At 71.8% G+C, this 57,671-nt stretch carries 30 protein-coding genes (1 of these 30 running past the window's edge); 16 read left to right on the forward strand and 14 right to left on the reverse strand.

What is annotated here, in order from left to right; all coding sequences use genetic code 11:
- Nucleotides 1–47: 47 nt before the first annotated feature.
- Nucleotides 48–470 (forward strand): cation:proton antiporter domain-containing protein, encoded by a 423-nt coding sequence (locus ACWD4B_RS11640; protein ID WP_451420574.1) that lies wholly within the window; start codon nucleotides 48–50, stop codon nucleotides 468–470.
- A 75-nt stretch (nucleotides 471–545) separates the two neighbouring features.
- On the opposite strand, the gene ACWD4B_RS11645 is transcribed toward ACWD4B_RS11640, so the two are convergent.
- The 8 genes from ACWD4B_RS11645 to ACWD4B_RS11680 form a co-directional block, all read right to left on the reverse strand.
- Complete coding sequence (locus tag ACWD4B_RS11645) at nucleotides 546–1,835, reverse strand: MFS transporter (protein ID WP_451420575.1); 1,290 nt, start codon at nucleotides 1,833–1,835, stop codon at nucleotides 546–548.
- Nucleotides 1,832–2,986, reverse strand: coding sequence for a pyridoxal phosphate-dependent aminotransferase (locus ACWD4B_RS11650; RefSeq protein WP_451420576.1), 1,155 nt, complete (start codon nucleotides 2,984–2,986; stop codon nucleotides 1,832–1,834). The genes ACWD4B_RS11645 and ACWD4B_RS11650 overlap by 4 nt, the downstream gene beginning before the upstream one ends.
- 213 nt (nucleotides 2,987–3,199) lie before the next feature.
- A complete protein-coding gene (locus ACWD4B_RS11655) occupies nucleotides 3,200–4,978 on the reverse strand; it encodes an NAD(P)/FAD-dependent oxidoreductase (protein ID WP_451420577.1) in 1,779 nt (592 codons plus the stop codon).
- The gene (locus ACWD4B_RS11660; protein ID WP_451420578.1) at nucleotides 4,959–8,894 is read right to left on the reverse strand and encodes an amino acid adenylation domain-containing protein; all 3,936 of its coding nucleotides are present in this window, start codon (nucleotides 8,892–8,894) and stop codon (nucleotides 4,959–4,961) included. Before ACWD4B_RS11660 ends, ACWD4B_RS11655 begins: the two co-directional genes overlap by 20 nt.
- Nucleotides 8,891–10,528 (reverse strand): MBL fold metallo-hydrolase, encoded by a 1,638-nt coding sequence (locus ACWD4B_RS11665; protein ID WP_451420579.1) that lies wholly within the window; start codon nucleotides 10,526–10,528, stop codon nucleotides 8,891–8,893. Before ACWD4B_RS11665 ends, ACWD4B_RS11660 begins: the two co-directional genes overlap by 4 nt.
- Entirely contained in the window at nucleotides 10,525–11,259 is a 735-nt protein-coding gene (locus ACWD4B_RS11670) for a hypothetical protein (protein WP_451420580.1), read from the reverse strand. Before ACWD4B_RS11670 ends, ACWD4B_RS11665 begins: the two co-directional genes overlap by 4 nt.
- A 49-nt stretch (nucleotides 11,260–11,308) precedes the next feature.
- On the reverse strand, nucleotides 11,309–18,256 hold the full coding sequence (locus tag ACWD4B_RS11675; protein ID WP_451420581.1) for an amino acid adenylation domain-containing protein: 6,948 nt from the start codon (nucleotides 18,254–18,256) through the stop codon (nucleotides 11,309–11,311).
- Nucleotides 18,253–19,515, reverse strand: coding sequence for a KamA family radical SAM protein (locus ACWD4B_RS11680; protein ID WP_451420582.1), 1,263 nt, complete (start codon nucleotides 19,513–19,515; stop codon nucleotides 18,253–18,255). Before ACWD4B_RS11680 ends, ACWD4B_RS11675 begins: the two co-directional genes overlap by 4 nt.
- A gap of 319 nt (nucleotides 19,516–19,834) precedes the next feature.
- Here ACWD4B_RS11680 and ACWD4B_RS11685 point away from each other — a divergent pair, with 319 nt between their 5' ends.
- The 14 genes from ACWD4B_RS11685 to ACWD4B_RS11750 all read left to right on the forward strand — a co-directional run bounded on the left by ACWD4B_RS11685 (nucleotide 19,835) and on the right by ACWD4B_RS11750 (nucleotide 50,671).
- Nucleotides 19,835–21,067, forward strand: coding sequence for a hypothetical protein (locus tag ACWD4B_RS11685; RefSeq protein WP_414170850.1), 1,233 nt, complete (start codon nucleotides 19,835–19,837; stop codon nucleotides 21,065–21,067).
- A complete protein-coding gene (locus ACWD4B_RS11690; RefSeq protein ID WP_451420583.1) occupies nucleotides 21,064–22,332 on the forward strand; it encodes a 3-isopropylmalate dehydratase large subunit in 1,269 nt (422 codons plus the stop codon). The genes ACWD4B_RS11685 and ACWD4B_RS11690 overlap by 4 nt, the downstream gene beginning before the upstream one ends.
- A gap of 6 nt (nucleotides 22,333–22,338) precedes the next feature.
- Nucleotides 22,339–23,421, forward strand: a complete 1,083-nt coding sequence (locus ACWD4B_RS11695; RefSeq protein ID WP_451420584.1) for an isocitrate/isopropylmalate dehydrogenase family protein — start codon at nucleotides 22,339–22,341, stop codon at nucleotides 23,419–23,421.
- Nucleotides 23,418–24,485 (forward strand): agmatinase, encoded by a 1,068-nt coding sequence (gene speB / locus ACWD4B_RS11700; RefSeq protein WP_451420585.1) that lies wholly within the window; start codon nucleotides 23,418–23,420, stop codon nucleotides 24,483–24,485. The genes ACWD4B_RS11695 and speB overlap by 4 nt, the downstream gene beginning before the upstream one ends.
- On the forward strand, nucleotides 24,485–25,006 hold the full coding sequence (locus tag ACWD4B_RS11705; RefSeq protein ID WP_451420619.1) for a hypothetical protein: 522 nt from the start codon (nucleotides 24,485–24,487) through the stop codon (nucleotides 25,004–25,006). Before speB ends, ACWD4B_RS11705 begins: the two co-directional genes overlap by 1 nt.
- Complete coding sequence (locus tag ACWD4B_RS11710; RefSeq protein ID WP_451420586.1) at nucleotides 25,003–26,610, forward strand: MBL fold metallo-hydrolase; 1,608 nt, start codon at nucleotides 25,003–25,005, stop codon at nucleotides 26,608–26,610. The genes ACWD4B_RS11705 and ACWD4B_RS11710 overlap by 4 nt, the downstream gene beginning before the upstream one ends.
- Nucleotides 26,611–26,743: 133 nt before the next feature.
- A complete protein-coding gene (locus ACWD4B_RS11715; RefSeq protein ID WP_451420587.1) occupies nucleotides 26,744–27,418 on the forward strand; it encodes a nitroreductase in 675 nt (224 codons plus the stop codon).
- A 12-nt stretch (nucleotides 27,419–27,430) separates the two neighbouring features.
- On the forward strand, nucleotides 27,431–27,895 hold the full coding sequence (locus ACWD4B_RS11720) for a cytochrome P450 (protein ID WP_451420588.1): 465 nt from the start codon (nucleotides 27,431–27,433) through the stop codon (nucleotides 27,893–27,895).
- Nucleotides 27,896–28,344: 449 nt separating this feature from the next.
- A complete protein-coding gene (locus ACWD4B_RS11725; protein ID WP_451420620.1) occupies nucleotides 28,345–37,893 on the forward strand; it encodes an SDR family NAD(P)-dependent oxidoreductase in 9,549 nt (3,182 codons plus the stop codon).
- A 3-nt stretch (nucleotides 37,894–37,896) separates the two neighbouring features.
- The gene (locus ACWD4B_RS11730; protein WP_451420589.1) at nucleotides 37,897–39,159 is read left to right on the forward strand and encodes a cytochrome P450; all 1,263 of its coding nucleotides are present in this window, start codon (nucleotides 37,897–37,899) and stop codon (nucleotides 39,157–39,159) included.
- 27 nt (nucleotides 39,160–39,186) lie between these two features.
- Complete coding sequence (locus ACWD4B_RS11735; RefSeq protein WP_451420590.1) at nucleotides 39,187–44,754, forward strand: SDR family NAD(P)-dependent oxidoreductase; 5,568 nt, start codon at nucleotides 39,187–39,189, stop codon at nucleotides 44,752–44,754.
- Nucleotides 44,747–48,586, forward strand: coding sequence for a type I polyketide synthase (locus ACWD4B_RS11740; RefSeq protein WP_451420591.1), 3,840 nt, complete (start codon nucleotides 44,747–44,749; stop codon nucleotides 48,584–48,586). The genes ACWD4B_RS11735 and ACWD4B_RS11740 overlap by 8 nt, the downstream gene beginning before the upstream one ends.
- Entirely contained in the window at nucleotides 48,583–49,806 is a 1,224-nt protein-coding gene (locus ACWD4B_RS11745; RefSeq protein WP_451420592.1) for a cytochrome P450, read from the forward strand. The genes ACWD4B_RS11740 and ACWD4B_RS11745 overlap by 4 nt, the downstream gene beginning before the upstream one ends.
- 94 nt (nucleotides 49,807–49,900) lie before the next feature.
- Nucleotides 49,901–50,671 carry a DUF6228 family protein gene (locus tag ACWD4B_RS11750; protein ID WP_451420593.1) on the forward strand — a complete coding sequence of 257 codons (771 nt, stop codon included), beginning with the start codon at nucleotides 49,901–49,903 and terminating at the stop codon, nucleotides 50,669–50,671.
- Here the strand turns inward: ACWD4B_RS11750 and ACWD4B_RS11755 are convergent.
- The 6 genes from ACWD4B_RS11755 to ACWD4B_RS11780 form a co-directional block, all read right to left on the reverse strand.
- Complete coding sequence (locus tag ACWD4B_RS11755; RefSeq protein ID WP_451420594.1) at nucleotides 50,571–52,526, reverse strand: ABC transporter ATP-binding protein; 1,956 nt, start codon at nucleotides 52,524–52,526, stop codon at nucleotides 50,571–50,573. The two genes, ACWD4B_RS11750 and ACWD4B_RS11755, sit on opposite strands and share 101 nt — an antisense overlap.
- Complete coding sequence (locus ACWD4B_RS11760) at nucleotides 52,523–54,262, reverse strand: ABC transporter ATP-binding protein (RefSeq protein ID WP_451420621.1); 1,740 nt, start codon at nucleotides 54,260–54,262, stop codon at nucleotides 52,523–52,525. Before ACWD4B_RS11760 ends, ACWD4B_RS11755 begins: the two co-directional genes overlap by 4 nt.
- A 211-nt stretch (nucleotides 54,263–54,473) precedes the next feature.
- Nucleotides 54,474–55,136, reverse strand: a complete 663-nt coding sequence (locus tag ACWD4B_RS11765) for a M15 family metallopeptidase (RefSeq protein WP_451420595.1) — start codon at nucleotides 55,134–55,136, stop codon at nucleotides 54,474–54,476.
- Nucleotides 55,137–55,198: 62 nt separating this feature from the next.
- A complete protein-coding gene (locus ACWD4B_RS11770) occupies nucleotides 55,199–55,510 on the reverse strand; it encodes an NUDIX domain-containing protein (protein WP_451420596.1) in 312 nt (103 codons plus the stop codon).
- A gap of 457 nt (nucleotides 55,511–55,967) precedes the next feature.
- Nucleotides 55,968–56,114, reverse strand: a complete 147-nt coding sequence (locus ACWD4B_RS11775; protein WP_451420597.1) for a hypothetical protein — start codon at nucleotides 56,112–56,114, stop codon at nucleotides 55,968–55,970.
- Nucleotides 56,115–56,294: 180 nt separating this feature from the next.
- Nucleotides 56,295–57,038 carry a hypothetical protein gene (locus ACWD4B_RS11780; RefSeq protein ID WP_451420598.1) on the reverse strand — a complete coding sequence of 248 codons (744 nt, stop codon included), beginning with the start codon at nucleotides 57,036–57,038 and terminating at the stop codon, nucleotides 56,295–56,297.
- Nucleotides 57,039–57,224: 186 nt separating this feature from the next.
- Here ACWD4B_RS11780 and hemC point away from each other — a divergent pair, with 186 nt between their 5' ends.
- Nucleotides 57,225–57,671 carry the 5' end (the start) of a hydroxymethylbilane synthase gene (gene hemC / locus ACWD4B_RS11785; protein ID WP_451420599.1) on the forward strand. It continues 486 nt past the right edge of the window, so 447 of the gene's 933 nt are visible here — the first part of the coding sequence; the start codon lies at nucleotides 57,225–57,227; its stop codon lies beyond the right edge, outside the window.

The raw sequence follows: 57,671 nt of genomic DNA on the forward strand, positions 1-57,671 counted from the left end.
GGCCTTCTGCTGGGGCTGCTGTTACGGCAGGTGCGCGGCCGCGAGCAGTGCGACGGCCGCCCGCCCGGCGCCGGGCGCGCCCGCGCCGCCGCCGGGGGGGGCCGGGAAAGACTGGGCACCTCGATGCCACCGCGATCGGCGAACTGCTGCTGATCCTGCTCGTCGCGGGCGGTGGCAAGCTCCTCGGCGTCTACGGCGGGGCCCGGGCCGCCCGCCTCGACCATCGGTCGGCCGCGATGCTCGCCACATTGATGAACGTGCGGGGCCTGACCGAGCTGGTGCTGCTGACGGTCGGCCTCTCCCTGGGGATTCTGGATGCCGACCTCTACTCGTTGATGGTCGTGATGGCTGTCGTGACCACGGTCGTGTCCGGCCCGCTGCTCAGGCTGAGCAGCGGTTCGTCGCTGAAGGGCGAGGGAGCACTCGGGGCACGGCTCCCGACGCCGAGCCGGAGCGAAGAGGGCAGGTAGCGCCTTCCGTTGCCCGGGCCGAAAGGGGAGGACGGCGATCACGGAGGTCCGTGGTTCGGCCCACGTCATGGAGCCCTACGGCCCCAGGGACACCACCTGCGCTCCAGCGGCCTGGCGCGGGAAACTGCTTATGCGCGGGACGGGCGAGAGCAGGATCGGCGCCACGGCGGAGACGAAGAGCAGACCGGCCACCCACAGAATGGCGTGTGCGCCGGCGAAGCCGCCGAGCCACGAAGTGACCAGGCCCCCGAGGGAGATGCCCCCGAACACCACGGTCCGGTAGCCCGCCACGACCCGACCCAGGAGCCCGTGGGGAGTGACGCTCTGCCGCAGTGTCGCGGTGAGGACGTTGTAGATCGCCAGGCCGCCGTTTATGAGGGCCAGAAGGGCGGTGAGGACGACGGCGAGGGACAGGTGCCGCCCCCGGACGGCGGGGATGAGCAGGGCGGGAACGGTTCCAACGGCCGCCGCCGAGAGGAAGGCGACGCCGACGGGGAGACGCCGAGTGAGCCAGGGTGTGCCGGCCGCTCCGGCAAGGCCGCCGGCCGCGCCCACTGCCAGGACGGCGCCGACGGCGCCGACGCTGAACCCGAGAACACGGTTCATGTAGACGAGGAACGCGGTCTGGAAGATGGCCCACGCCAGGTTGTAGAGGCTCCCGGCCATGGTCACCGCCCGCATCGGGGGCGAAAGCACGAGGAAGCGCAGCCCGGCGTAGAGGTCCCGCCAGGGAGTACCGACAGCCCGGGGCGGGCTGGGCTCCCGTCGCTTGATGAGCAGGAGGGAAAGGACGGACACGAGATAGGAGCCGGCGTCGAGTGCCAGGCAGAGCGGCGCGGAGAGCAACTGCACGAGCAGTCCGACCAGTCCCGGCCCCGCGACCTCCGCCGCCGCCTGGCTCATGGACACCCGCCCGTTGGCCGGGAGCAGGTCCTCCGCGGCCACGAGCTTCGGCAGGTACGCCACGAGACACAGGTCGAACAGCACGGTGAACGTCCCGATGCCCGTGGCGAGGATCACCAGCCAGGACAGGGTCAGCCACCCGAGTGCCGCAAGGACCGGGACGGCCCCGACGAGCAACGCACGGGCGGTGTTGGCGATCACCAGCAGCGGGCGGTGCTTTATCCGGTCGACGAGGACACCGAGCGGCAGCGCCAGGACGAGGAAGGGGAGGTATTCGACGAATCGCAGCAGGCCCAGCCCGGCGGCGTCGGAGCCGACCACGACGAGGGCGGTGATCGGCAGGGCCAGGAGACTGACCTCGGCGCCCAGTATCGAGACCGTCTCGCCTGCCCAGAAGACCTGGAAGTCACGGTTGTGCCGCAGCCCTCTTCGGGGCGGGGGCTGCTCGTCCGGCGTCGTCATCGCGACACCTGCGGTGTTGGCCGGTCCGTACGCGAGCGGGTGCCGTGTTCCCCTGCTTGGGCCCGGGCGGGATCCGCCAGCTGTCGCAGGCGGTCGAACGCCTCGCTGAGACTCTCGGGAACCGCGCCGAACGAGAGGCGCACCCGGTCGTCCGTACCCTGCCAGAAACCCGGACCGGGCATCAGCCGTACGCCCACCTCCGACAGGGCCCGGTCGCACAGCCGTTGGGCACCGGCGTTCCGGTCTGCCAGCTTCAGCCAGAGGAACGGGCCGCCCGCCGGAGGTGCCGCCGCCTCGAAGACGTCGAGCATGGGGAGGGCCTTCATGGCGATGGCCTGGCGCTCGGCCAGCGTCGGCAGGTTCCCGTCCACCGGCTGTTCCAGCAGGGCCGCCGCCGCTTGCTGAGCCACCGACGACGGCCCCATACGCAGACGTTCGGCCACTCCGGTGAGTACTTCGGCAAGCGCCGGCGCCGTGGAGATCCACCCGAGGCGGACACCGGGACAACCGAAGCTCTTCGAGACCGAGTTCACCTTCGCCACGTGGCCGGCGTCGAGCAGGTCCTGGTCCTCACGGGGACGCGTACCCCCGATGATCAGCTCGTCGTACACCTGGTCCATGACGAGCAGCGCACCGTCGGCCCCGGCTGCCTCGGCGTGCAGGGCCGCGGCACCCTCGGCGAGGAGGCGGCCGTCGGGATTCGAGGGGCTGTGCAGCAACCGCATCCGCGCCGGGGTGGCACTGTCGGACTCCGCGTTGAGCGGGACCACGGTGGCGCCGAGGTTTTCGAGGATCTCCCGGTAGAAGAGAACACTCGGTGCCTGTACGGCGACCCGGTCGCCGGGGGTCAGGAACGTGTGGGCGAGCAGAAACAGTGCCTCGGTCGCACCGTGGGTCACCACGATGTGGTCCTCGCCCAGCGACAGGCCGTATTTCGCGTTCTCCCGGGCCGCGATCCGGCGCCGGAGCGTCCGCATCCCCTGCGGATCGGGATAGGTCTCGGCGTTGAACGTGACCCGGCCGGTCGATGTCGGGAGGCCGCGCATCAGGGCCTCCGAGAGATCCCACGTGGGCTGTCCGCTGCGCTGCGCCGCACGTGCCTGACGCTCGATCACGGACAGCTCGTGCCATCGGCGGCTCGGCACAATCATCGGCACTCCTCGGGAGTGGGAAGGCGGGGCTCGCAAGCGGTGGTTCCGGCACTGCTCGCCGAGCTTCTGTGAGGTCTCCCCGGGTCACGGAACATGGTCACCACAAGATCTTGATCCACTTCCGGGAACACGCCCTGGGCGCTCTGCCGGAAGTGCCCCGGTCGCTGCGGTCCGGCCGAGCCGCGGCACCGGGGCGAAGTCCGACGGGACTGCTCAGAGCTGCAGCCGGATCGGCAGCGCGGAGGGTGCCGTGTCGGATTCCGGTGACGGGGCGTCGAACAGCGCCGTGAGGCTCGTGTACGCGCGGTCGAACGACCGTGATGGCGTCGTGGGCTCGAAGAGTCCGTCGGCCCGCCACTGTTCGGGGTCCAGGCCGATCGCCCAGGCATTGAGCCAGGGGTGCTGGTCGAGGTCCGCCCGCCGTTCGGGCATCGTGTCCTCCACGGCGATGAGGAAGATGGCCAGGGCCACCTCTTCGAGCACGGTCATCGAGTGGCGGTGGTCGTCCACGAGTTCGGCCACGGACTTGCCTTCCACGAGGTTGCGTTCGTACGCCTCGCGCAGGAAGGGGATCGTGTAGTAGTCGATGAAGCGGAAGTCCCGGCCCCGGCGCGCCGTGCGTTCCCACTGCTTGAACAGCCGTTTGACCTGCAGGGCGAGGGTGTACAGGTCCGGCGTCGCGGCACGGACCGCGGCGGCTTTCTCCTCGTCGAGGAAGATGCCGTTGAACATCTGCGGGGTGGCTGTGGTCCACGAGAGCAGCGTGTCCCAGATGAAGGACAGCGCCATGATCAACGGTTCGCCGAAGTACGAGTAGGAGCTGTGGATGTTGTATGCGAGCCAGTCGTTCTGGCCGAGCACGAAACGGTTCAACTCCTCGACCCGCTCCGGGCGCAGACCGCTCCGGGCGTCCTCGCCGATCAGCTCGATCAGCGCCGAGTTCTCGAAGGCGATCATGTTGGAGCCGGGGGAGTAGAACGGGTCGGCGAAGGCCGCCGCCTCGCCCACGCAGCCCCAGCGGTCGGCCGAGAGAACCTGGGTGGACGTGTAGCTGTAGTCGCGGACCGCCAGGAAGTCGAGAACCTCGTGGTGGGCCAGCGCGGGCACGACCGCCGGTTCGTGCTGTTCCAGCCACTCGACGGCACCGGGGAGGCTGCTCATACTGTCGATGTCGTGGAGCTCGCCGGAGGTCACGATGCCGACGCTCGTGTTGCCGGAACCGAGCGGAATCAGCCACACCCAGTACCCGGGGCCCATGAGATGGACGGTCGAGAGCCGACGCCGACGGCCCGGCACCCGCTCGTGCCAGTCGACTTGGTCGTCGGGGACGAAGTCCTCGACGTCGAGCCGGCCCGTGACGCGGAACCACGCGGCGTTGAACTGTCCCTCCGTGGCCCGCTGCAGCCCCAGTTTGCGTTGGAGGTACCGGGCCCGCCCCATGGCGTCCACCACCCACCGGCAGCGTGCGCTCCGGGTCACCCCTGTCCCGTCGACGTAGGTCACCAGGTGCGAGTCCGTGCCGGAGCCCAGGGTGATGCCGCAGACCTTGCTGCCGGCGGCGATCTCGACACCGGCCTTGAGGTTCATCTCGTACAGGTCGTTCTCGAGGACTCCACGATCGATCTGGTAGGTGGACCTTCCGGGGAAGGCCGACAGCCCGATCTCGGGAGCGTCCGCGAACGGCTCGCCGGCCCGCCCGAAGAAGTAGCGCAGGCCCAGCTTGGGGAGGTGCTTCTCCGCCATGTACTCGGAGAGCCCGAGGACCGAGGAGAAGTAGAAGCCCGCGACGTCCACCGTCGACTCGCCCACCTTGTGAGCCGCCGGCGGCACCGGGTAGGTCTGTCCGTCGATCGTCAGGACCGAGGCGTCGGGCTGCTTGCGGCGCAGGTGACGGGAGAAGGTGGCGCCCGCGAGTCCGCCGCCGCAGACCACGACGTCGTACCAGGGGATGCCGTCGCAGGTCTCGGAGCGCTCAGCGCTGAACAGTGTCACGGGAGTCCTCCGGATTGCCGGGTACGGGGCCGTTGCCCGGGGTGCCGGCCGTCGGCCGGGTCAACGCCTCGGACCACAGGGCCAACAGCCGTGCGGCTTCGGTCTCGTCGAGCCGGTCGAGGTCGTGTTCGAGGGTGGCGACGAGCCGGTGGGAGCCACCGGGAACCGACGGCTCGAGCGACACCCCGAGCACGAGCGGGTGGTGGAGCTGCCCGAGGGCGACGCACTCCTCGACCATGGTCAACGGGCCGGCGGCACCACGGGCGTGATGGAAGTGCACGAAGTTGAACCACCCCGCGACCGCCCGGTCGTCCGCGACACGGGCGGCCAAGGGGAAGCCCGCGTAGGGCTCCAGCGCCTCGAGCCCGGCCTGGACCGCGGACGCAGGAGGCGGCACGTCGGCGCCCCACCGGGAGGTGAAGGGAAGGATGTTCCAGAACAGGCCGGTGGTGCGGAGCGGGTCGGTGAGTTGCTCCGACCGGCCGTTGGCGACGACGCCGACTGTCAGGGACGGTGCGCCGGTGTGTCGGTGGAGCGCGGAGACGAACGCGGCGAGACAGCAGGCCTTGGGGGAGATGCCCTCGGACCGGGCGCTCGCGAGGAGCGCCTCGGTCCGCTCCGGGGGCACGACGGTCTCCGTGCTGCCCACGCGCCGGATCTTTCGGCGTCGCGGGGCCGTTGAGCCGTCCGGGAGCGTGGCGAGGGCCTCGGCCCAGAAGCCTTGCGCCCGTGGGTCGTCGGCGAGGGCCCGTTCGAGTGCCACGAACTCCCGGTACGAGTCCACCGCCGGCGCCGCGGTGTCCGGGCGGCCGCCGTCACGGAGTTCTGCGTAGTCCTCGAGCAGTTCGTTCCGCAGTTGGACCCCGCTCCACCCGTCCGTCATCGCGTGGTGCGCGGACATCACGACGTCGGCCTCGGCCGCGGATCGTACGACGATGCGGAAGCGGGTCCACGGAGTGGCGCAATCGGTGGTGAACGGGTCGGCGAGGTCGGCCTCGACGACGGCGTTCAGCACCTGCCCGGCATCGTCCTCAGGACAGGTGACGATGGTGTCGACCCGAGTGGTGTCCGGAGGCAGCACGTACTGCAACAGACGTTCCGAACCAGGTGCCCGTATCACGGTCGTGCGCAGCGACCGGTGCCGCTCGACCAGCCCGCGCAGCGCGCGCCGCAACACGTCGACGTCCAGGTCGTTGTCGCGCAGCCGCCATCCGGCGACGCAGTGGTAGGCGTGCAGGGCCTGCAGGTCCGGCTCGGCGGACCACGCGACCATGCGCTCCTGAAGGTGCGTCAGCGGGTAGGCGTCCTCGCACCGGGCAGGCAGGTGCCGGGCCTCCTCGTCGGTGAGGGCCATCGCCGGGCTCATGGACGGCGCCACGGGGGCGGCGTCGTCGGCCCGTTGGGACAGCAAGCGTGCGAGCGCGCGTACGGTCCGGTGCTCGATGAGGTCGCTGGTGCGCAGGGCGATCCCCATGCGTTGCGCGGTGTGCACGGCCTGGATCAGCCGGATCGAGTCGCCGCCGAGCCGGAAGAAGTCGTCCTCGGCACCGACCACGGGCAGACCGAGTACCTCCGCCCACGCCTCGGCCAGGCGCGATTCGAGCGGGTCCGCGGGCTCGCTGACCGGACGCTCGGCCATCCGCCGCGTGTGCACCTCCATCAGGGCGCGGCGGTCCACTTTGCCGTGCTCGGTGGTGGGGAAGACGTCGACGCCGTGCACGGCGCTCGGGACCATGTACGCGGGGAGGATACGGGCGAGGTGGCCGGAGAGCTCGTGCGCCAGTACCTCGTCGTGTTTCGCTCCGTGGGCGCCCGGCCCGCGGACGAAGGCCACGAGAGCCCCGCGGGCGGGGTCCGCGACGACGACGGCGTCGTCGACGAGGTCGTGCGTGCGCAGCGCGTCGGCGATCTCGGTGGGTTCCACCCGGAAGCCGCGGATCTTCACCTGCTGGTCCCGTCGGCCGGCGAAGACGAGTTCCCCGTTCTCGTCCCAGGCACCGAGGTCGCCGGTGAGGTGCAGGGTGCCCCCGTCCGGGCGGAAGGGGTGCGGGACGAACCGGCGGGTGCTCTGTTCCGGGTCACCGACGTATCCCGATGCCACACCGCGCCCGGCGATCGCGATCTCGCCGATGACGTGGCGGGGGAGCAGGCGCCGGTCCCGGTCCAGGATGTAGACCTGCTTGTTCGCGCGTGGCCGGCCGATCGGCACGCTGTGGTAGGCCCGTTGCGGGTCCACCCGGTGCAGCGTCGTGTTCACGCACGCCTCGGTCGGTCCGTAGCCGTTGTACGCCGCGACACCGCGGGCCGCGTACGCCACCAGGTCCGCCGCGTTCGCGGGCTCCGCCGCCGAGATGACGACCCGGAGTTCCGCCAGCCGCGCCGGGTCGAGGCCGGTGAGGTAGGAGGGGGTGATGGTGGTCGCCGTGACGGCGTGCTCGGCCATCAGGTCCTCAAGGCGGCGTGGGTCGGCGAGATCCTGTTCGCCGGGGAGGACCAGCGCCGCGCCGGCGAGGTGCGTCATGACGATGTCGAGCAGGGCGCCGTCGAAGGAGAGCGCCATGAACTGGAGGTAGCGGTCGTCCGGGCCGAGGGAGAGCTCGGTCACGTGGTCGAGGCCGACGTTCACCAGGCCGGCGTGGTCGAGGACGATCGTACGCGGGGTCCCGCCCGAGCCCGAGGTCGTGATCATTGCGGCGGCGTCGCCGCCCCGCGGGTCCGGCCAGGCCGTCTCCCACGGTGGTTCGGGCCCCGTACCCGCGGGGAATTGCAGGTCCGGGCAGCACACAGTGAGTGCGGGCAGGTCGGTGATGCGGTCGAGCAGGCTGGAGTGCACCGCCATGGCCTTCGCCTTGGCGGTCTCGACGATCCGTGCGATGCGGTCGGCCGGGGCGTGCGGGTCGATCGGTACGTACACGGTTCCGGCGGCCATGCACCCCCACAGCGCCACGAGGGTGTCCTCGGTGCGCGTGACGAGGACGGCCACGGCTTCTCCGGCGGCGAGGCCCAGGTCGTCGCGCAGGTGGCGGGCGAACCGCTCGGCGCGGGAGCGCAGTTCGCCATAGCTCACGGTCCTGCCGCCCGCAAGGACGGCAGGGGCGTCGGGAGTTGTGGTGGCCACCGTGCGGAACCGGGTCGCGAGCGAGTCGTCCGGGGTGTGGGCGGGGACGTCCGTGGCATTGAGGGTGTCGAGCTGATGGCGGATCTCGTCGTTGTCCAGCAGATCCAGATCGGCCACCGCCACGTCGGTGTCGGTGAGGTGCCCCAGCACCCGTCCGACCAGCCCGGCGACATGGTCGGCGAACCAGACCGGGTAGCGGCCGTACCGGTCCTCGACCTCGAAGGCGCCCTCGGCCGCGTCGATCCTGATCACCAACTCGGCCGCGTCGTCGGCCGGCACGGCCTCGTGCAGGCCGGTCTCGGCGACCACCAGGCCGGTGTCCCCCGGTCCGTCCGTCTGCGCCCACAGGTCGCGGACAGGGAAGCCCTGCGTCGCGTAGGAGGTGGCGACCCGGTCGCGCACGTGCTCGATCAGCGACCGGAAGCTGCCCCGCCGCTCCGGGCGGAAGACCAGCGGCACCCGGTCGTCGTGCGGGTAAGGGCTGTCCACCCCGCGGAGCAGGGGGGTCGACAGCCAGACCACGTCGCGCGCCGAGGTGCGCTGGATGACGACCACGAGGGCGGCGAGGAGGACGACGAAGTCGCCGAGGGCCTGTCCGCCGCTCACGGTGGTGACCCGGCGACGGGCTTCCGGGCCGATGGGGGCGCGGTGCCGCGTTCCCGGGGCGGCGGTCATGGTGGTGACGACGGAGTCGGCCCAGTGCAGGGCGTCCTCGGCGGACGGCTTGGCCGCCAGCCAGTCGGCGCGCTGCCGTTGATGTGCCGGGCCTCGCAGGGCCTCGATGCGCGAGACGGTCACGACCAGCTCCAACGCTTCGCACCGTAGAGCCGTTCGGCGTGGCGGCCCTGCGCGTGGCAGGTCTTGACCAGGCGTTCGGCTTCTTGGATGGCGAGGGACTCGGTGGTGTAGGGGATGCCCAACAGGGGGTAGAGCCACGGCTCTTCGCCCATCGCGTACACGTAGACCTCCGAGCCGCCGAAGCGTTCGACGACGTCGAGGGCTTCGGCGGACGTGGACGCCCGCCCCCTCCGGCTGCGGTCGTGGTCCCGGTCCAGCGGGTGGGCGAAGTACGGGCCGTAGACCCAGCTCGCCGGTGCGCCTTCGCACTCCATGCCCAGGAACAACAGGTCGATGTCGCCGAGCAGGTCGTGCACGCGGTCGTACAGGGCCGGGTTGACGTTGGCGGTGTCGGCCCCGATCAGCACCGTCCGGCCGCCGAGGCGGATGTGGTAGGTGGACTTCGACCGGATCGCCAGGTCGTGGTGCTCGCCGACGAACGGCACGGCGGTGATGGCCCCGTGGGGAAGCGGCACGACGTCGAGCTCGCGCACCTCCCGGACATCGGGGAAGCCCAGGTACTCGACGACGAGACGCAGGGACGGGTCCATGAGGCCGCCGCCGTCGTTGCCCGGCACGACGACCGTTCCCACCTTGTGCCGGATCTGCAGCAGTGTCTCGGGCAGCACATGATCGTGGTGGGCGTGGGTGATCAGGACGTAGTCGATCCTGTCGGGCAGGTCTGCGAAGGAGAAGCGCGGCACGTCGGACACGTGGTCGTAGGCGATGACGGGATCGACGAGGATGCTGACGTCGTCGTCCTCGAACAGTACGCAGGCATGCCCGAAGTAGGTCACCCGGACCGCTCCCCGTCCGGCCGGTGAGGCCTTGCCGTCGGCCGGTGTCCGCGGAGGCGTGGAAGTGAACAGCTCGTGGAAATGCGGACGGGTGCCGGCGTCCAGGCCCAACTCCTGGGCGAGCGCGTCCGGATCGACGGGTTCGGTGCGGGCGCGGAACAGTGTGTCGAGCGCCGGTGCGGCGAAGGGGACGGTGATTTCCACGGCGGCTTCTCCGGGCTCGCCCTCGGTCGCGGGCAGGCGGGGGGTGGAGAACGCGAAGGGGCGGTCGCCGTCGCGGTCCGAGCGCACCAGGCGCAGACACTGCCCCGACGGGTCGGCCAACGCGTCCGCGTACAGCAGCCGTTCGTAGAGGCGGCAGCGCGCCCGGTTGTGCCGGTCGTACTCCAGCTCGACCAGGCCCCGCAGCGCTACGGGGACGTCGGGATACAGGGGCTCCAGGGCATTGCCGGTCATGTTCTCCAGGAGCTTGTCGAGTTCGGCGAACGCCGACACGAACTCCTGCCGACGCCGTGCCGTGGCGCGCGTCGCGTCCAGCAGTGCCGCGACCTCGGCGACCCTGGTGCCGCCGAGGTCGAGGAACGGGCCGCTGCGCGTGGCGGGGTTGGCCGCCGCGGCCGCGTGCATCGCCGGGGAGCGGACGTAGGACTCCATCATCCGCAGATGGCGTTCGACGACCACGAAGGCGGCCGTCGCGGGCGAGACGAGGTGCACCCACGCGTACCAGCGGTCGACCAGGGGCTCGACTTCGACGTCGCCGCGGAGGAAGCACCCCGCGCCCGTTCCCGCCCCGGTCACGGGTGGTCTCCGTCGGCGGCCGGCGTGTCCAGGTCCGCCAGGGCCGACTCGATCTCCTCCAGGCTCTCGACGACGAAGTACCGGTTCTGGAGCCGGAGGATGTCGTACGTCGCGAACCGCACCACCTCCGGGTCGAAGGGCTCGACCGGCGAGGCGGGGCCGAGGCACTGCCGGATCTCGTCGGCCGAGGAGAGGATGGCGCCTCCCAACGCCCGGAGCCCGTCGGGCGTCCGGATCAAGCCGGTCTCCAGAGTGCTCCACAGGATGCTCTGCAACAACGCGAAGTCGTCGGGCCGCGCGACGCACCGGACTCCGATGCGGCCGAACTCCTGATACAGGCGCGCCGTGCGCGTGTGGGCCAGGTAGGGACCGTGACCGAACAGGTCGTGGAACAGGTCGGGCAGCTGGGAGAAGCGCATCTCCTCGGGTGTGCGCATCCGGCTGGTCACGGGGAACCGCCGGTTCCAGAGCATGTCGAAGAACTCGGGCCCTTTCACGAGGCCGTTCACCGCCACGAACGTCCAGCCGCTGATCGCGCTCATGCGCTTGTTCACCTGCTCGAGGTCGGGCACGTGCTCGGCCGGGAGGCCGAGCAGGGCGAGTCCCTCCAGGTAGACGGACGGCGCGGCCGATGGCACGAGGTCCGCCTGCTGGTGGTACAGGTGCTGCCAGACTTCCTGGTCGACCGGCTCGTAGTGCTCCTTGACGGGCGGTACTGCCTGGGTGTCCACTTCTGCTCCTTTCGGCGGGCCGGCTCCGTACCGGCCCCGGGGCGCGCGTTCAGTACCGCAGCTCGATGGTCAGGGGGGCCGGGGCCGGGGCCGACGCGGCGCCCACGGTCCGGTCCAGCGGGTCGTCGGCGTGATCGAGGAGTGTCTCCACGATCCTGCGGAAGGCCCGCCCGAGTTCGGTGAGCGTGTCGTCGTCGGTGCGGGCGCGGGGTGCCACGATCTCGATGTCCAGCGTGTCCGCCCGCTCGGTGATGTCGAACCACAGTGCCGTGTGGGCGCCGAAGACGAAGTCCGGCCGGGGGGCGTCTTCGGTACCGGTCAGGAGTGTCCGGGGCTGGAGGGTCAGGCCGACGTCGGCGAGCGGTGTGTCGGCATCCAGCCCCAGCGCCCGGCCGATGTTCACCGGCGGGACCCATCGGTGGGCGAGAGCGTCGAGAGCCGACCGGCGTACGGAGCCCAGGAGCGTGGTGAAGGGGGCGTGCGGCTCGACGCGGTCGCGGATGCCGAGGGTGTTGATCAACGGTCCGAGCTGCTCGTCGAGGACCGGCCCGTCCCGCAGCGACACCGGTGACATCACGACGAGGTCGGTCTGCCCGGTCATGGCGAACAGGAACGCTTTGACCAGGGCGTGCAGTCCGGCGAAGAGCGTCGCGCCGGTGTCCGCGCACAGCGCCCGCAGCGCGCGGGTACGACAGGCGTTCACGCTCACCCAGTGACGGCGTCCGATGAAGTCCCGGGGCCCGGCCTGGGGGGCGATGCCCAGCGGTGTGAGGTCGGGCCGGATCCGGTCGATTCCGGTCATCCGCTCGGTCCACCAGTCGAGTTCGGCCCGTCCGTCGGGGCTTTCGAGGCAGGCGAGATGGTGGGCGGCGATGTCGTGGAACTGACGCGTCGGCGGCCGGGGAGCGCCACGGCCGTCACACCGCGCCCGCTGGTCCTGCTGCCACCAGCGGGCGAGGACGTCGAAGGACATGCCGTCCCACACGATGTGGTGGGCGGTGACCAGGGCGAGGGACGACGCTCCCGGACGGCGGACCAAGTGGAGCCGGAACAAGGGCCCTTCGGCGAGGTCCAGTGGCCGGGCCGTCTCCTCTTCGGCGAGCTTGTGCAGGTCTTCGGCGGTGGGGGAGCGGGACAGGTCGGTCAGCCGGAGCACGTCCTTGTCGCCCTGCTGACGGATCCGTTGCCGGGGGTGGTCACCGACCAGGGGGAACTCGGTGCGCAGGATCGCGAAGGACGTGACGAGCCGGGCGAACGCCGCACGGTCGGCCTCCGGGTCCCATGGGGTGCCGAGGTCCAGGATCTCCGGGAGCGCAGCGGGCGTCTCCGGGGCACGGAACTGATCGAGCAGCCAGAACTCCGACTGCGCGGGCGACAGCGGGTAGTTGTCGGCGTGTGGAGCCGGGGGGATCGTGGCCGGGCGTGTGGCGGGCTGCTCCGTCGTCGGTGTGCGGCGGGCGTCGATCAGCTCCGCCTGGCGGGCGAGCGTGGAGTGCGTGAGGACGTCCTCCAGGGCGAGGGTCACGCCCAGTTCCTCCTCGACCCGGGTCACCAGGACCACGGCCAGCAGGGAATGGCCGCCTACGGAGAAGAAGCTGGTGTCGGGGCCGAGACGGGGACGGTCCAGCAGCTCGCTCCACAGCGACTGCAGCACGGTCCTCGTGTCGGGCGCGTCGCCCTCGGCGGGCCCGGGGACTTCGGGATTCTGCTCGGCCGGAGGCCGCGCAAGGCCGGCGTACCGGGTGCGGAGCGCGTCCAGGTCCACCTTCCCGTTGGCCGTGATCGGCCAGTCGTCGACGGTGACGAACCGGCTGGGGACCATGGGCGCGAGCAGGAGCTCCCGCAGCCGCCGGCGCAGAGCGGGAATCCGCTCCCGGTCGCGGTCGTCGACATAGGCCACCAGCGTCGGGGCCCCGACGGATCCCGTCCGGGCGTCGTCGGACTCCGTCCTGACGTCGGTCACGGCGTCCCCGGTCAGCAGCCCGGTGCTCAGGATCGCGGCGCGGACCTCCTCCAGCTCCACCCGGTATCCGCGGATCTTGACTTGGCGGTCCCGCCGCCCCACGAACACCAGATCGCCGGAGGGGAGACGCCGGGCGAAGTCTCCGGATCGGTACCACCGCCGGGACCTGCGCCCGTCGTGGTCGTCGCCCGCTCCGAAGGCCCGGGCGGTCTCCTCGGGGCGGCCGAGGTAACCCCGGGCCACGGTGGGCCCGCTGATGACGATCTCCCCGACGCTGCCGTCGGGAACCGGTTTCCCGTCCGGGTCCAGCAGGTCCACGCCGACCGTCCCGATCGGGCGGCCGATGTTCTGCACGTCGGACGGCGACCCGGGGGCCTGGGAGGGGTCGAGTCGTTTGAACGTCGTGAAGACGGTGGTCTCGGTGATGCCGTAGCCGTTGACGACGTCCACGCCGGGTACGCGCTCGGCGAAGCGGCGGACGGTTCCCGGGTTGACGGGTTCTCCGCCGAGCACCACGTAGCGCAGGGAATCCGGTGCCGGCCCGGGGCCGCGGTGCAGTTCGTCCACCAGCCGCTCGAAGGTGGTCGGGACCTGGGAGAGCACCGTCACCCGTTCCCGCACGAGAGCCGGGAGCAGTTGTCGTGGGTCACGGCGGGTGGTCTCGGGCACGATCACGACGCGGGCTCCGCGGGAGAGCGGGAGGTGGATCTCCCAGACGGAGAAGTCGAAGGCGATCGAGTGCGTCGACGTCCAGACGTCGTCGTCACGGAACTCGAACGGCCAGCCGCCCGCCCACAGGAGCGCGAGGGCGTTCGCGTGCTCCAGCACCACGCCCTTGGGCGTGCCGGTGCTGCCGGAGGTGTAGATGACGTACGCAGGGTCGTCCGCGCCGGTGGCCGGGGTGAGGTCGCCCGCCTGCTCGCCGTCGTCGGAAGGGTCGGGTTCCTCGTCGAGGGCGAGCACGGAAAGCCACTCCAGCCCTTCCGGGAGGAGGCCGCGGTCGTGACCGTCGACCACCAGGAGGACCGGCCGGGCATCTTCGAGCACGGCCCGGCGGCGTGCCTCGGGATGGGTGGGGTCGATCCCGAGGAAGGCGCCGCCCGCCTTGAGGATCGCGAGCCGGGTCACGGGCACGCGCTCGGTGCGCTCGACCGCGTAGCCGACGATCCGCCCGGGGCCCACCCCGAACTCGCTGCGCAGCCGGTGGGCGAGCCGGTTCGCCCTGCGGTTGAGCTCGCCGTAGGTGAGGACCCGGTCCTCGCACACCACGGCGGGACGCTCGGGGGTGAGCCGGGCCTGGCGTTCCACCGCCGTGTGCAACAGGGCAGGGGCCGTCGGGGCGTCCAGTGCCGAGGAGGCCAGGGCGGCGACGGTGGTGCCGTCGGAGTGCGGGAGGGCGCCGATGGTGCGGGAGAGCCCGGCGAGCCAGCGGTCGATCGTCGTGCTCGCGAAGAGGTGGGAGTCGTATTCGAGTTCGCCGCGCAGTCCGTCCTCGTCCTCGACGAACGTGACGATCATGTCGAGCTTGCCGACGCCGCGGTCGACGTCGACCCGGCGGGCGTGGGGTTCTCCCCATACGGACTCCGTCCGGGCGCCGGGCGCGTTCTGCAGAACCAGCATCACGTCGAACAGGGCCGAGTGTCCGGGGTCGCGCACCAGGCCGAGGTCGCGGACGACGAGGTCGAGCGGGTACTCCTCGTGGGCGAAGGCGTCCAGGGCGGTCGACCGGACGTGGGCGAGGAGTGCGTCGAGCGATGCCTCCGGGTCCACACGGGTCCGTAGGGCCACGCTGTTGACGAAGGAGCCGAGGACGTCTTCGAGGTCGACGTGCGGGCGGCCGGCCACCGGGGTGCCGACGATCAGGTCGCGCTGCCCGGTCAGCCGGTGCAGCCACACGGAGGTTGCAGTGAGGAGGGTCATGAACAGCGTGGCCCGGTGGTTCGCGGCCCACGACCGCAGTGCTCCGGTCACCTCCGGGCCGAGCGTGAAGCGCTTGACGTCGGCCCCGGGAGCCTTCGTGGCGCCTCGCGGGGCGTCCAGCGGGAGGTCGAGGGCAGGCAGCGGTCCGGCCAACTGGTCCATCCAGAAGCGCTGCAGCCGCCGGCCTGCCGGACCGGCGAGCCGGGCGCGCTCCCATGCGGCGTAGTCGCGGTATTGGAGGCGGACGGGTGGCAGCTCGGCCGGGCCGTCCTCGGCGGCCAGGGCCCGGCACCGCGTGGCCAGTTCGGTGAGCAGGAGGGTCAACGACCAGGTGTCGCTGATCAGATGGTGGATGACGAGATACAGCACGCTTCCCCGTCCGGGCGTCGTCGCCGGACCCGCCGGGGTGATGAGGCCCAGTCGCAGCAGGGGACCGTCCGCGGTGGCGAAGGGCTGCTCGCCCATCGTGCGCAGGTGCCGGGACGGGTCGGCGGCCGTGCTGGTCTCCACGGGTACCCAGCCCGGTTCCGGGGGCAGGATGCGCTGGACGAGTTCACCGTCCACCAGGGAGAAGGCCGTGCGCAGGATCTCGTGCCGGGCGGTGAGTCCGTCCACGGCGGTGCGCAGCACGGTGGGGTGGGGGACCTCGGACAGCTCGACGCCGATGGCGATGTTGTAGGCGGAGGAGGTGGCGTCGAAGCGGCTCGCGATCCAGTGGCGGAGTTGGCTGTGGGATGCCGGGGCCGTCCCGGTCGGCGGCGTGGGTTCCAGCCGGGCGACCCGGCACGAGGTGTGGTCACAGTCCTGCACCACGCGTGCCTGTGCGCGAACCGTGGGGTGGGTGAAGATCGTGACGACGTCCAGGAGTCCGCACACGCCCGCTGCCGCGCGCGTGGCCATCCGGGCGGCGTCCAGCGAGGTGGCGCCCCGGGCGATGACGTCGTCGTCCGGGCCGACCGCCGTGCCGTCCAGGACCTCGCGCCACAGGGCGACGAGGGCGTCTTCGACCGGCGTGGTGGGGGAGAGGAGCGGGCCTGCCGTCGGGCCGCCCGGACGTCCTGTCGGCAGGGCCTCGGTGTCGATCTTGTCGTGCACGGTCCGGGGGAAGGCGTCCAGCACGTGGATCACCTCGGGGACCATGGCGGCCGGCAGGAACCGGCGGAGGTGCGCGCGGACGGCGTCGGGAGCAGGCGGTACGCACGAGGCGTTGTGGGTCACCCAGGCGATGAGCCGCTCGCTGTCCGCCTGTTCCGACATTCCGCCGCCTGTGGTGCGGACGAGGGCGTCGTCCACTGCGGGGTGGCGGCGCAGCACGGCCTCGATCTCGGCGGGAGCGATCCGCAGCCCGCGGACCGACAGTTCGTCGTCGAGCCGCCCCAGGAACTCCAGGTTCCCGTCGGCGCGCCACCGGACCCGGTCCCCGCTGCGGTAGAGCAGCTCCGGTCCGGCGACCGGGCGCCGCACGAAGCGTTCGCCGGTGAGCTCCTCGTCGTTCAGGTAGCCGGCGGCGAGGCACTGCCCGCGGACGAAAAGCTCGCCCGGCACCCCGAGCGGCGTGAAGCGGCCGTGCCGGTCGAGCACGGCGACCCCGGTCCCCGGGATCGGACGCCCGACGGGCACGGACTCGCCCACCGGTCCGGCCGAGCAGTCGAAGGAGGTGACGTCGACGCAGACCTCGGTCGCGCCCCATCCGTTGAGCAGGCGAGCACCCCCGCTGCGGCCGACGACCTCTTCGAAGAGCTCGACCAGCCAGGGGTGCAGGGTCTCTGCGCCGGCCAGGATCCATCGCAGCGACGAGAGCGCGGAGTGGAAGCCGAGCGCGGCCACATGCTCGAGCAGGCTGCGCAAGGGGGAGGGCACCAGGTCCACGACGGTGACCCGTTCGTGCTCGATGGCGTCGAGCACCCGCGCAGGGTCGCGCTCGTGGCCGGTGGGCAGGAACCACACGCGGCCGCCGACCGGCAGCAGACGGAACATCTCGCAGATGGAGGGGTCGAACGACAGCGCCGTCCGCCCGAGGGAGACGTCGTCGGGGCCGAGACCGAGGTGGTCGATGAGCCACAACTGGCGGTTGACGAACGAGCGGTGGCGTACCAGGACGCCCTTCGGCCTGCCCCGGGAGCCGGAGGTGAACATGACGTAGGCGAGGTCGTCGCCGTGCAGTCGCGGGAGGGAGCGGCGGGTGTCGGCCCGTCCGAGGCCTTCGAGGACGATGGTGGGGCGGTCGGCCGAGAGCGCAGTGCGCGCGGCCCGGGTGGTGACGATCAGCCGGACCCCGGCCTCGGCCAGGAGCTGGGTGCGCCGGGCCTCGGGCAGCGTGGGGTCGAGCAGGAAGAACGCGCCTCCGGCGGTGAGTACGCCGAGGGCCGCGGTGAGCACCGCGCACGACCGCTCGGCGACGACGGCCACGATCTCCCCCCGCGTGACGCCGTGGGCCAGCAGAGCCCGGGCCACGCGCTCGGAGCGCTCGACGAGTTCCCGGTACGTGAGGGTTTCCGCGTCGCAGGCCGCCGCGGTCCGCTCGGGGTGGCGAGCGGCCGCGGCCCGGACGAGCTCGTGGATGGTCGTCTCCGCGGGGGCCGGTGACGGCCGGCCCGCGAGCTGTTGTTGCTGGAAGCCGGTCTCTGCGGGGGCGAGCACCGGGAGCCCGGCCAGTTCCCGCTCCGGGTGGGCGGTGCCGGCGGCAAGGACGCGGGCGACCGCCTCCTGGAGCCCGGAGCCGGATGCATGCGGGTGTTCGAGGGTGATCGTCGGCTCGGCACCGTGCCGCAGGGTGAGTTCGCCGTGCGCCGCGGGGCGGGGGCCGGTGCTCGGGTCGAGGGCGTCGGTGTCGGTGACCAGGATGCTCCAGTGGCCCGCGGGCCGGGGGGCGGGGAGCCGGTCGGAGATCGAGGAGCGCAGGCACGCGAACGTGGCGGTAGGGGGACAGTCCACGATGATGTGGTGTGCCGTGCCGGTCCCGGCCGGCGTGCCGTGCGGCCTGATCGTGACGTCGAGGACGAGCCGGTCCCGGTCCTCGTACCGCTGGAGCACGACCGCGGCGGCCGCGAGCACGTCGTCGACGGAGTGGCGGGGCCCGTCGGAGTCCTGGGCCCGGGAGTGTGCCGGGCTCATGCGTCGGCGCCCTCGTCGTCATCGGACGGCTGCGGGGCGGACAGCCGGTCGGAAACGGTGGTCACGTCGGAGGCCGTCCGCGGGGCGGAAGGCTTCGTCCCCCGCAGCGGAGGTGTCGTGCCCGACCGGTACCCCGACGGTCCCTTGTACTCGGAGATCTCTCCCGCCCAGTTGCGCAGCACCGCCCGCTCCGGTGACAGGCTGAGCAGGTAGTTCGGAGCGACCGGGATCTTCCCGCCGCCGCCGGGGCTGTCGATCACGTAGGTCGGGACCGCGAAACCGGTGATGTGCCCCCGCAGGCCTTCGATGATCTCGATGCCCTTGGTGACGCTCGTCCTGAAGTGCCCCGCGCCCCGTACCGAGTCGCACTGGTACAGGTAGTAGGGGCGTACGCGGATGCGGACGAGCTCGGTGCACAGCCGGCGTTGCACCTCGACGCTGTCGTTGATCCCCTTGAGCAGGACCGCCTGCGAGCCGACGGGCGCGCCGGCACGGAGGAGCCGGTCGCAGGCCCGGCCGAGCTCGGGGGTGATCTCGTACGGGTGGTTCACATGGATGTTCACCCACATCGGGTGATTCGCCTCGATGATTTCGCACAGTTCGTCGTCCACGACGAACGGGTTGAACACCGGGGCGCGGGTGCCCAGTCGGATGATCTCGACGTGCGGAATCTCCCGGATTTCGGCGACGATCTCGGCCAGGCGTTTCCGTGCCATCGTCAAAGGATCGCCGCCGCTGATCAGGACGTCGCGCACCTGTGGTGATTCACGGACGTAGCGGATCTGCTCCTGCCAGTCCGCATGGCCGTAGTTCTGCTGCCCATCACCGACGAACCGGCTTCGCGTGCAGTACCGGCAGTACGCCGCGCAGGAACTGGTGACCAGCATCACGAGCCGGTCGGGGTATTTGTGAATGACTCCGCGTACCGGCTCGTTCTCGATCTCCGAGTTGGCGTCGGGAAGCCTTCCGTCGAAAGCCTCCATTTCCCGTGAGGTGGGGATGACCTGACGCCGCAACGGGCACTGCGGATCGCTCCCGTCGATGAGGCTGAGGAAGTACGGGGTGACGTCCACGCGGAACAGGCCGTCCGCGCCGAGCGCGCTCTCCTCCTCCTCGGTGAGCTTCATGACCTCGCGCAACTGCGAGGCGCTCCGCAGCCGGTGTGTCATCTGCCACCGGGGGTCACTCCACTCGGCCTCGGGCACGTCCGCCCACCGGGGATGACGGGCACTCGCTCCGTTCTGCACACCGATCGCCATCTGCAACCTCCGGCTGAATCCGGACGAACCGAGTTTCAACGATAGACACGGTTCCGACGGCCGTTCAACCATGCCAAATTATTCTTCAGACGGTGTATCAGGCTCTTTTGAGGCCGCTGTCAGGGATCCTTCAGACGTTGTTTAGCCCTCTTTTAGATGCTGCGTCGGATTCCCTTTGGGGCCTCTGGTGTGCCAAGGCTCCGGTCTGGTACACCGTTTTGGTCGGTTGCTTTTATTCGTTCCGGCCGGGCTGATTCGAGCCGGGCCGTCCGGCTGCTCTGGATAGAGGGGTGGAGCGGTGTCTGGGAGTACCGGAGAAGTGTTCACCTGGAATCCGCGCCCGGGTCGCGTCGATCATGTAGGGATCGAGGACGACAGCCTGCGGGACGGATTGCAGGGTGCCTTCGTGCGCCACCCCGACCTCGAGGAGAAGAAGGCGCTCGTGGAGTCCTCCGCGGCGATCGGGATCGAGGCGGCCATGCTCGGGTTCCCCTCCAGCTCGCCGGGCGCCCGCGCGGAGGCGGGACATCTCGTCGAACACCTCGACCGCTGTGGCATCCCGATGGTCCCGCGCTTCCTGGCGCTGGCCGACCCGGCGAGCATCGCACCGATCGCCGAGCTCAACCGGGGCACCGACCGGGATGTGTGGGCCGACTTCTTCGTCGGGTGCAGCCCGCTGCGGCGGCAGGTCGAGGACTGGACCCTCGACAGTGTTCTCGACCGCATCACGGCCGCGGGATCGGCGGCCCGTGACGGAGGCACGAGGTTCGGCGTCAGTTTCGAGGACGCCACACGCACACCGCCCGGGGAACTCGAGCAGATGGTCCACGCGGCGGTCGCCGTGGGGGCGGAAGTCCTCACCGTCTGCGACACGGTGGGGGAGTCGACGCCCGAGGGCGCTGCGCGCATCGTGCGGGCGGTGCGGGCAGCCACGCAACACGCGCTGGCCGATCGCCCTCCGGCGCACGGCGGGGCCGCCGAGGTGCAGATCTGGTGGCACGGCCACGACGACCGGGGGCTCGCGCTGGCGAACGCCCTCGCCGCCGCGGAGGCCGGAGCGGACACGATCAGCGGCGCGTTCCTCGGCCTGGGGGAGCGCGCGGGCAACACCGCGCTCGAACTGGTCGTGATGTACCTCTACCAGGCCGGACACCAGGGCTACCGGCCGGACCGGGTGCTCGGTCACTGCCGCCGGCTCGCGGAGGCGACGGGCACCCCCGTGCGGCGGAACGCCCCCCTGATCGGGGACCAGGCGTTCGCCACCTGCACGGGGACCCACGTCGCGGCCCTGCTCAAGGCCCGCTGCTGGGGACGCGAGACGGAGGACCTGGTGTTCTCCAGCGTGCCCGCCGCCGTGCTCGGACGACAGCAGTCGATCATGGTCGGGCCGACGAGCGGCCGGGCCGCCGCCCGCGAGGCGCTCGCCTCGATCGGGGCCCCGGCCGACGAGAAGAACGTCGACGCGGTGCTGACGCGGGCACGGTCACGGGACCGATGGCTCGAACCGTCCGAGATCCGCGCCCTGTTCGACGCCGGGGGTGCGCCGGCATGATCCCGCAGACCATGACCCACAAGATCCTCGCCCGGGCCGCCGGCCGGGACCACGTGGTCGCCGGGGAGATCGTCGAGGTCGGGATCGACATGGCGTTCACCCACGACCCGGTGTGCGAAGGCCTCCGCAGCGAATTCCACGACGCGTTCGGCGCGGACGCGACGGTGTGGGACCCCGACCGGATCGCCCTCTTCGAGGACCACCTCGTGCCGGCCAAGGACGCCGAGTCGCGGCGGCTCGCCGCGAGCATGGCACGGTTCGCCGCCGAGCAGGGCATCACGCACCACTACCCGTACGGCGAGAACTACGGCATCTGCCACGTGATGATGTGCGAGGAAGGGCTCGTCCAGCCCGGGACGGTGGTGCTCGGCACGGACTCGCACTCGGTGACCTACGGAGCGTTCAACGCCTTCGGCTCCGGCGTCGGCATGATCGACATGGTGAACGCCTTCTACACCGGCGACCTGTGGTTCCGCGTCCCCGAGACCATCGAGGTCCGGATCGAGGGCGAACTCGCCCCGGGCGTGCTGGCGAAGGACGTGATCCTGACCCTGATCGGCGACCTCGGCATGGGAGGCGCCTCGGGCCGGTCGATCGAGTTCTGCGGCTCCACGGTGGACGCCATGTCCGTCGAGGAGCGCATGACGCTGTGCAACATGGTCGTGGAGGCCGGAGCGGTCAACGGCATCATGGCGCTGTCGCCCGCCGCCGCGGACTACCTGGCCGCACGGCCACGGACCGTCGACCACGAGCCGGTGACCAGCGACCCCGGAGCCCCGGTCGCGCGCCGCCTCGCCTACCGCGCCGAGAACCTGCGCCCCGCCGTCGCCTACCCGCACCGGCCGGACAACGTGCACTCGATCGACGAGGCGATGGCCGACCGCATCCGGGTGGACCAGGTCTACATCGGGTCCTGCACCGGCGCGAAGTACGACGACATCGAGGTGGCCGCCGCCGAACTGGCCGGCAGGCACGTCGCGCCCGGGGTACGGCTCATGATCGTGCCCGCCACCATGGGGATCTACCGCCGACTGATCCTGACCGGCGTGATGACGACACTGCTGGCCGCCGGAGCCGTGATCGAATCGCCCGGCTGCAAAGCCTGTTACGGCGCGCACGGCGGCGTCGTCGGCGACGGCGAAGTCTGCCTGTCCACCACCAACCGCAACTTCCGGGGCCGCATGGGCAACCCGAAGTCGTCCGTCTACCTGGCCTCGCCCATCGTCGCCGCGCGGAGCGCGCTCGCCGGCCGGATCACGGAGTAGCCGAGGATGCCGACCGAAGGACCCACCGTGCTCATCCTCCCCGGCGAGGGGATCGGACCCGAAGTCGTACGCGTGGCACGCGACATACTCGAACATGTCCTCGACCGCGCCGGACTGAACGCGGCGATCAGCGAGCACGCCGTGGGCCGCCCGGCGTACGAGCGCACCGGACAGTGGCTGCCCGACCCGGTGCGCGACAGACTCGACAAGGCCGCGGCGACGCCGTGCGGCGCCGTCCTGTTCGGCGCGACAGCGGACGAACCGATCGGCGAACTGCGCAGCCGCTACGACCTGTTCGCCAACCTCCGGCCCGCCCGACCGCTCCCTGCGCTGCGCGCCGTATCCCCCCTGCGACCGGAACGCCTCGAAGGCGTCGACCTGTTGATCGTGCGCGAACTCGTGTCGGACGTCTACTACGGGCGCCGCCGCACGGGCACCGACGCCGGACGACGCTGGGCCGGGCAGGAGATGTACTACCGGGAGGACGAAATCCGCCGCATCCTGCGGTGCGCCTTCCAGCACGCCGAGGCCCGGCGGCGCCACCTCACCCTGGTGCACAAGGCGAACGCCATCCCCGACGTCTTCGGACTCTGGCTGGACGTCCTCGCCGAAGAGCGCCCGGCCCACCCGCACGTCGAGGTCCAGGAGATCTTCGCCGACACCATGGCGATGGAACTCGTCCTGCACCCTGCGGACTTCGACGTCATCGTCACCAGCAACCTGTTCGGCGACCTGCTCTCCGAGATCACCGGCGCGGTGCTGGGATCACTGGGACTCCTTCCCTCGGCGACCCTGAGCCCCACCGGGTTCGCACTCTACGAGCCGGTCGGCGGCACGGCCCCGGACATCGCAGGCACCGGGCGCGCCAACCCGCTCGGGACCATCGGCTCCGTGGAGCTGATGCTGCGCCATACCTTCGACGCCCCGCGATGGGCGGACCTCCTGGCCGCCGCCGTCGCGCGGGCAGTCGAGTCGTGGCGCACCCCCGACATCGCCGGCCCGGAGGACAAACCGTGCACCACCGAGGAGATGGGCGCCGCAGTCCGTGAAGCGTTCGACACTCTGGTGGCCGAGGAGGCAACTCCGTGACGATCCCCGCCACGCCCGGCAGGCCGGGCGGAGCAGCCGATGCCCCGCAGGACTACGACGACGCGGTCCGTCAGGCCGACTACCGCGGGGTGTTCGGCCCGGAGACCTCGTTCCTCGGGCTGCCGCGACGCGAACAGAGCCCCGCAGGCTACGCGGGCGCCGACGTCGTGATCCTCGGAGCGCCCTTCGACGGAACCACGTCCCACCGGCCGGGAACGCGCTTCGGCCCCCAGGCCATCCGCCGGACCGACTACCTGCCCCACGTTCCCTACCGGCCCCACCTGGGCCTCGGGATCGACCCGTTCACCGAACTCACCGTCGTCGATGCAGGGGACGTGCCCACCCCGCCGGGAGAGACCGAGCGGGCGCACCAGCTCCTCGAACGCGCGGTGGGCGAGGTCGTGGACGCGGGAGCCGTCCCCTTCACGCTGGGCGGCGACCACAGCATCGCCTGGCCGACGATGCGGGGCATCGCGAGCCGACGCGGCGCCGGGACGTTCTCGGTGATCCACTTCGACGCCCATGCCGACATCGGGGACACCAGCGACTTCGGCTCGAAGTACGGACACGGCACCGTCATGCGACGGGTACTGGAGTCCGGCACCGTGCCGGGGGACCGGTTCGTCCAGATCGGGCTGCGCGGCTACTGGCCCGGGCCGCGCACCCTCGCGTGGGCGGCCGACCTGGGAGTGCGGTCGGTCACCATGTACGAGCTGAGCTCCCGCGGCCTCGACGCCTGCCTGGACGAGGTCCTCGGACAGCTCGGATGCGGTCCCGTGTACCTGACGATCGACATCGACGTCGTCGACCCGGGCATGGCCCCGGGGACCGGGACGCCCGAACCGGGCGGGCTGACCAGCCGCGAACTCCTCGACGCGGCACGGACCTGCGCCCAGCGCACCGACCTCGTCGGCGCGGAGATCGTCGAACTCTCGCCGCCCTACGACGGACCGGGGGAGATCACGGCCTTCCTTGCGAACCGGATCGTACTGGAGGTGCTGTCGGGGATGGCGTGGAGGCGCCGCGCCGGCTCGTCGGCCGAGGACGGAGGGATGCCGTCGTGATGCTCAGCGGCCTCGCCTACGGGGTGGGGGACTTCGTGGACACCGACGTGATGAGTCCGGGCCGCTTCGAACCCTACGAAGGACCGGAACAGCTCGCCCGGATCGCCCTGATCGACTACCCGGCCGACACCCCGTTCGTCGACCCGCGGACGGGCCGTTCGCCCTACACCGTGATCTTCGCCGGGACGGAGTTCGGCTGCGGTTCGAGCCGGGAGACCGCACCACAAGCGCTCTACCACGCCGGAGCCCGCGTGGTGGTCGCCAAGTCCTTCGGCAACATCTTCTTCCGCAACTGCGTCAACATGGGCCTGCTGTTCCCCGTCGTCGGAGACCACGGCTTCGACGAGTCGGTCACCGGCGAACCGGTCAGCGTGGACCTCACCCGCCGGGTCGTCACCTGCGCAGACCGTCGAATGGAGTTCGCCGACCTCGGAGCCCTGCAGGGCATCGTCGACGCCGGCGGTCTCACCCCGTACACCCTCGACCGCGTCCGGTCGGGGCAGCGAAGGCGTGAACGATGAGCGCACCCCCGGACTCCCGCAGGCCCGTCTCGCTGCGCCCCGACGTCGTGGTCGAGCCACTGGTCGACCGCTGGTACGCGTGGTCGCACCTGCTCTCGCCCGCCACGGCGGCGCGCAACATCGCCCGCCGCCACCTGCCGATCATGACGTCCTACCTGGCGGCGCCGGCGGTCCACCAACGGTCGGCCCGGACCCCGGCCCTGGCCGGCGGCCCGTTCATGGATCTCGACGGGGACCGCTCGGCGGACGTCGAGGCCCTGATCGAGGCCACCCGGCGACGAGCCGCGCGGCTGCTCGAACTCGACGCTGCGGTCGACGCACTGCAGGATCTGCTCGCCAACGCCGACCCGGGTGCGCCGCTCGAGCAGCTCTATCCCCTTGTGCCGGAGCCGCTGAAAGGCTACGTGGAACTGGTCTACGACCTGCGGGACAACGCCTCGTTCCGGCTGATCGAGGGGCTGCTGTACCGCAGCGACTACGCGGCGCCCGACGGTCAGTCCCTCGCGCTGTCGCCCCTTCGCGCCGACCGCCGCCCCTTCGTCCTCTCCACCCCCCGCCTCGACACCGACGACCGGATCGTGCTGCCCGTGGCCTTCCACCACCCCGGCGTCGACGTCATGTTCTCGACGACGCGCTCACCGAGGCCGTTCGGCGAGATTGCGGATGCCCTGGAGCTCACACCCGGCGCCGCGGCGCTGCTGGCGCCGTACTTCACCGCTGCCCCCGCAACGGCCGCACCGAGGGAGTCCGTCCGGAAGAAGCCGGGCATCCGCTACCTCGGACACGCCTGCGTCCTGGCGGAGACCGACCAGGGCTCGGTCCTGGTGGATCCGCTGCTTCCGCCGGCCTTCCCGGGCGCCGGCCCCCGCCTGGCCGACAGCGACCTGCCCGACCACATCGACCACGTCCTGATCACCCATGGGCACCAGGACCACCTGGTGCTGGAGACGCTCCTGCGCCTGCGCACCCGGATCGGGACGATCGTCGTGCCCCGGTCGGACTCGGGGTCGCTGCAGGATCCGTCATTGCGGCTGGCACTGGAGGCCGCGGGATTTCCCCGGGTGATCGAGCTCGGGGAGCTCCAGGAGCTCGAGACTCCCGCGGGCCGGATCATGGCTGTGCCCTTCTTCGGCGAGCACGGCGACCTCGCCATCGCGGCGAAGTCGGCGTGGCGGCTGGAGGCCGACGGGAAAGTCGTGCTCTTCGCCGCCGACACCTCCACGGTGGACCCCGAGGCGTACGCGCACGTGCGGCGAGCCATCGGCGAGGTCGACGTGCTCTTCCTGGGCATGGAGTGCGAAGGGGCCCCGCTGACCTGGCTCTACGGGCCCCTGTTCACCTCCGCGCCCGACCGGGAGGCCGCCGCGCGCCGACGCCTGAACGGCAACGACGACCTCGGCGCGGTGGCACTCGCCGAGGCGCTGGGATGCGGCCGGGCCTACGTGTACGCCATGGGCCACGAGCCGTGGGTGTGGTACCTGACGACGACGACCTTCAACGAGACCGCGGTACCGGTGCGGGCGGCCGAACGGTTCGTGACGGCCTGCCGCGCCCGGGGGATCGAGGCACGGCGCCTGCACGGTTCGTGCGACCTGCCGTGGTGACGGCGGTTCGTTTTCCCTTGTCGCCGCGGGAGAGACGGACCGTGCCCCCGTCGCCCCGTCCCGGACCGCTGTCGAGCACGACCTGGGGAACGCACCCGCGGGCATCCGCGGGCACCCGCGGAAAGGAGAGGGCGTGACGTCTCTGGAGCCGTCGCTGGTGGCCGAGCGGCTCATCCGTGGCCGGCGCGCGGTCCGTGCCTACCGGCCCGACCCCGTACCGGACACGGTGCTCACCGCGATTTTCGACCTGGCCACCGCCGCCCCGTCGAACGGCAACACCCAGCCCTGGTCGGTCGACGTCGTCAGCGCCGGAGCCCGTGAACGGCTCGGAGAGGCATTGGTCCAGGCCGCCGAAGAGGGGAAACAGACCCCCGACTTCCCGGTGCGCCGGTACACGGGTGCCGCCGCGGAACGCAGTTCCGAGGCCGGAGCGATCATCTACGGGGCACTGGGGGTCGCCCGCGACGACCGTGCCGGGCGGCGCCGGGCATTCCTCGCCGGGTTGCGCTTCTACGGCGCGCCACATGTCGCGTTGCTCTCGGTTCCCGCGGACGCGGACGAGCGTATGGCGGCCGACCTCGGTATCTACGCCCAGACCCTCATGCTCGCCATGACGGCCCACGGCGTCGCCAGTTGCCCTCAGGGCGTGCTCGGGCTCTACGCCGACGCAGTACGCTCCGTCCTCGGCCCGTCAAGCGGCAAACTGCTGTTCGGTATCTCCTTTGGCTACCCCGCGCCGGGAGCCGTGGCGGCCATGCCGCCCGTGCCCCGCGCGCCACTTGGCGAGACCACACGGTTCCACAAGTGAGCGGATGAGGCCGTGGCCTCCGCGTCCGGCGGTGGGTTGGCCGGTCCATCCAGAACAACAGCATCTCGCCCCAGTGGCCGGGGACGATGTGAAGATCGGGGCAGCGGTCGAAGGCTTCTTATCCGCCACCGAGCTGTCCCTGATTCGCCGCGCCACGGCGGACGTCGAGACCGGCGGCACCCTGATACGGGGGGGGGTGAGGGCGTCGCCGCCCTGTCCGTCGCCGCCAACCGCGACCCCGCGGCCTTCGCCGACCCGGACACGTTCGATGTCACCAGGGACAACCGCAGGCACCTGGCTTTTGGCTCGGGACCGCACCAGTGCCTCGGCAGGAATCCGGCCCGGCTGGAGCTGCGCATCGTCCTCGACACTCTGTTCCGGCGCATCCCCACTCTCCGCCTGGCCACGCCACGCGACGAACTGCGCTTCGTCAACGGCTCCGCGTTCTCGGTATCGGCACTCCCGGTCGCTTGGTGACGGAGACAAAAAGCGTCGGCCGTCCGCCATGCGTTTACCGAGTTGCGGGAGAGGCAGTTCGTTTCGTGCCTTGAGTTCCGGGTAGAGCGAGTCGTCCCGCTGCCCGGTAATCGAGCGGCGTCACTGGTCGAACTCGTGGCTTGCGGTTTTGGCTGTTCTCCGTGGCCGGCCCGGCGACGGTCAAAGGGAGTGCTCGCCTGGGGATGGCCGGTGCGACGGAACGGTTGTCTCGCATTTGGCGGTTAGCGGAACTCGGCGTGATCTGCCACGCGTCACGGCAGTGGTGGAAATCCTGGACAACAGGCCGAAGTTTCTAGTGAAATCCCCAGATTTTGGTCGGTCGGAGGTGTTGTGTGGAATGAGCCTGAGCGCTGATCATGTTGATGCACCTCGATTTATCGGCGCTTGGTTGGACGGTCGCGAGTTCGGTGAATGATCTTGCGCCCATGGTGGCCGACAAAGTCCAAACTGCTCTGGGAGGGCACCGGATGCCGGGCGAACCGATTGCGATTGTGGGAATGGCGTGCCGCTACCCGGGCGGAATAGTCGCCCCGGAAGGGCTCTGGCAGGTGGCCAGGGACGGGATCGACGCGATCGGCGAGTTACCGGACGACCGGGGCTGGGACCTGGCGGCTCTCTACGATCCCGACCCGGACCGGCCCGGTACCTCCTACGTCCGGCACGGCGGCTTCCTCTACGACGCCGGCCATTTCGACGCCGAGTTCTTCGGGCTGTCCGCCCGCGAGGCGTTGACCACCGATCCGCAGCAGCGCCTTCTGCTCACGACGGCGTGGGAGGCCCTGGAGAACGCGGCCATCGATCCCACCTCGCTGCGGGGCAGCCGCACGGCCGTGTTCGCCGGCTCGATGATGCACGACTACGCGCCCCGGGTGCATACCGTCCCGGACGGGCTGGAGGGGTACCTGATCACCGGGAACACCTCCAGCGTGGTGTCCGGCCGAGTGGCCTACGTGCTCGGCCTCACCGGACCCGCGGTCACGGTGGACACCGGCTGCTCCTCGTCGCTGGTGACCACTCATCTCGCGGTGCAGTCGCTGCGTCTCGGCGAGTGCGACCTGGCCCTGTCCGGCGGGGTGACGGTGATGGCGACCCCGGAGATGTTCGTGGAGTTCTCGCGGCTGCGGGGCCTCGCCCCGGACGGCCGGTGCAAGCCGTTCTCCGTGACGGCGGACGGTACGGCCTGGTCCGAGGGCGTCGGAATGCTGGTGCTGGAACGGCTCTCCGACGCCCTGCGCCATGGGCACACCGTGCACGCGCTGGTGCGCGGCACCGCGGTCAACTCGGACGGGGCCTCCAACGGGCTCTCCGCACCCAGCGGGCCGGCTCAGGAACGGGTGCTGCGGGCGGCGCTGGCCGACGCCGGACTGTCCGAGGCGGACGTCGACGCGGTGGAGGCGCATGGCACGGGCACCAGGCTCGGCGACCCGATCGAGGCACGGGCGCTGCTGGCGGTGCACGGCCCGCAGCGGGCGCGCTCGCTGCTGGTGGGGTCGGTCAAGTCGAACATCGGGCACACGCAGGCCGCTGCCGGGGTGGCGGGCATCCTGAAGATGGTGCACGCCATGCGCGTCGGCGTGCTGCCGCGCATCCTGCACCTGACCGAGCCTAGCCCGCACGTGGACTGGGAGTCCGGCAGGGTCACTCCGCTCGCGGAGGACACGCCGTGGCCGGAGACCGGACTCCCGCGCCGGGCCGGGGTGTCCTCGTTCGGCATCAGCGGCACCAATGCCCATGTGATCCTGGAACAGGCGCCGGAACCCGCGCCCGCCGCGGCACCGCGACCGGCGTCCGCGGTGCCGCTGCTGCTGTCCGCACGGACGGCGGAGGCGCTGCGGGAGCAGGCCGGCCGGCTGGCCGAGCGGCTCCGCCCGGACCGGGTCGGCCTGCTGGACGCCGGATTCACGCTGGCGACCGGCCGGGCCGGGTTCGAGCACCGGGCCGCCGTCCTCGGCCGGGACCGGGAATCGTTGGTGCACGGACTGGACGCGCTCGCCGAGGGCGGTTCGGCACCGGGCACGGTCGTCGGGTCACCCTGCCGGGACACCAGCCCGGTGCTGTTGTTCCCCGGCCAGGGCACGCAGTGGACCGGGATGGCCACGGGACTGCTGGAGTCCAGCCCGGTCTTCGCCGGGCACATGGCGGCCTGTCAGGACGCGATGGCGCCGTACGTGGACTGGAACCTGGGCGACGTGCTCACCGACGCGGACGCGCTGCTCCGGGTGGACGTGGTGCAGCCCGCGCTGTGGGCGGTCATGGTGTCGCTGGCCGGACTCTGGCGGGCACACGGGGTGCGGCCGGCCGCGGTGGTGGGCCACTCCCAGGGCGAGATCGCGGCCGCGACCGTGGCCGGCGCGCTGTCCCTGGACGACGGGGCGCGGATCGTCACGCTGCGCAGCCGGGCATTGCGGGCGCTCTCCGGTACGGGCCGGATGCTGTCGGTGGGGCTGCCGAGAGCGGCGGTCGAAGAGTCGATGGCCCGCTGGGGCGAGGATCTCTCGGTGGCCGCGGTCAACGGGCCGCGCTCGACGGTGGTCTCCGGTGCCGTCCAGGCGGTCGAAGAGTTCGCCGCCGCACTGGTCGCCGAGGACATACGGGCGCGCCTGTTGCCGGTGGACTACGCCTCGCATTCGGCGCAGGTCGAACTGCTGCGTGCGGAGCTGCGCGAACTGCTGGCGCCGGTGACTCCGATGGCGGCCGAGGTTCCCTTCCACTCGACCGTGACCGGCGGCCCGGTGGACACCACCGGGCTGGACGCGGACTACTGGTACCGCAACCTGCGCGCCACGGTCGAGTTCGAGGCGACGGTGCGCGGGCTGGTCGCCGCCGGACACACCACGTTCCTGGAGTCGAGCCCGCATCCGGTGCTCGCCGGCGGCGTGCGGCAGATCCTCAGTGACCACCAGGAGGACCACGACGGGGGCGGCGTGGTGCTGGAGACCCTGAAACGGGACGACGGTGATGCCGACCGCTTCCTGCTGGCCGTGGCCGAGGCAGCCGTGCACGGCGTGGACGTGCACTGGAACGGGCTGTTCGACGACGCCCGGAGTGTGGAGCTGCCGACCTACCCGTTCCGCCGGCAGCGGTACTGGATGCTGCCCACCGCCGCCTCCGGGCCCGCCGCGGGGCATCCGATGCTGGACTCGGTGGTCCAGCTCGCCGGCGGTGGCCTGGTCGCCACCTGTCGACTCTCCCTCACCCGGCACCCCTGGCTGGCCGAGCACGAGGTGCGCGGCACCGTGCTGCTGCCCGGGGCCGCGTTCGTCGAACTGGCGCTGCACGCGGGTGAGCGGGCGGGGCTGCCGATGCTGGACGAGCTGGTGCTGGAGAGCCCGCTGGTGCTGCCCGAGCGGGGCGAGACCGAGTTGCAGATCGCGATCGGCGAGACGGATCCGGGCGCGCTCGCGATGTACGCCCGGTCCGCGCCGGACGCGCCGTGGACCCGGTACGCGACGGGGACGCTCCGGGCCGCGGAGTCCGGCGGCGCGACCCTGACGGAGTGGCCGCCGGCCGGCGCCGAGGAGATCGACCTCGACGGCGCGTACGCACAGCTCGACGAGCGGGGTTACGAGTACGGGCCGGCCTTCCAGGGGTTGCGGCGGGCCTGGCGGCTCGGAGCGGAGCGCTGGGCCGAGGTCGAACTGCCCGTCGATCCCGGACGGTTCGGCCTGCACCCGGCCCTGCTCGACGCCGCATTGCACCCGCTGCTGCTGGATGCGGGGGACGCGCCGGTGAGGTTGCCGTTCTCCTGGAGCGGGGTCGCACTCCATGCGGTCGGGGCCACAGCATTGCGGGTGCGGCTGACTCCGCAGGGCAACGACTCGTTCGCCGTGGCGCTCGCCGACGCGGCGGGGGAAGCGGTGGCCACGATCAGCGCGCTCGCGCTCCGGCCCGTGGGGCCTGTGCGGTCGGGGACGGCGGGCGTGGACCGGGCGCTGCACCGGCTGGACTGGGTGCCGGTTGCGCGGCGGCCCGCCCCGGCGATCGTGGATGCGCCGGTCGTGGACGTGGCCGGGCCTGAGGAAGCACTGGCGCGGGTCCGCGAGTTTTTGGGCACCGATGACGAGGGGGCGGCGGACGGGCCCCTGATCGTGCGGACCCGTGGTGCGGTCGCGATCGCCCCGGAGGACGACCAGGACCCCGACGCCGCGGCGGCCTGGGGCTTGGTCCGCACGGCACGCACCGAGCATCCCGGCCGGTTCGTGCTGGTCGACCTGGACCGCCCTGGCGACCCCGAGGACGCCGACTCCGCCCTGGAGCTGGCGTTGGGCACCGGTGAGCCGGAGATCGCCATCCGCGGCGGGCAGGCGTTCGCGCCGCGGCTGGCTCGGGTAACGCGGACGGGGGACCGGCCCGCCCTCGCCGGAGGCACGGTGTTGATCACCGGCGGGACCGGCGTACTCGGCCGGGAGCTGGCCCGGCACCTGGTCACCGAACACGGGGTGCGGCACCTGGTGTTGGCGGGGCGGCGCGGCGGCGCGGCGGCGCTCGAGTCCGGTCTTGAAGACCTGACCGGCACCGCCGAGATCACGGTCGTGGCGTGCGACGTCGCCGACCGGGCCGCCCTCGCCGAGCTGCTGGCGGCGATCCCCGCGCACCACCCGCTGACCGCGGTGATCCACGCCGCCGGGGTGCTGGACGACGGCACGGTGCGCTCCCTCACCGCCGAACGGCTGAACGCGGTGCTGCGACCGAAAGTCGAGGGTGCGCGCAACCTGCACGAACTGACCGAACACCTCGACCTGGCCGCGTTCGTGCTGTTCTCCTCCGTAGCCGGTGTCCTCGGCACGCCGGGGCAGGCGAATTACGCGGCCGCCAACGCGTGGCTGGACGGGCTGGCGCAGCACCGCCGCTCGCGGGGACTGCCCGCTTCGTCGATGGCGTGGGGACTTTGGGCGCAGGACACCGGCATGACCGGGCGGCTGGGCGACACCGACCGGGCCCGGCTGCGGCGAAGCGGGCTCGTGCCGATGTCCCGCGAGCACGGGCTAGCACTGTTCGACGCGGCGCTGGGCACCGACCTGGCGTGCACCGTGCCCGCCCGTTTCGACCTGGCCAACGTGCGTGCGGCAGGCCCGGAGCGGGCCCCGGTGTGGGCCGGGCTGCTCGGCGTCCGGCGGAGCGCGGCCCGGCCGGCCTCCGTGGCCGCGGCGCCCGTGTTCGTCTCCGGTGGCGAGCGGTCGGTGCTCGATCTCGTGCTGGCCACGGTGGGCTCCGTGCTCGGCGTGGAGCGCCGGGTGGACCCGGCGCGGGCGTTCCGCGATATCGGCTTCGACTCGCTGTCCGGGGTGGAGCTGCGCAACCGGCTCACCGCCGCGACCGGGGTGCGGCTCCCTGCGACCGCGGTGTTCGACCACCCCACCCCCACGGCCCTGGCCGGGTACCTGTCCGGGCAGCTCCCCAGCGCGGTACCCGGCGGCCGGACACCGGTCGCCGGGCCCGGCCCGCACGACATGGACGACCCGGTGGTGCTGGTCGGCGCGAGCTGCCGCTTTCCCGGCGGGGTGTCCACCATGGACGAGCTGTGGGAGTTGCTGGCCGCCGGGCGGGACGCGATCACCGAGTTCCCGGCGGATCGCGGCTGGAACCTGGACGAGGTCTACCACCCGGAGCCGGGCCGTGGCGGGCGCAGCTACGTGCGGCATGGCGGCTTCCTGGACGGGATCGCCGAGTTCGACAACGGCTTCTTCGGCGTCGCCCCGGCCGAGGCGGTCTCGATGGACCCACAGCAGCGCATCCTGCTGGAACTGGCCTGGCACGCGCTGGAGGACGCCGGGATCGACCCGAGCGCGTTGCGGGGCACCCGCACCGGTGTCTACCTCGGGCTGATGGGCAACGACTATGCGCGCCACGCGCACCGGACGCCCGAGGACCTCACCGGCGACGTCTCGATCGGCAACGCGGGCAGCGTCGCGTCGGGGCGGCTGGCCTACACGTTCGGTTTCCACGGCCCGGCGATCACGGTGGACACGGCGTGTTCCTCCGCGCTGGTGGCGATGCACCAGGCTGCGCAGGCGCTGCGGGCCGGTGAGTGCACGGTCGCGCTGGCGGGTGGCATCACGGTGCTTACCACGCCGACGCTGTTCGTGGAGTTCTCCCAGGTGGGGGTGCTCGCCCCGGATGGCCGGTGCAAACCGTTCGACGCGGCCGCGGAGGGCACCGCGTGGAGCGAGGGCGCCGGCCTGCTGGTGATGGAGCGGCTTTCCACCGCGCGCGAACGGGGCCACCGGGTGCTCGCCGTGCTGCGCGGCTCGGCACTCAACTCCGACGGCGCGTCCAACGGGCTGACCGCGCCGAACGGATCGGCCCAGCAGCGGGTGATCCGGGACGCGCTGGCCGTCGCGGGCCTGGCGCCCGGCGAGGTGGACGCGGTGGAGGCGCACGGCACCGGAACCCCACTCGGCGACCCGATCGAGGCCACCGCGCTGCTGGCGACCTACGGGCAGGACCGGGCGCGGCCCGTGCTGGTCGGGTCCGCGAAGTCCAACCTCGGGCACACCCAGGCCGCGGCGGGCTTGGCGGGTGTGCTCAAGATGGCGCTGGCCATGCGGCACGGCCGGTTGCCCCGGACCCTGCACTTGAATGCCCCGAGCCCGCACGTGAACTGGGACGACGGCGCGGTGCAGTTGCTCGACGAGCCGATGGACTGGCCGCGCGTGGGCCGACCGCGCCGGGCGGCGGTGTCCTCGTTCAGCCTCAGCGGCACCAACGCGCACGTGATCCTGGAGGAACCCGAGCCCGAGCCCGAACCGGAGCCGGCGACCGCCGCGGCTCCGCCGCTGATCCCGTGGGTGCTCTCCGCAGCCACCCCGGAGGCGCTGCCCGCGCAGGCCGAGGCCCTGCTCCGCCGACTGACCGACGAGGACGGGAACGGCTCGCCGTCCGCGCTGGACGTGGCCTACTCGCTGGCCACCACGCGGGCCCGGCTGCGTGCCCGCACAGTCGTGCTCGGCACGAGCACCGGCGAGCTGACCGCCGCGCTGCGAGCCGGGACCGGCAGTACCGGAGTGGCGGCCGACGGCGCGACCGCGTTCCTGTTCCCCGGCCAGGGCGTGCAGTACGCGGACATGGCCACGTCGCTCCGAGACCGGGTACCGGTGTTCGCGGCGGCCCTCCAGGAGATCGCCGCCGAGCTGGACCCGCTGCTGGACCGGCCGCTCGCCGAGATCCTCCGGGACGGACCCGGTGAACGCACCGACCATGCGCAGGCCGCGGTGTTCGCGGTTCAGGTGGCGGTGTTCCGGCTGCTCACCACGATGGGGGTGCGGCCGGACGCGGTGGCCGGGCACTCGGTCGGCGAACTCGCCGCAGCGCACGCCGCGGGCGTGTTCTCGCTGGCCGACGCCTGCACCCTGGTGGCCGCGCGCGGGCGGCTGATGCGCGAACTCGGTGGCGAGGGCGCGATGGTGGCGGTCCAGATACCGGAAGCCGACGTGCCGGAACTGCTGCGCGGCCGCGAGGACCGGGTGGCGCTGGCCGCGGTGAACGGGCCCGCCTCGGTGGTGCTCGCCGGGGACGCGGACGCGGTGCGGGAGATCTCGCAGCGGGTGGCCCACGTGCACCGCCTGGCGGTGCGGCACGCGTTTCACTCCCACCACATGGACCCGGTTCTGGACCCCTTCCGGGAGGTGCTGGCCGGAGTGGACTTCCGGACACCGGCGATTCCGGTCGTGTCCTCGGTGACCGGCGCACGGGTCACCGAAGAGCTTTGCGACCCGGAGTACTGGGTCCGGCATATGCGGGAACCGGTGCGCTTCCACGACTGCCTGCGCGCTCTGGACGCGGCGGGCACCAGCACCTACCTGGAGCTGGGACCGGGCGCGACGCTCAGCACGCTCGGCCAGGAGGCGCTGGGCGGGGACGGTTTCCTGCCGGTGCTACGGCAGGACGCCGACGAGGTGCACGGCCTGCTGACGGCGTTGGCGACCGCGCACACCCGGGGGGTCGACGTGGACTGGGCGGCCTGGTGCGCGGGCGGGCGGGCGGTGCCACTGCCCGGCTACGCGTTCACCCGGCAGCGGTTCTGGCTGCCCGACGACGACGGGGCCCCCGCCGACCCTCTGCTGCACGGTGTCGAGTGGCCGCTGCTGCCCGTCCCCGGCCCGGTCGCCGACGCGCCGGGGCCGTGGCTGGTGGTGGCTCCGCCGGGCGCGGACTGGGACCGGCTCACCAAGGACGTGGCGGGCGTGCTGGGCGAAGGGACCCGCACCGTGCGCGGCGACGCCGTGGACAGCGAGCACTGGGACCGGCTGCTGCCCGACCTGCCGGGCGGCGGCATCGTGTCCCTCCTGGCGATGGCCGAGGGCTCGGACACGCCGCGGGTGCCGACCGGCCTGGCCGCCACCCTGGCGCTGCTGCGGGCGCTGCTGTCCAGAGGCGCGGATACGCCCCTGTGGTCGATCACCAGCGGCGCCGTACGGGCCGACCCCGCGGACACCGTGGCGAATCCGGAGCAGGCCGCCGTGTGCGGGTTGGCCCGGGTCGCGGGCATGGAAGCGCCCCGGCTGCACGGCGGCTTGGTGGACCTGCCGCTGCGACCGGCCGCGGGGGACCTGGCCGCGCTGCCCGCCGCGCTGGCCGCCGGAGACGAGATCGCGATCCGGGACGGGCGGCTGTACGCCAGGCGACTGGTCCCGGTGCCCCGCACCGAACCCGCCACGACGGAGCCCATCGGCACCGTGCTGATCACCGGGGGGCTGGGCGGCATCGGCGCGCACGTCGCCCGCCGGCTGGCGGCCCGGGGCGCGGACCGCCTGCTGCTGGTCGGCCGCCGGGGCGCGGACACCCCTGGCGCGACGGAACTGCGCGCCGAACTCACCGCGCTGGGCACCGAGGTCGAAATCGCCGGCTGCGATGTGGCGGACCGCGAGGCGCTGGCCGGGCTGCTCGCCGGGCGGTCGCTCACCGGTGTGGTGCACGCCGCCGGGGTGCTCGACGACGGGGTGCTGGAGGCGCTGTCCGAGGCCCGGCTGGCGCGGGTGTTCGCGGCGAAGGCGGACGGCGCGCGGTTCCTGCACGAGCTGACCGCCGGCCATCCGCTGCGCTTCTTCGTGCTGTGCTCCTCGCTGGCCGGCACCGCAGGCTCGCCGGGACAGGGCAACTACGCCGCGGCCAACGCCGTCGTGGAAGCGCTGGCAGCCCATCGACAGGCCGACGGCCTGCCCGCGACGAGCCTGGCCTGGGGCCCCTGGCTGGACACCGGGATGACCACGTCCTGGCCCGTCGGCTCGCGGTCGGACAGCGGCGCCACGCCGATGCCCGCCGGCCGGGCGCTGGACGCGCTGGAGCGGGCACTGTCCGGCGGTGCGGCGCAGTACGTGGTCGGTGCCGTGGACTGGCCGCGGTTCGCCGCCGCACGGCCAGGGCGCCTGTGCTCCGGACTGCCAGGTGTGGGCGCGGACACCGGGCCCGAACCCGCGAGCGCGTTGCGGGAACGGCTGGCGGCCACCGCGCCGCAGCAGCGGTCGTCGGTGCTGCTGGAGCTGGTCACCGCCCGGGTCGCCGTCGTGTCGGGCCGGCCGGCCGGAAACCTGGACGCGCACCGGCCGTTCCAGGAACTGGGCCTGGACTCGCTGGCCGGGGTCCGGCTGCGCAACCTGCTCGGCGCGGACACCGGAGTGCCGCTGGCGGCCTCCGCGGTCTACGACCATCCCACCGCCGCCGCGCTGGCCCGGTACCTCGGCGACGCGCTCGGTGTCGACGAGGGCGACCCGGCCGAACGGGCCGTGCTGGACCGCCTGAGGGAGCTGGAGGCGGCCCTGCTCCGGCGGCCTCCGTCCGTGCCCGTCCCCGAGGTGATCACTACGACACTGCGGCGGCTGCTGCGCAGCCAGGAAGACGGCACCGCCGATGAGCGGGCCGCGGTGCCCGACCTGAGCGGCGCCACGGACGACGAGATGTTCACGCTGATCGACGGAGTGCTCGACGACGCGGAACCGGACACCGGTCGCACGGTCGGCCGTGCCACGGAGAGGAGTTAGCCCATGTCAGTGCCAAGCCGCCCACCGGCCACCGTGCTGGACAACCCGCTGCACGCCCTGCTCGACCGGGAGGTGCTCGCGAACCCCTACCCGTTGTTCGAGCGGTGGCGAGAGCAAGGTCCGATGTGGACGTCGGACGGTTCCCTGCTGCTGAGCGACCACGACAACTGCATGGCGGTGCTCAAGAGCCACACGACCATGGGCAGTGACACGTTCAACGCGCCGGGGATGCGGGAACTCTTCGGCGACCGCGGCGACGAGCCGGTGCTCAACTCGATCTTCTTCATGGACGATCCCGGACACGGGCGGCAGCGGAACCTGGTCAGCAAGGCATTCACGCCACGGATCACCGCGCGCTTCGAACCGTGGATTCGCGAGATCGTGGACGAACTGCTCCGCGACTGCCTGGCCGACGGCGAGTTCGACGGCGTGCAGGACCTGGCCGCGGTGCTCTCGCTGCGGGTCATCGCGACGCTCCTGGGCATCCCGGGCGAGGACATCCCGATGCTGCGGGAGTGGTCCAGCGACATGGCGCTGTCCACGGAGCTGCCCACGCTGGTGGCCAGCTTCCACTCCGCCGCGATGTTCGACCGCGAGGAACTCGTCCGCATCATCCGCACCACCACCGAACTGCACGGCTACTTCGCGGACCTCATCCACAAGCGCCGCCGCAACCCCGGCGAGGACCTCATCTCCAGCCTGCTCTCCACGCAGGAGGACGGGCGCGGGCTGAGCCGGCGTGAGGTGACGAACGTCGTGGTGACCGTCTTCACCGCGGCCCACGAGTCCACCACGAACCTGATCACCAACGGCCTGCTCGCGATGTCGCGCCACCCGGAGCAGTTCCAACTGCTCCGGCAGGACCCGGCGATCGTCGGCGACGTGGTCAGCGAGGCGCTGCGCTACGACTGCCCGATCATGCTGACCGGCCGTGTCGCGCTGCGGTCCGACCGGATCAACGGCCTCGACATCCCCGAGGGTTCGGTGGTCACCCTCGTCCTCGCGTCCGGCAACCGGGACGAGCGGGTGCACCCGAGGGCGGGTCGGTTCATCGTGGACCGGAAGCCGGCCGTGATGAACCTCGCCTTCGGCGCCGGCGCGCACTACTGCCTCGGCAGCAGCCTGGCCCGGCTGGAGGCGGAAATCGTGTTCGGTGAGCTGGCCCGCCGGCTGCGCGGCTTCCACGTGCACGAGGACTCACTGAGCTACCGCAGGCACGTGGTCGTCCGCGGCCTCGACACCGAACGCATCACCTTCCAACTCTGACCGGCCATCCGTCGCAGGGAGTCGTTCATGCCCGATGAAATCAGCACGCTCCGGCAATATCTGAAAAGGGTTACCACCGATCTGTTACGCACCCGGGAGCAGTTGCGTGACGCAACCGAGCGGTCCGCCGAGCCGATCGCGGTGGTCGGCATGTCGTGCCGGCTGCCCGGCGACGTGGCCTCGCCTGCCCAGCTGTGGGACCTGGTGGCTGCGGGCACGGACGCCATTTCGGCCTTTCCCGGGGACCGGCACTGGCCGATCGAGGAGCTCTACGACGCCGATCCGGAGTCCCAGCAGGCGCGACGGTCCTACGTGCGCGAGGGCGGCTTCCTCAGCGGGGCGGGCGATTTCGACCCCGCGTTCTTCGGGATCTCCCCGCGCGAGGCGCTGGTGATGGACCCGCAGCAGCGGTTGGTGCTGGAGCTGGCCTGGGAGGCATTGGAGTCCGCGGGCATCCTGCCGGACTCGCTGGTGGGCGAGCGGGCCGGGGTTTTCGTCGGCGCGTCCAGCAACGACTACGAGATGCTCTGGCAAGGCACCGACCAGTTCTCCCAGTACGGCATCACCGGCAACACCATGAGTGTGATCTCGGGCCGGATCAGCTACGCCCTGGGCTTCCACGGCCCGGCCCTCACCGTGGACACCGCCTGCTCGTCCTCCCTGGTCGCCACCCACCTCGCGATGCGGGCCCTGCGCGCCGGCGAGTGCCCGATCGCGCTGGCGGGCGGTGTGACGGTGCTGAGCACTCCGGAGACGTTCGTCGAGTTCTGCGGCCAGGGCGTCACCTCCCGGGACGCCCGGATCAAGGCGTTCGCGGCCGGGGCGAACGGCTCGATCTGGGCCGAGGGGGCGGGTCTCCTGGTACTGGAGCGGCTGTCCGACGCGCAGCGGCACGGCCATCAGGTGCTCGCGGTGCTGCGCGGCTCGGCGGTCAACTCCGACGGCACCAGCAACGGGCTCTCCGCACCCAACGGCACCGCCCAGCAGGAGGTGATCCGTACCGCGCTCGCCGACGCCGGACTGTCCACCCAGGACGTCGACGTGGTCGAGGCGCACGGCACCGGCACCCCGCTCGGCGACCCGGTGGAGGGCACCGCGCTGGTAGCGACCTATGGCCGGAACCGGCCGCCCGGCCGGCCGCTGCTGCTGGGCTCGCTGAAGTCCAACATCGGGCATACACAGGCCGCGGCCGGCGTGGCCGGCATCATCAAGATGATCATGGCGATGCGGCACGGTCTCGCGCCGAAGACGCTGCACGTGGACAGCCCCACCCCGAAGGTGGACTGGGGAGTGGACGGGGTCAGCGTGCTCGCCGATGCGATGCCCTGGCCGGAGACCGGCCGAGTGCGCCGCGCCGCCGTCTCCTCCTTCGGGATCAGCGGCACCAACGCCCATGTCGTGCTGGAACAGCACGTCGAGCCGGAGGCGCCGGAGCCCGGCGAGCCGTCCGCCGGTCTGGTGTGGACGGTGTCGGGCCGGACCGAGGACGCGCTGCGCGCCCAGGCGACCCGGCTGCTGGCTTTCGCCGAGTCCGGCGATGCTCCCTCCGCCGAGGGGCTGGCGCACGCATTGGCCACCCGCCGCACCCACTTCCGCCACCGGCTGGCAGTGCCCGGCCGGGACCGGGCCGAACTCACCTCCGCGCTGCGCGGCCACCTCGACACCGGCCTGGTCCCCGATGTGGCGGTGGGCGCTGCGGCCGGCGGCGGGATGTGCATGCTGTTCACCGGCCAGGGCGCGCAGCGGCCCGGCATGGGGCGGCAGCTCGCCGCCTCCTTCCCGGCGTTCGCCGAGGCGTTCGACGAGGTGTGCGAGCTGTTCGACCGGGAGCTGGAGAGTCCGCTGCGGACCGTGCTCGACGGCGAACCGGACCTGCTCGACCGCACCGACTACGCCCAGGCAGCCCTGTTCGCGGTGGAGGTCGCGCTGTTCCGGCTGATGCACTCCTGGGGTGTGCGCCCGGACCTGCTGCTGGGACATTCGATCGGGGAGATCAGCGCGGCGCACGTGGCCGGGGTGTGGTCGCTGCCGGACGCGGTCCGGCTGGTGGCCGCCAGAGGCCGCCTGATGGCCGCGCTGCCCGAGGGCGGCGCGATGCTGTCCGTGCAGGGCACCGAGCAGGACCTGGCCCCCTGGCTGGCGGGGCGCGCGCGGCGGGTGTCCGTCGCAGCGGTGAACGCCTCGGACACGGTCGTCGTCTCCGGCGCGGACGAAGACATCACGGAGCTGGAGGCCGACTGGGCGGGCCGGGGACGGCGGACCCGGAGGCTGCGGGTCAGCCACGCGTTCCACTCGCCGCTGATGGAGCCGATGCTGGCCGAGTTCGGCACGGTTCTGGCCGGGTTGACGACGCACGATCCGGAAATCCCGGTGATCTCCAACCTCACCGGCGAGCTGGCCACGGCGGAGCAGCTGCGCTCGCCGGCGTACTGGACCGCGCACGTCCGGCAGGCGGTGCGGTTCCACGACGGGCTGCGCACCGCACGCGAGGCCGGTGCACGCGTCCTGCTCGAACTGGGACCGGGCGCGGTGCTTTCCGCGCTGGCCGGGCGGGATGCCGGGCCGGACGAGGCGGTGGTGCCCACCCTGCGCGGGGCCGATCGTGACGAGACCAAGGACGTGCTGCTCGCCCTCGGCGCGCTGCACACGCAAGGCGTGGAGGTGGACTGGCCCGCCGTGCTGCCCGCCGCACCCGCCAGGACGGCGGACCTGCCCGCCTACGCGTTCCAGCACGAGAGGTACTGGCTGGTGCCGGACGGGAATGGGCTGAACCTGCGTTCCACCGGGCTGCTCCCGGTGGGCCACCCGCTGCTGGGCGCCATGCTGTCCGCGGCCGAGGGCGACGGCGTGCTGCTCACCGGCAGGCTGTCCCTGCAGTCGCACTCCTGGCTGGGGGGCCACCGGGTGCGCGGCATCCCCCTGCTGGCCGGCACCGGCTTCGTGGAACTGGCGCTGGCCGCGGGCGAGCACGTCGGCTGCGACCTGCTCGAACAGCTGACCGTCGAGGCACCGCTGGTCCTGCCGGAGCACGGCGGGGTGTCGGTGCAGGTGGTGGTGGGCAACACCGAGGAGACCGGCCGCCGCCCGGTGCGGGTGTACTCCCGGCCGGAGGGCGTGGGCCAGGCCGAGCCGGGCCCATGGCGGTCACACGCCTTCGGCTACCTGGGTGTCCGCACCGCGACGCCGGGCACGGCTCTTGCGCACTGGCCGCCGCGGGATGTGCGGGAGATACCGGTCGCGGACGTCTATGACGAGGTGGTGGAGGGCAGGCACTTCCGCTACGAGGGCGCGTTCCGAGGTCTGCGGACCCTGTGGCAACGCGACCACCCCGACGGGAGCTCGGAGATGTTCGCCGAGGTCGCCCTCCCCGCCGAAGCGGCGGGGGACGCGAAGCGCTACAGCCTGCATCCGGCGCTGCTGGACGCGGCACTGCACGCGGTCGGTCTCGGCCCGCAGCTGGACGGGATCGACGAGGGCAACGGCTCGATGCCGTTCTCGTGGTCGGGGCTGTCGCTGTTCCGGGCCGGAGCCTCGATGGTGCGGGTGCACGCCACCGGCAGGAACGGTGACGTGGCGATCACGCTGGCGGACGAGACCGGTGCCACCGTGGCCACGGTGGACTCCCTGGTGTTCCGGCCGCTGCCCGCTGATGAGTCCTACCTGCTGGGACCGGCCGAGGACGGCGCGGAACTGCTTGCACAGGACTGGGTGCCCGTGCGCCGGCCCTCCGCAGTGGACGATTCCGGTGCGTGGCACGACCCTGGGACCGGTCGGCTCGACCTCGCGACGCTGGCGGACGCGGGGGACCCGGTGCCGCCGGTGGTGGTGCTCCGCCCGGCCCGCCCTGCCGGGGACGACGTCACCGCACGGGTCCGCGCCGCGCTCACCGAGCTGACCGGGCACCTGCGCGTGTGGCTCACCGACCAGCGGTTCGCCGGTTCGCTGCTGGTGGTCTGCACCGAGCGCGCGCTCGGCGTGCGCGCGGGCGACGAACCCGACCTGGCACTCTCCGCGGCCTACGGGCTGGCCCGCTCGGCACAGAACGAGTACCCCGGTCGCCTCCTGCTGGTCGACGTCGACGAGCCGACCGACACCGCGTTGCGCGACGCGGTCGCCGTCGCGACCGCGGCCCGTGAGCCCCAAGTGGCGCTGCGCGCAGGCGAGCTGCTGGTACCCCGGCTGCACCGCGACGACAGCCCGGCGCAGAGCGACGGCGGCTCGGCCGCCCGCACGCCCGACCCCGACGGCACCGTGCTGATCACCGGTGGACTCGGGTCGCTGGGCCGCACGCTGGCCCGGCATCTGGCAAGCCGGGGCGCCCGCAGGCTGCTGCTCCTCTCGCGCCGTGGCGCGGAAAGCCCCGGCGCCGCGGAACTGGTCGCCGAACTCCGCGAGCTCGGCGCGCACGCCGAGCTGGCGCGCGGCGACGTCGCCCGGCGGGACGACGTGGCCCGGGTGCTGGCCGAGGTGCCCGCGGCACACCCGCTCACCGCTGTGATCCATGCAGCCGGTGTGCTGGACGACGGCATGGTGGAGTCGCTGACCGATGGGCAAATGGAGAACGTGCTGGCGCCGAAGGTCGACGGGGCCTGGCACCTGCACGAGTTGACCCGGGAACTCGATCTGGCCGGGTTCACATGTTTCTCCTCCGCCGCCGGCGTGTTCGGCACCGCGGGCCAGGGGGCCTACGCCGCGGCGAACGCCTTCCTGGACGCGCTCATGAACCAGCGGGCCGCCGCCGGGCTCCCGGCCCGCTCGCTGGGCTGGGGCCTGTGGGCGCCGGACAGCGGGACCAGCACGACCGGCGGGATGGGCGGCGGGCTGGCCGCCGCGGACCGGGCCCGCATGGACCGCACCGGGATCCGCGCACTGACCGTCGCGCAGGGCCTGGCCCTCTGGGACACCGCGACGGGCTCGGACAGGGTCCACCTGGTGCCCATCGGGCTGGATCTGGTCACCGTGGCCGGTCTGGGAGAGGAGGGCATTCCGCCGTTGCTGCGCGATCTGGTGCGCCCGGCCCGCCGCCGGCGCTCCGCGCGGTCCGCCGCGCCCGCCGAGTCCCCGGCGGACCTGGCCCGCAGGCTGGGCAGGCTGAGCCCCACCGAACGGGACCGGCAGCTCCTCAACCTGGTGCTCGGTCACATCGCGGCCGTGCTCGGCCACCCGTCGGCGGACGGGGTACCCGCGGACGGTCCGTTCGGAGACCTCGGATTCGACTCACTGAGTTCGGTCGAGCTGCGCAACCGGCTCAACACCGCCACGGGTCTGAACCTGCCCGCCACATTGGTGTTCGACCACCCCACTCCGGCCATCCTCGCGGCGTACCTCGGAACGGAGGTCGCACCGGATGCCGCCGGCACGGAGGAACCGGCGGACGGCCCTGCCGAGCGCGGCCCGGACCGGCTCTCCGGACTCGCGCAGGCGGTCGAGGAGGCGCTGGCCGGCGAGAACGCGCAGCGCGACGCGCTGCGCGGACAACTGCGGGCGGCGCTGCGCGTGCTGGACGGCGAGCCGGGGCTCGGGGCGGACGAGCTGAGCTCGGCCTCCGTGGACCAGCTCTACGCCTTCGTGGACCGGGAACTCGGCGATGCGTGAACCAGCAGCCGGGGCCGCCCGGCCGACCGGAGAGGAATCGAAAGCTGTGGGCGAGGATCCGAAGCTCGTCAAGTACTTCCAGCGGGTCACCGCGGAACTCCAGCGCACCCGGGAGCGGGTGCGGGAGCTGGAGAACCCCGTCGACGACCCGGTGGCCGTGGTCGGCATGGGCTGCCGGTTCGGCGGTGGGGTCGGCTCGCCGGAGCAGCTGTGGGAACTGCTCGCCGCGGAGCGGGACGTGATCACCGGATTCCCGGCCGGCCGCGGCTGGACCGAGGACCAGATCTACCACCCGGAACCGGGCACGCCGGGCCGCTCCTACGTCCGGCACGGTGCCTTCCTCGACGACGCGGCCGACTTCGATGCCGAGTTCTTCGGCATTTCGCCGCGCGAGGCGCTCAGCATGGACCCGCAGCAGCGGATCGCGCTGGAGGTCACCTGGCAGGCGCTGGAGTCCGCCGGTATCGATCCGGCCGGGCTGCGCGGCAGCCGCACCGGCGTGTTCCTCGGACTGTCCAACGCGGACTACGCCACGGCGGTCCGCGAGATGCCCGAGGACATGCTGGGCCAGCTCTCCATCGGCAACGCGGGCAGCGTGACCTCCGGCCGGCTGGCCTATGTGTTCGGCCTGCAGGGGCCCGTGCTCACGGTGGACACCGCCTGTTCCTCGTCCCTGGTCGGGATCCACCTGGCCGTGCAGTCGCTGCGCGCGGGCGAGTGCACCCTGGCGCTCGCGGGCGGGGTGACCGTCCTGTCCAGCCCGCTGCTGTTCATCGACTACGCCCGGCAACGCGCCTTGGCGCCGGACGGACGGTGCAAGCCCTTCTCCTCGGCCGCCGACGGCACCGCGTGGGGCGAGGGTGCCGGGATGCTGGTGCTGGAGAAGCTTTCCGACGCACGTCGCAACCACCACCCGGTGCTCGCGCTGCTGCGCGGATCGGCGATCAACTCCGATGGCACCTCCTCCGGGCTGACCGCCCCGAACGGAACCGCGCAGCAACAGGTGATCGCCGACGCGCTCGCTTCGGCCGGCCTGTCGCCCGCGGACGTCGACGCGGTGGAGGCGCACGGCACGGGCACCGCGCTCGGCGACCCGATCGAGGCGCAGGCGCTGTTGGCCGGGTACGGCCGCCACCGCGGCGACCGGCCGCCGCTGCTGGTCGGCGCGGTGAAGTCGAACCTCGCCCACACCCAGGCCGCAGCCGGAGTCGCCGGCGTGGTGAAGATGGTGCTGGCCATGCGGCACAGCACGCTGCCCAGGACCCTGCACATCGGCACGGCGACCCCCCGGGTCGACTGGGCGCAGGGCGGGGTCGAACTGCTCACCAGCGCAGTCCCGTGGCCGCGCGACGGGCGTCCCCGGCGGGCGGGCGTGTCCGCGTTCGGAGTCGGCGGCACCAATGCCCACGTGATCCTGGAGGACCCAGGGCCCGACCCGGACGCCGAGCCCGCCGACCGGGCCGTCCCGCCCCTGCTGGCCTGGACCCTGTCGGGCAGGACCGAACAGGCGCTGTCCGCGCAGGCGGCCGCGCTGCACGAGTACCTCGACCGGGCGCGCCCGGATCTGCTGGACCTGTCGTGGTCGCTGGCCACCACCCGGGCGCACCTGCCGCACCGCGCGGTGGTGTTCGGCTCCCGCCCGGCCGACCTCGCCGCGGGCCTGACCGCGCTGAGCACGGGCCGGAACGACACCGGGAGCGCCACAGTGGCGGTCTCCGGCACCGCCGTGCGGAACGGCACCACCGCGTTCGTGTACCCACACGAGTGCACCCCGGCCGTGGTGCGCGCGTTGGCCACGCAGTACGCCGACGCCGAGCCGTTCGCCGAGCACCTCTCCGCATGTGCGGCCACGCTGGCCGGGCTGGTCGGCTGGTCTCTGACGGACGTGCTTCGCGGCGACCCGGACGTGCCACCACTGGACCGGCCGGACGTGTTGGCCCCGGCCACGCTGGCCGTGCTGACCGGCGTGACACGAACGTGGTGCGCGTCCGGGGTGCGCCCGGCGGCGTTGGCGGGACATGGATCCGGCCGGCTGGCCGCGTCCTGGGCGGTCGGGTGGCTGTCCCTGTCCTCGGCGCTGCGGATCGCGTCCGGGTGTCCCGCAGGCGTTGAACCCGACGCCGTGGATGTCCCGCCCCCCGCGCCCGGTGTGCCGGTGCTGTGCGGGGACACCGGCCGCTGGCTGCGGGACCGTCCGGCCGAGGACGACTACCGCACGGTGCCGGCCGCCGAATCCGGCCTGGCTGCCCGCGAGCTGCGGGCCGACGGCCATCGACTGCTGCTCGTGTTCGGTGGGGACACCGCGGGCATCGCCGCCGCGCTGTCCGACGGTCCCGCCGTGCTGACCGTGCCGGAGGAGACGGAAAGCGCGGTGACCGGTTCGGAGGCGATCGTGCGCGCACTGGGCCGCGCGCACGTGATGGGCGCGGCGGTGGACTGGCGTGCCGTCCTGGCCGGCGCCGGTGCGCGGCGTATCCCGTTGCCCGGCTACGCTTTCCAGCGCAGCCGGTACTGGATCGAGCGCGAGTGGACCATGCCGCTGCTGATCTCCGACGACCCCGGGACGCGCGAGCCCGATCGGCGCTCGCCCGCGGCTCTGCTGTGGGCACTGCCCGAGCAGGAGCGCAACGGCCACGTCGAGACGCTGATTCGTGAGTGCCTGAACCGGGCGCTGGGCAACAAACCGGACGACCAGGTCGACGCCGAGGACACGTTCCGCGATCTCGGGATGGACTCGCTGGGCGCGGAGGATCTGCGCGATCAACTCACCACCGATGCCGGTGTGGAGATCGAACTCGCCGACGTGCTGAACTACCCCACGGTGGTCGACCTCACCGAGCGCCTACTGGAAAAGCTGGCCGCCCGCGCCGAGGAGGGCACGCTCGACGAGATCGGGGGGACCACCCGGTCCGGGAACAAGGTCCCGGAATCCGGCACCGGGCCGGTGGACCCGGCGCCCGAGAACGCCGACGAAAGCGACGGCAGCCTGGCCTCGTTCTACATCCGGGCGATCCGCACCGGCCGGATCAACGTCGCCCTCCGACTGGCCCGCGCGGCCTCCGAGACCCGCGACACGTTCGACCAGGACGATCCGCGCGATCTCGCCGAACTGCGCCGGGTGGGGGTGGGCGCGGGTGGCCCCACGATCGTCGGCCTCACCCCGCCGATCTTCCCCAACCTGGACCTGCCCTACTCCTACCTGCACACCGGGCTGGACCCCGCGTCCGACGTGTGGTCGCTGTGGTCGCCCGGATTCGCGGGTGAGGCTCCGCTGCCCGCCGACCGTGCCGCCCTGATGCGGATGCTGGCGAAACCGCTGCGCCGTGAGCTGGCCGGCACCCCGTTGATCATCGCGGGCTACTCCTCGGGCGGCTGGCTGGCGCACGACCTGGCCGCGCATCTGGAGCAGACCGGCGTCCCCGTCACCGCGCTGCTGCTGCTGGACTCCTACCTGCCGGAGGAGGAAATGGAACAGACCGAGACCCGCAGCGAGTTCATGCGCGAGCAGATCCGACGACGTGACCTCATGGGCATGTCGCTCGACCGTCCCGACCGGACCGTGACCACCAGCGGCCAGATCGCGGCGATGGGCGGCTACAGCAGGATCTTCAACGGCTGGCGGCCCGGCCCGCTGGAGGCACCGATCCTGCACCTGCTCGCCAGCGAGGTCGTCGCGGGCATGCCCACCAGCTCGGAGGACCACCCGTTCCCGGCCGAACTGGCGCACAGCGTGCGCAAGCTGCCCGGCGATCACTTCACCATTCTGTCCCAGCACGCCGACATGATCTCAGCGAACCTGCACGACTGGCTGACGGAGGTGCAGCCCGCATGACGACCGTTCCCGATCTTCCCGACGCCGCAGAGGCACTGGAACACTTCCCCTTCGACGACGGCCGCGGCATCGAGGTCAACGAGCGGTTCCGGGAGCTGCGGCAGCGCAAGGGGCTGCTCCGGGTGCGGTTCGCCTACGGTGAACCCACCTGGCTGGTCACCCGCTACGAGGACGCCCGGCTGGTGCTGGGCGATCCGCGGTTCAGCCGCGCGATGTCGGCCGGCCGGGACTACCCGCGCCAGGATGAGGCGACGGACGTGGCCCGGCTGATGACCCTGGATGCCCCCGAACACACCCGGCTGCGCAAGCTGTTGGCCCAAGCCCTCAGCAAATCCCGTATGGATGCGCAGCGCCCGACGGTGCACGCGGCGGCGGACGATCTGCTGTCGTCGGCGATGAACGCCGGGCCGGGCATGGACATCGTGGTGGACTACGCGCAGCAGATCAGCGTGCTGTCCATGTGCGACCTGCTCGGCGTGCCGGCCTCGGACCGGGAGGCGTTCGAGTCGACCAGCGCGGCGCTGCTCCCCGGCAGCGCCGTCGGCCCCGAGGACATGATGCGGCGGTTCGGTGCCCTGCGCACCTGCACCGAGCGGTTCATCGCCGAGCGCCGGGCCCGTCCCCGCGACGACCTGATGTCGGCGATGATCCAGGCCCGGGACGAGGAGGACCGGCTCACCGACACCGAGCTGATCGACCTGGTCTTCACCCTGCTGCTGGCCGGGTTCGAGACGATCATCACCCAGATTCCGAACTGCGTCCACGTTCTCACGCGGGGCGACCGTGTGCTCTGGAACCGGCTGCGTGCGAATCCGGCCGAGCTGCCGGCGGCGGTCGAGGAGCTGCTGCGCAACAACGCCTCGGCCGGTGCCGGCTTGTTCGTCCGCTACGCGCGGGAGGATGTCAACGTCGGCGGCACGCTGGTGCGCGCGGGCGAAGCCCTGACCGTCGCCAACGAGTCGGCCAACCACGACCCGGCCCGATTCGAGGACCCCGACGCGATCGACTTCACCCGGCCACCCGGTGGACACCTCACCTTCGGTCATGGCGCGCATTACTGCGCCGGCGCCCAGCTCGGGCGCATCGAACTCCAGGAGGGACTGCGGGTGTTGCTCACCAGGACCCCGGAGCTGACCGTCCGCGACATCACGTGGAAGGAACGGCCGCACGTCCGGGGGCCGGAGGCGATGCGCGTGACCTGGCAGGGCGGCCCGGAATGACCGCCACTGGCACCGGGTCTGCCGGCTTCCGGCGGGTAGTGGCAGGTCGGCTGGAGTTGTAGATGCAGGGAGGGCGTAAAGGCTCGGCGGGTGTTTGTGCCGTCGAGCCGCGGGCCCCGGTCTGACCGCTCGCGTCAACGAGGTCGTCGCCCGGATCTGGGACAGCGATCTCACCGTCTTCCTGGAGGAACCCGTCGCCGACTACCGGGGATGGGCCGGCGAACGGAGCCGGCATACCCACGACCGCGACCTGACGGTGTCGGCGGGCGGTGGAGCGCAGCCGCGCGGGCGGTACGCGGTCGAGGACGTCCAGGGCGCGCTGTGCGGCGTCGTCGGGGTGGTCGGCGGCCTCGGCGCGGGCGAGGACCAGGGGCGCTGCTGTCCACCCGGGGGTACCGGCGGATTTCTGCAGGAGCTTGTCGACGAACCGGGTCGTCATGAAGCCGTCAAGGTCGTTGCCTTTGGGCTTGGGTGCCTTGAAGGCGTGGTGCAACAGCTGGCCCATGCGAAAGCTTCCGCAAAAGCCCATGACGTAGGGTCCGTTGAGGAACACCTTCGGGTCTTTGCGGACGGTGAGCCTGCATCCGGAAATACCGGCGGAGTCCCCGCCGATATGCACCCGGCCTTCGTTGATGAGCCCGACGATCACGGTCAAGATGCGCTCTCCTGTCGGTTCTGGTCGAGTTCGTGGAGCTTGGTGTTGGTGAGGCTGAGAGCGTGGTGCTCATCAGCCCCAACGTGCGGTATCCCCCCGCCCCTTGGCATCAGGCGTCTGCGGGTTGCCCCTTCCTGGAAGCGGGTACGGCTTTGTTCCCGTACTGGGCGGCCTGGAGTTCGTACAGCTCGCGGTAGTGGCCGCCGATGATGGCCGTCAGCTCGGCGTGCGAGCCGGATTCGAGGAGCCGACCTTGGTTGAGGACGTAGATCACGTCCGCGGTGGCCGTGGCGGCGAGCCGGTGGGTGATGAGCAGCACGGTGGTGATGCCGTCGTCGGTGAAGGAGCGCAGCGACTCGAACATCTCGATCTCGGCTTTCGGGTCGAGCGCGGCTGTCGGCTCGTCGACGATCAGCAGATCGCGTTCCCGGTAGACGGCGCGCGAGATCCCGATGCGCTGCCATTGCCCTCCCGAGAGGCGCACGCCGCGTTCGAAGTCCTTGACCGCGATGGAGTCCCAGCCGTGGGGCAGTTCTTCGACCACCGTGCGGATGTCGGCCCGTTCGGCTGCGGCTTCGATCTTCTCCTGGTCCAGCGGCCGGTCGGCGTCGCCGATGTGGATGTTGGCCCGGACGGTCATCGGCCAGCAGTCGACGTCCTGCGGGAGCAGGGCGACCCGGTCGAAGACGCTTTCGCGGTTGGCTTCGCGGACGTCGGTGCCGTTGTAGGAGACCGTCCCCGTGGCGGGCAGGTAGAGGCCGGCGATGAGGCTGGCGAGCGTGGTCTTGCCCGAGCCGTTCTCACCGACCAGAGCTACCACCTTGCCTTTCGGGAGGGTGAGCGATACCTGGTGGAGTGCGTCTCGTTCGGCGCCGGGGTAGCGGAACGTGACGTCGTGGAGGGCGACTTCCACGCCTTCGCCTTCGATGCTGGTGCCGTGGTCGGGGATGGCGTGCTGGGCGCCGAGCTGGATGGCGTTGTTCATGTCGGTCAGGTACAGCGACTCCTCGCACATGTGGTTGAGCTGGGTGACGATCTGGTTGAGGTAGCCGGTGGCGTTGCGGATCGCCAGAACGGCGGTCCCGGCTGCGGCCAGCGGCATGCCGCCGGCGATCAGCAGCCACCACAGCAGTCCGTAGGCGACGATGCGGGCGGTGCCGGACATGGCGGCCGTAACGATCTCTGTCATCGCTTCCGCGCGTGCCAGGCGGGCTTTCTCTGCCGCGGCGGTGCGGCCCATGTCTTCCTGCGCGTGGATCAGCAGTCGCCCGGCTCCGTGGACCCGTAGTTCCGGGGTCGCGCTGGCCCGGGTGATGGGCCAGAGCAGGACGTCAGTTGCCCGGCGGTGGTCGACCCAGGCGTGTTGGGAGGCGTAGGCACGGCGCATGACGACGACCGCGCCCCACCACCGCGGTGCCGCGATGAGCAGAAGCGCAGCCAGGAGGAGAGGGTGCAGGGAGGCGAGGACGACGGCGGCGGCGCCAAGGCTCATCAGACCGCTGACGATCCATACCGAGCTGGAGAGCATGCGGCGTACGGAGTCGGTGCCGTACTGGCCGAGGGCGAGGCGGCGGTGGATGTCCTTGTCTTCCATCGCGGACATCTCGACCCGCGTCATCATGCCGTAGTACGCCGTCCGGCACGACAGCTCGATCTTCGGATACAGGCGCCCCTCGATCTGGACGATCAGACACCCCAGGAGCACCGACCCGGCCGAGGAAGCGCCGCCGAGCAGGAGTGCGGGTAGGGCCTCGCGCAGCTTGTCCGGGGTGGGGCCGTTGGCGAAGAGGTGCACCAGCACCTGGTTCGTCGCCACGAGCAGGAACGCGGACATGGCGCCGGAGGCCAGCTGCGCGGCCACCAGCACCATCAGGGCCCGGGGGTCCTCGCGCCACGCGATACGGCCGATCATCGCAAGCATGCTGGGGAACTGCCGGGCCATGGCCCAAAAGCTCATGCGCAGCAGTGGGTCGGAGTACTTCGCCCATGCCTTGTCGTGCCGCAGCGCGCCGGAGAACAGCAGCTTCTCGCTCTCCGACAACGGGGCTCGCTTCTTGTCCGTCACCGGCTCCCCCCTCGGTCGAGACTGAGTTCGTGCAGTTCCTGGAAGAGCCCGCCACCCTTGACGAGCTGGTCATATGTGCCGTGTTCGACGATGTGCCCCTTGTCCATGACGATGATCCGGTCGGCCACCTTGGTGTTGGCCAGCCGGTGGGTGACCACCACTGTGATCCGGCCCGGGGCGATCTCGCGCAACAGCTGGAACATCTGGTGCTCGCCGCGCGGGTCCATGTCCGAGGTCGGTTCGTCCATGACGACCACGGCCGGCCGCCGGTACAGCACGCGGGCGCAGGCGATGCGCTGCCACTGCCCGCCCGACAGACTGACCCCGCCCCACAGCTCCGTGGCGAGCAAGGTGTCCAGGCCGTGGGGGAGTTCTTCGAAGGCGCCCCGCATTCCCACCGCTTCGACGGCTTCCCACACCCGGTTGTCGTCGAAGGAGACGGGCTGGCCCATGGTGATGTTGTCGCGCGCGGAGACGGGCCAGTAGCCGAACTGCTGGGTGACGAACCCTGTCTGCTCCCACACCTCGTTGACATCCACACGGGACACATCCACGCCGTCCCAGAGGACTTGGCCCTTGTCGGGGGTGTAGAGGCCGGTCATCAGGCGGGTGAGGGTGGACTTGCCCGACCCGTTCTCGCCCAGCACGGCGATGAGTTCGCCCCGGCGCAGCGTCAGCGTGACCCCGTCGACCGCGGGCCGCTCCTTGTTCGGGTAGGTGAAGACCACGTCCCGGACCTGGATCGATTCCGGCTCGCGCGGCGCCGGGACGGTGCCAGCCACGGGCATCAGGGCCTTGGACTCTTCGACGAACCGGCTCCAGTCCCCGAGGAACAGCGACGAGTGGAACAAGCTGGCGGCGTAGTGCACGACGTTGGTCAGGTTCCCCAGCGCGGTGCGCACCGCCAGGACAGCGGTCGCCGCGATCGCCAGGGACACGCGGCCGGACACTGCCAGCCACAGCAGCGTGCCCCACGCCAACGACAGGCACAGGCCACCGAAGACGGCCGCGATGAGATTCGCACGCAGCTGCCGCCCGGCCCCGACCAAGGTGCGGTCGTCCAGACGCTTGGAGAGGGTCCGGTACCAGTACGACAGGTACCCGGCCATGCTCATCCCGCGGACCTCGTCGGCGAGTTTGCCCGCGGTGACGTACCAGCGCATCATGCCGCGCACGTTGCGGCCTGTGCTGTTCGCGTGGTGGACCTGGTGCTCGATCCGCGCCTCCGCCATCGCCCCCACCCCCGACGGCAGCACCGCCAGCACCAGGACGGGCAGCATCAGCGGATGCAGGGCGGTCAGGACACCGAACGCCGCCACCAGCTTGATCAGCGCCGACATGAACGACTGCACGTCATAGATCAGCCGGTCACAGCGCACCGACCCGGTCTCGGCCGCCTCATGCTCCTCGGAGAACTCCGGCCGCAGAAAAGCGGCCAGCTCCACCCGCAGCATCGCCTCGACCACCGCGACGTCCGCCGCCGTCATCAACCGCGGCTTCAACCGCCCGACCGACCACGACGCCAGCCCGTAGGCGACCCTCCCCACCCCGGCCGCCACCGCGATCACCACCAGCGCCGGCAGTGCCTGGTGCACCCGGTACGACACCGAACCGGACCCGAGAACCGGCACCATCGCCCGCGCCGTCGCCGCCAACGCCACCGCCGACCCGATCCCGTAGACCACCTGCGCACCGACCATGACCAGCACGTCACGACGATCGATCCGCCACGCCATCCGGAACACCTGCGCCAGCACGGCCGGGATCGTCGTCACCAACTGCCCGATGCCGTACCGGTCGAACGCCGACTTCGTCCACTGCGCCTTACGCTCGATGTCCACCGGCTCCGGATACGGAGGCCGTGTCCGGGCCTGTGTGCCCCCCTGAGAACCACCCACTGTTTTCTTCCTCCCCTGGTTGGTGAGAACGCGACGTTCAATCCCCTTGCTAGCGGCCCTGAAGGGGCAGAGCGCATGGGCCGTATCGGGCGGAGGAGCCACCGGTGGTTAGCGCCCAGTACTGGTCTCCGTACGACCAGTGCCACCACTCGCTCGGGTAGTTGACCAGGCCGGCCGATGCGAGGGCCGCGCCGAGGACCTGCCTCAGCTCGCGCGACCGGGAGCTGATGTTCACCGCGGCGGTGTAACAGGCGCCGTCGCTCTCTTCGGGCGTGGAGTTCGTCCGGGTGCCCAGATCCAGCTCCCGGCCGCCCGCATCAGCAAGGGTGATGTCGACGGCAGCCCCGGCGGTGTGCGGGCCGATCTCCGGAGGTGCGACATACCGTGACGCCCCCGCACGCACTTCGTCCTCCGACCACGCCGGGTTCAGGGCCCGCAGCGCGGCGGCATACTCCTCGAAATAGCGGGCCTGCAGAGCCAGCGGCCGGTAGCCCTCGACGACCAGCAGCCGCAGTCCCTCGGGAAGCCCGGCCTGGGCCGTCACCAGCCGCTCCAGCACACCCTCGCGCAGGTGCGCGAACGCGCCCTGGGCATCGCTCCTGCTGTCGTCCACCAGCAGTGTGGACCGGCGGACGTCCACCAGCGGTTCGCCGCACTCCTGGATACCGATGGCCGCAACCCTCGGGTCGCACATCAAAACGATCTCGTCCATGTCCCCTCCTCAGCCGTTCTTCTCGCCCATCACGGTGGCCGCCCGTTTCTGCTGCGCCGTCTTCACGTTGCCCCTCCCGCCGGTCGGCCGTGCTCGGACATCAAGTCCCCGGCGCAGAACCGCTCCAGGACGGCCGCGGTGTAGGGCACGCAGTCCGCCGGCGGCCGCGCGGGATCCGCCCACACCAACTGCGAGCACTTCTCCGGCTCCCGGATGGACGGCTCACCTGCCCACCGCTGGGTGGTGAACACCATCCCCATGCGCCCCTCGCCCCTGGGGTTGCGGTGGTGGATGGCGTGGCAGAACTCCAAGTCGCGGCGTGCGATGGTGACCCCGATTTCCTCGTCGACCTCGCGCAGAGCACCGTCCGTCATCGCGGACCATCAGCACCATCACGTCGACGACGAGGCGGCAGCGGGGCACTTGCGTCATGCGCGTCTCCCCCGTGGCCGTCCCAGCGCGGTGGCCGGCCTTCTGACCGTGTTCGAATCACAAACGCACCCCCGTAGCATTTGTGAACTGGCCCTGGCGGTGACGCACTACGCCTCCTCATTGACGAGCAGATCGGACGAGTGATCGGAGAAACGACCCCCGGAGGGGTGCGGTCACGGCCTCCCAAGTGCGGTGCATCGTCCAGGAATTCGAGCGATCGTCAATCAGCCTGTGTTCGCGGGGCGGGCGGCCCGCGAGGCGGTGTGCGATTCACTCGACCGTGGCGCGTCACCCGATCGAGAACTTGCGTTGCTGCCGGAAACGACCGGCCGGCACCCTGGTTCAGGTGCCGCCGGGGTCCGGGCGGCGAACGCTTTGCAGACGGCCGGGTGACGACCCTCACGAGGCCGGACCCGGCTTCGGCACGACGGACTTCTTCTTCCTGCCGGACGGCTTTCGGGTGGCCGGCGGGGTGGCTGTGTCGCTGAGAGCGCGGTAGAGCTGGTGCGGGTCGGTCCAGCCGCCGGGCGGGACGACCCACCGCACGTCCCGGGTGTGGGCGCAGGCGGCGGTCAGCGGGAGTTCGATGACGGTGTTCGGCCGCAGTAGCCGGGCACCTCGCCCCCGCAGGTCCCACTGGTCGGCGGACCCGCGGTCGATGAGGAACTGTCCACTGGCCGGTGTAGACGCTGGCCAGGACCGGACCGGCGCCGGAACCCAGCGCCGTCAGCGCCCGCTGCCCCGGCTCGGGCAGGACTCGGAGCGCGTCCCAGTCACCCCGCACCGCACGCGGACCACCCCGGGTATCGACACCATGCCCTCGCCCTTGAACTGGGCCTCTGCCCGCTGCTCCTCGTGGGCCGTGTAGGGGTTGAGGAAACTGGCCATCACGCCCACGAAGTACCCCCTGCGGTGGTGAAGGTGGGCCGGCGGTGCGCTGTGGGGGACGAGGCGGTGGAGGATGCCGAACTGCCAGGCGCGCCGGATGGCGTGGGCGGTGGTGCGGGCCTGGAGCTTCGCCGGCAGGTACTGGTGAGCGGTGCCCACCTCGTGCCGGGGCCGCTGGCGGGAGCGTTGCAGATGGCGCAGAGACATCCCGAGGGTGTGGGCGTGCAGGGCCTCCCGCTCGACCGGGCCCAGCTCCGGCGGATTCGCCGTCTCCAGCGCGGGTGCCGGGAACGCCGGCTGCCAGTAGGCGGCGTTGACGAGCGCGGGGACGCCGCCGCCCGGGGGATGCAGGCGCCGTGCTGCCGAGCGCAGCAGCTCCTGGAGCCGGTACGGGCTGAGGTCCAGGTCGACTGACACATGATGCTGGCACTCACCCAGGGCGAGCATCGTGACCGCCACGCGCTGCTCGGGCGTGAGGACCGGCGCAGACCTGAGCCGGGCCGGCTCGGCCTCGTCGAGCCGGTCGACCAAAGGGAGGAAGAGGTCGCCGCCCAACGGCGGGAACGCAATGGTGCCGGGCATGAGGGTGTCGGCTCCTTACTCGTGCGGGGGAGGGGCGAAGACGCCTCGACCGGCAGACGGCCGGGCAGACGCCGGGCTTCGCGGAGATCTCCAGATCATCAAGGCCGACAAAATGTCGGAAAGCGGCGTGTTGTGGGGCGGCTACGATGCGGCCAACCCCCCGTTCATCACAGGAAGTTGGGCGTCATGACCGTGGTCGTGGTCGGATCCCGGGCGAGCCATCTGGCCCGCGCCCAAGTCGCCGAGTACCTGGCGCCCCTGCGCCGCCGCTTCCCCCACGTCGTCTTCCGACACCGAGTGGTGACCGAGAGCGCGGACCGGGACCGGCGCACCGCCTTGGCCGAGGTCTCCCGTGCCGCCGGGGGAGCGGCGTTCTCCAACGCCCAGGAAGCCGCCCTCCTCGACAAGCAGGTGGACTTGGTCGTGCACTCGGCCAAGGACCTACCCGCCACACTCACGCCGGGGCTGGTGCTGCTGGCGCCGCCCGGCCGCGAGGACGCACGCGACGCCCTGTGCGGCAGCACCCTCGACGCCCTACCGAAGGGTGCCCGCGTGGGCACCAGCGCACCGCGCCGCATCGCCCAACTCCTCGCAGCCCGCCCCGACCTGCACATGATCCCCATCCGCGGCAAC

The organism is Streptomyces sp. NPDC002536, from assembly GCF_053594995.1.

Coding starts and splice junctions, on each gene's coding strand:
- ACWD4B_RS11705 (WP_451420619.1), top strand. CDS start 24,485: ATGCTCAGCGGCCTCGCCTACGGGGTGGGGGACTTCGTGGACACCGAC.
- ACWD4B_RS11650 (WP_451420576.1), bottom strand. CDS start 2,986: ATGATTGTGCCGAGCCGCCGATGGCACGAGCTGTCCGTGATCGAGCGT.
- ACWD4B_RS11765 (WP_451420595.1), bottom strand. CDS start 55,136: ATGGACGAGATCGTTTTGATGTGCGACCCGAGGGTTGCGGCCATCGGT.
- ACWD4B_RS11710 (WP_451420586.1), top strand. CDS start 25,003: ATGAGCGCACCCCCGGACTCCCGCAGGCCCGTCTCGCTGCGCCCCGAC.
- ACWD4B_RS11675 (WP_451420581.1), bottom strand. CDS start 18,256: ATGAGCCCGGCACACTCCCGGGCCCAGGACTCCGACGGGCCCCGCCAC.
- ACWD4B_RS11780 (WP_451420598.1), bottom strand. CDS start 57,038: ATGCCCGGCACCATTGCGTTCCCGCCGTTGGGCGGCGACCTCTTCCTC.
- ACWD4B_RS11745 (WP_451420592.1), top strand. CDS start 48,583: ATGACGACCGTTCCCGATCTTCCCGACGCCGCAGAGGCACTGGAACAC.
- ACWD4B_RS11740 (WP_451420591.1), top strand. CDS start 44,747: ATGCGTGAACCAGCAGCCGGGGCCGCCCGGCCGACCGGAGAGGAATCG.
- ACWD4B_RS11760 (WP_451420621.1), bottom strand. CDS start 54,262: ATGGCGTGGCGGATCGATCGTCGTGACGTGCTGGTCATGGTCGGTGCG.
- ACWD4B_RS11680 (WP_451420582.1), bottom strand. CDS start 19,515: ATGGCGATCGGTGTGCAGAACGGAGCGAGTGCCCGTCATCCCCGGTGG.
- ACWD4B_RS11690 (WP_451420583.1), top strand. CDS start 21,064: ATGATCCCGCAGACCATGACCCACAAGATCCTCGCCCGGGCCGCCGGC.
- ACWD4B_RS11735 (WP_451420590.1), top strand. CDS start 39,187: ATGCCCGATGAAATCAGCACGCTCCGGCAATATCTGAAAAGGGTTACC.
- ACWD4B_RS11730 (WP_451420589.1), top strand. CDS start 37,897: ATGTCAGTGCCAAGCCGCCCACCGGCCACCGTGCTGGACAACCCGCTG.
- ACWD4B_RS11695 (WP_451420584.1), top strand. CDS start 22,339: ATGCCGACCGAAGGACCCACCGTGCTCATCCTCCCCGGCGAGGGGATC.
- ACWD4B_RS11770 (WP_451420596.1), bottom strand. CDS start 55,510: ATGACGGACGGTGCTCTGCGCGAGGTCGACGAGGAAATCGGGGTCACC.
- ACWD4B_RS11645 (WP_451420575.1), bottom strand. CDS start 1,835: ATGACGACGCCGGACGAGCAGCCCCCGCCCCGAAGAGGGCTGCGGCAC.